At 58.6% G+C, this 53,842-nt stretch carries 60 protein-coding genes (2 of these 60 cut by a window edge); 32 read left to right on the forward strand and 28 right to left on the reverse strand.

Features of this window, described 5'->3' with window-relative positions; genetic code table 11:
- On the reverse strand, positions 1-424 hold the 5' portion of the coding sequence (locus tag ACTJJ1_RS00845) for an isochorismatase family protein (protein ID WP_004942145.1). The gene continues 221 nt to the left of window position 1, outside the view; 424 of the gene's 645 nt are visible here — the first part of the coding sequence; the start codon lies at positions 422-424; its stop codon lies beyond the left edge, outside the window.
- Positions 425-564: 140 nt separating this feature from the next.
- Between ACTJJ1_RS00845 and ACTJJ1_RS00850 the strand changes: the two genes are divergently transcribed.
- Complete coding sequence (locus tag ACTJJ1_RS00850; protein ID WP_062791679.1) at positions 565-1,473, forward strand: LysR family transcriptional regulator; 909 nt, start codon at positions 565-567, stop codon at positions 1,471-1,473.
- 63 nt (positions 1,474-1,536) lie between these two features.
- Here the strand turns inward: ACTJJ1_RS00850 and ACTJJ1_RS00855 are convergent, their stop codons facing one another.
- The gene (locus ACTJJ1_RS00855) at positions 1,537-2,325 is read right to left on the reverse strand and encodes a PhzF family phenazine biosynthesis protein (protein ID WP_197912874.1); all 789 of its coding nucleotides are present in this window, start codon (positions 2,323-2,325) and stop codon (positions 1,537-1,539) included.
- Between the two features lie 231 nt (positions 2,326-2,556).
- On the opposite strand from ACTJJ1_RS00855, the gene ACTJJ1_RS00860 reads away from it, so the two are divergent.
- The 7 genes from ACTJJ1_RS00860 (at position 2,557) to ACTJJ1_RS00890 (ending at position 8,878) form a co-directional block, all read left to right on the forward strand.
- Positions 2,557-3,033 carry an OsmC family protein gene (locus ACTJJ1_RS00860; protein WP_004942150.1) on the forward strand — a complete coding sequence of 159 codons (477 nt, stop codon included), beginning with the start codon at positions 2,557-2,559 and terminating at the stop codon, positions 3,031-3,033.
- Positions 3,034-3,121: 88 nt separating this feature from the next.
- Complete coding sequence (locus ACTJJ1_RS00865; protein WP_122288695.1) at positions 3,122-4,189, forward strand: fatty acid desaturase; 1,068 nt, start codon at positions 3,122-3,124, stop codon at positions 4,187-4,189.
- A gap of 29 nt (positions 4,190-4,218) precedes the next feature.
- Positions 4,219-5,151: a glycine betaine ABC transporter substrate-binding protein OsmF gene (gene osmF, locus ACTJJ1_RS00870; RefSeq protein WP_004942154.1), complete on the forward strand. Its 933-nt coding sequence runs from the start codon at positions 4,219-4,221 to the stop codon at positions 5,149-5,151.
- A 73-nt stretch (positions 5,152-5,224) separates the two neighbouring features.
- The gene (locus ACTJJ1_RS00875) at positions 5,225-6,385 is read left to right on the forward strand and encodes an ABC transporter permease (RefSeq protein ID WP_409443325.1); all 1,161 of its coding nucleotides are present in this window, start codon (positions 5,225-5,227) and stop codon (positions 6,383-6,385) included.
- The gene (locus tag ACTJJ1_RS00880; RefSeq protein ID WP_004942157.1) at positions 6,382-7,317 is read left to right on the forward strand and encodes an ABC transporter ATP-binding protein; all 936 of its coding nucleotides are present in this window, start codon (positions 6,382-6,384) and stop codon (positions 7,315-7,317) included. Before ACTJJ1_RS00875 ends, ACTJJ1_RS00880 begins: the two co-directional genes overlap by 4 nt.
- The gene (locus ACTJJ1_RS00885) at positions 7,314-8,090 is read left to right on the forward strand and encodes an ABC transporter permease (RefSeq protein ID WP_004942159.1); all 777 of its coding nucleotides are present in this window, start codon (positions 7,314-7,316) and stop codon (positions 8,088-8,090) included. The genes ACTJJ1_RS00880 and ACTJJ1_RS00885 overlap by 4 nt, the downstream gene beginning before the upstream one ends.
- Positions 8,091-8,095: 5 nt before the next feature.
- The gene (locus ACTJJ1_RS00890; protein ID WP_110605884.1) at positions 8,096-8,878 is read left to right on the forward strand and encodes a phosphate/phosphite/phosphonate ABC transporter substrate-binding protein; all 783 of its coding nucleotides are present in this window, start codon (positions 8,096-8,098) and stop codon (positions 8,876-8,878) included.
- Between the two features lie 27 nt (positions 8,879-8,905).
- On the opposite strand, the gene ACTJJ1_RS00895 is transcribed toward ACTJJ1_RS00890, so the two are convergent.
- The gene (locus tag ACTJJ1_RS00895; RefSeq protein WP_440832017.1) at positions 8,906-9,637 is read right to left on the reverse strand and encodes an SDR family oxidoreductase; all 732 of its coding nucleotides are present in this window, start codon (positions 9,635-9,637) and stop codon (positions 8,906-8,908) included.
- 128 nt (positions 9,638-9,765) lie between these two features.
- Here ACTJJ1_RS00895 and ACTJJ1_RS00900 point away from each other — a divergent pair, with 128 nt between their 5' ends.
- The gene (locus ACTJJ1_RS00900) at positions 9,766-10,677 is read left to right on the forward strand and encodes a LysR family transcriptional regulator (protein ID WP_440832019.1); all 912 of its coding nucleotides are present in this window, start codon (positions 9,766-9,768) and stop codon (positions 10,675-10,677) included.
- Here the strand turns inward: ACTJJ1_RS00900 and ACTJJ1_RS00905 are convergent.
- The 4 genes from ACTJJ1_RS00905 to ACTJJ1_RS00920 form a co-directional block, all read right to left on the reverse strand.
- Positions 10,665-10,841, reverse strand: coding sequence for a hypothetical protein (locus tag ACTJJ1_RS00905; RefSeq protein ID WP_006324305.1), 177 nt, complete (start codon positions 10,839-10,841; stop codon positions 10,665-10,667). The two genes, ACTJJ1_RS00900 and ACTJJ1_RS00905, sit on opposite strands and share 13 nt — an antisense overlap.
- Before the next feature lie 146 nt (positions 10,842-10,987).
- Positions 10,988-11,899: a drug/metabolite exporter YedA gene (yedA, locus tag ACTJJ1_RS00910; protein WP_409443332.1), complete on the reverse strand. Its 912-nt coding sequence runs from the start codon at positions 11,897-11,899 to the stop codon at positions 10,988-10,990.
- Positions 11,900-12,047: 148 nt separating this feature from the next.
- The gene (locus tag ACTJJ1_RS00915) at positions 12,048-12,539 is read right to left on the reverse strand and encodes a DUF2878 domain-containing protein (protein WP_004942170.1); all 492 of its coding nucleotides are present in this window, start codon (positions 12,537-12,539) and stop codon (positions 12,048-12,050) included.
- A gap of 34 nt (positions 12,540-12,573) precedes the next feature.
- Positions 12,574-13,227 carry a helix-turn-helix transcriptional regulator gene (locus ACTJJ1_RS00920; protein ID WP_004942172.1) on the reverse strand — a complete coding sequence of 218 codons (654 nt, stop codon included), beginning with the start codon at positions 13,225-13,227 and terminating at the stop codon, positions 12,574-12,576.
- Between the two features lie 104 nt (positions 13,228-13,331).
- On the opposite strand from ACTJJ1_RS00920, the gene ACTJJ1_RS00925 reads away from it, so the two are divergent.
- The 7 genes from ACTJJ1_RS00925 to ACTJJ1_RS00955 all read left to right on the forward strand — a co-directional run bounded on the left by ACTJJ1_RS00925 (position 13,332) and on the right by ACTJJ1_RS00955 (position 18,360).
- On the forward strand, positions 13,332-14,783 hold the full coding sequence (locus ACTJJ1_RS00925) for an MFS transporter (RefSeq protein WP_004942173.1): 1,452 nt from the start codon (positions 13,332-13,334) through the stop codon (positions 14,781-14,783).
- A 33-nt stretch (positions 14,784-14,816) separates the two neighbouring features.
- Positions 14,817-15,662 (forward strand): AraC family ligand binding domain-containing protein, encoded by an 846-nt coding sequence (locus tag ACTJJ1_RS00930; RefSeq protein ID WP_421415836.1) that lies wholly within the window; start codon positions 14,817-14,819, stop codon positions 15,660-15,662.
- Between the two features lie 70 nt (positions 15,663-15,732).
- Positions 15,733-16,443, forward strand: coding sequence for an AzlC family ABC transporter permease (locus ACTJJ1_RS00935; protein WP_004942177.1), 711 nt, complete (start codon positions 15,733-15,735; stop codon positions 16,441-16,443).
- Entirely contained in the window at positions 16,440-16,751 is a 312-nt protein-coding gene (locus tag ACTJJ1_RS00940; protein ID WP_004942179.1) for an AzlD domain-containing protein, read from the forward strand. The genes ACTJJ1_RS00935 and ACTJJ1_RS00940 overlap by 4 nt, the downstream gene beginning before the upstream one ends.
- Positions 16,752-16,820: 69 nt before the next feature.
- A complete protein-coding gene (locus tag ACTJJ1_RS00945; RefSeq protein ID WP_004942181.1) occupies positions 16,821-17,390 on the forward strand; it encodes a helix-turn-helix domain-containing protein in 570 nt (189 codons plus the stop codon).
- Positions 17,391-17,392: 2 nt separating this feature from the next.
- Entirely contained in the window at positions 17,393-17,911 is a 519-nt protein-coding gene (locus tag ACTJJ1_RS00950) for a GNAT family N-acetyltransferase (protein ID WP_004942183.1), read from the forward strand.
- On the forward strand, positions 17,908-18,360 hold the full coding sequence (locus ACTJJ1_RS00955) for a GNAT family N-acetyltransferase (protein ID WP_440832024.1): 453 nt from the start codon (positions 17,908-17,910) through the stop codon (positions 18,358-18,360). Before ACTJJ1_RS00950 ends, ACTJJ1_RS00955 begins: the two co-directional genes overlap by 4 nt.
- 45 nt (positions 18,361-18,405) lie before the next feature.
- On the opposite strand, the gene ACTJJ1_RS00960 is transcribed toward ACTJJ1_RS00955, so the two are convergent.
- The 3 genes from ACTJJ1_RS00960 to ompC all read right to left on the reverse strand — a co-directional run bounded on the left by ACTJJ1_RS00960 (position 18,406) and on the right by ompC (position 21,478).
- Positions 18,406-19,221, reverse strand: coding sequence for a 5'-nucleotidase, lipoprotein e(P4) family (locus ACTJJ1_RS00960; protein WP_440832026.1), 816 nt, complete (start codon positions 19,219-19,221; stop codon positions 18,406-18,408).
- Between the two features lie 40 nt (positions 19,222-19,261).
- Positions 19,262-20,110, reverse strand: coding sequence for a GNAT family N-acetyltransferase (locus ACTJJ1_RS00965; RefSeq protein WP_004942190.1), 849 nt, complete (start codon positions 20,108-20,110; stop codon positions 19,262-19,264).
- 270 nt (positions 20,111-20,380) lie between these two features.
- Positions 20,381-21,478 carry a porin OmpC gene (gene ompC, locus ACTJJ1_RS00970; RefSeq protein ID WP_004942192.1) on the reverse strand — a complete coding sequence of 366 codons (1,098 nt, stop codon included), beginning with the start codon at positions 21,476-21,478 and terminating at the stop codon, positions 20,381-20,383.
- A gap of 426 nt (positions 21,479-21,904) precedes the next feature.
- Here ompC and ACTJJ1_RS00975 point away from each other — a divergent pair, with 426 nt between their 5' ends.
- The 3 genes from ACTJJ1_RS00975 (at position 21,905) to dinG (ending at position 24,885) form a co-directional block, all read left to right on the forward strand.
- On the forward strand, positions 21,905-22,222 hold the full coding sequence (locus ACTJJ1_RS00975) for a carboxymuconolactone decarboxylase family protein (protein WP_004942194.1): 318 nt from the start codon (positions 21,905-21,907) through the stop codon (positions 22,220-22,222).
- 4 nt (positions 22,223-22,226) lie between these two features.
- A complete protein-coding gene (locus ACTJJ1_RS00980; protein WP_004942196.1) occupies positions 22,227-22,619 on the forward strand; it encodes a tautomerase family protein in 393 nt (130 codons plus the stop codon).
- Between the two features lie 67 nt (positions 22,620-22,686).
- Positions 22,687-24,885 carry an ATP-dependent DNA helicase DinG gene (gene dinG, locus ACTJJ1_RS00985; protein ID WP_004942197.1) on the forward strand — a complete coding sequence of 733 codons (2,199 nt, stop codon included), beginning with the start codon at positions 22,687-22,689 and terminating at the stop codon, positions 24,883-24,885.
- Here the strand turns inward: dinG and ACTJJ1_RS00990 are convergent, their stop codons facing one another.
- Positions 24,886-25,320: an Lrp/AsnC family transcriptional regulator gene (locus ACTJJ1_RS00990; protein WP_122289901.1), complete on the reverse strand. Its 435-nt coding sequence runs from the start codon at positions 25,318-25,320 to the stop codon at positions 24,886-24,888.
- Positions 25,321-25,457: 137 nt separating this feature from the next.
- On the opposite strand from ACTJJ1_RS00990, the gene ACTJJ1_RS00995 reads away from it, so the two are divergent.
- Positions 25,458-26,372 carry a DMT family transporter gene (locus ACTJJ1_RS00995; RefSeq protein ID WP_440832030.1) on the forward strand — a complete coding sequence of 305 codons (915 nt, stop codon included), beginning with the start codon at positions 25,458-25,460 and terminating at the stop codon, positions 26,370-26,372.
- Here ACTJJ1_RS00995 and ACTJJ1_RS01000 read toward each other — a convergent pair.
- Positions 26,331-27,683 (reverse strand): DHA2 family efflux MFS transporter permease subunit, encoded by a 1,353-nt coding sequence (locus tag ACTJJ1_RS01000; protein ID WP_440832032.1) that lies wholly within the window; start codon positions 27,681-27,683, stop codon positions 26,331-26,333. The genes ACTJJ1_RS00995 and ACTJJ1_RS01000 overlap by 42 nt on opposite strands.
- Before the next feature lie 112 nt (positions 27,684-27,795).
- Here ACTJJ1_RS01000 and ACTJJ1_RS01005 point away from each other — a divergent pair, with 112 nt between their 5' ends.
- Positions 27,796-28,710, forward strand: coding sequence for a LysR family transcriptional regulator (locus ACTJJ1_RS01005; RefSeq protein ID WP_440832034.1), 915 nt, complete (start codon positions 27,796-27,798; stop codon positions 28,708-28,710).
- A 73-nt stretch (positions 28,711-28,783) separates the two neighbouring features.
- On the forward strand, positions 28,784-29,413 hold the full coding sequence (locus ACTJJ1_RS01010; protein WP_004942207.1) for a LysE family translocator: 630 nt from the start codon (positions 28,784-28,786) through the stop codon (positions 29,411-29,413).
- A gap of 2 nt (positions 29,414-29,415) precedes the next feature.
- Here the strand turns inward: ACTJJ1_RS01010 and ACTJJ1_RS01015 are convergent, their stop codons facing one another.
- Positions 29,416-30,252 (reverse strand): helix-turn-helix transcriptional regulator, encoded by an 837-nt coding sequence (locus tag ACTJJ1_RS01015; protein WP_004942209.1) that lies wholly within the window; start codon positions 30,250-30,252, stop codon positions 29,416-29,418.
- Positions 30,253-30,350: 98 nt separating this feature from the next.
- On the opposite strand from ACTJJ1_RS01015, the gene ACTJJ1_RS01020 reads away from it, so the two are divergent.
- From ACTJJ1_RS01020 to ACTJJ1_RS01035, 4 genes are read left to right on the forward strand one after another with little or no spacing between them, the layout of a single operon-like run.
- Entirely contained in the window at positions 30,351-31,772 is a 1,422-nt protein-coding gene (locus tag ACTJJ1_RS01020) for an MFS transporter (RefSeq protein WP_440832036.1), read from the forward strand.
- A gap of 60 nt (positions 31,773-31,832) precedes the next feature.
- Positions 31,833-32,465, forward strand: coding sequence for an FMN-binding negative transcriptional regulator (locus ACTJJ1_RS01025; protein WP_409443347.1), 633 nt, complete (start codon positions 31,833-31,835; stop codon positions 32,463-32,465).
- A gap of 38 nt (positions 32,466-32,503) precedes the next feature.
- Positions 32,504-33,463 (forward strand): DNA-binding protein YbiB, encoded by a 960-nt coding sequence (gene ybiB / locus ACTJJ1_RS01030; RefSeq protein WP_440832038.1) that lies wholly within the window; start codon positions 32,504-32,506, stop codon positions 33,461-33,463.
- Positions 33,464-33,512: 49 nt separating this feature from the next.
- Positions 33,513-35,369 (forward strand): M3 family metallopeptidase, encoded by a 1,857-nt coding sequence (locus tag ACTJJ1_RS01035; protein WP_006324329.1) that lies wholly within the window; start codon positions 33,513-33,515, stop codon positions 35,367-35,369.
- Between the two features lie 66 nt (positions 35,370-35,435).
- On the opposite strand, the gene bhsA is transcribed toward ACTJJ1_RS01035, so the two are convergent.
- Complete coding sequence (gene bhsA, locus ACTJJ1_RS01040) at positions 35,436-35,696, reverse strand: multiple stress resistance protein BhsA (RefSeq protein WP_004942221.1); 261 nt, start codon at positions 35,694-35,696, stop codon at positions 35,436-35,438.
- A gap of 167 nt (positions 35,697-35,863) precedes the next feature.
- Complete coding sequence (locus ACTJJ1_RS01045; protein WP_004942223.1) at positions 35,864-36,502, reverse strand: flavin reductase family protein; 639 nt, start codon at positions 36,500-36,502, stop codon at positions 35,864-35,866.
- A 120-nt stretch (positions 36,503-36,622) separates the two neighbouring features.
- On the opposite strand from ACTJJ1_RS01045, the gene rlmF reads away from it, so the two are divergent.
- Positions 36,623-37,588 (forward strand): 23S rRNA (adenine(1618)-N(6))-methyltransferase RlmF, encoded by a 966-nt coding sequence (gene rlmF / locus ACTJJ1_RS01050; RefSeq protein ID WP_110605882.1) that lies wholly within the window; start codon positions 36,623-36,625, stop codon positions 37,586-37,588.
- Between the two features lie 228 nt (positions 37,589-37,816).
- Positions 37,817-40,825, forward strand: coding sequence for a DUF4214 domain-containing protein (locus tag ACTJJ1_RS01055; RefSeq protein WP_440832041.1), 3,009 nt, complete (start codon positions 37,817-37,819; stop codon positions 40,823-40,825).
- A gap of 112 nt (positions 40,826-40,937) precedes the next feature.
- Here the strand turns inward: ACTJJ1_RS01055 and glnQ are convergent, their stop codons facing one another.
- The 5 genes from glnQ to dps all read right to left on the reverse strand — a co-directional run bounded on the left by glnQ (position 40,938) and on the right by dps (position 44,495).
- Positions 40,938-41,660 carry a glutamine ABC transporter ATP-binding protein GlnQ gene (glnQ, locus tag ACTJJ1_RS01060; RefSeq protein WP_004942230.1) on the reverse strand — a complete coding sequence of 241 codons (723 nt, stop codon included), beginning with the start codon at positions 41,658-41,660 and terminating at the stop codon, positions 40,938-40,940.
- The gene (glnP, locus tag ACTJJ1_RS01065) at positions 41,657-42,316 is read right to left on the reverse strand and encodes a glutamine ABC transporter permease GlnP (RefSeq protein WP_004942232.1); all 660 of its coding nucleotides are present in this window, start codon (positions 42,314-42,316) and stop codon (positions 41,657-41,659) included. Before glnP ends, glnQ begins: the two co-directional genes overlap by 4 nt.
- 105 nt (positions 42,317-42,421) lie before the next feature.
- Positions 42,422-43,165 (reverse strand): glutamine ABC transporter substrate-binding protein GlnH, encoded by a 744-nt coding sequence (gene glnH, locus ACTJJ1_RS01070; RefSeq protein WP_004942234.1) that lies wholly within the window; start codon positions 43,163-43,165, stop codon positions 42,422-42,424.
- Between the two features lie 371 nt (positions 43,166-43,536).
- Entirely contained in the window at positions 43,537-43,803 is a 267-nt protein-coding gene (locus tag ACTJJ1_RS01075) for a DksA/TraR family C4-type zinc finger protein (RefSeq protein ID WP_004942237.1), read from the reverse strand.
- A 188-nt stretch (positions 43,804-43,991) separates the two neighbouring features.
- Complete coding sequence (gene dps / locus ACTJJ1_RS01080; RefSeq protein ID WP_006324338.1) at positions 43,992-44,495, reverse strand: DNA starvation/stationary phase protection protein Dps; 504 nt, start codon at positions 44,493-44,495, stop codon at positions 43,992-43,994.
- A gap of 397 nt (positions 44,496-44,892) precedes the next feature.
- Between dps and ACTJJ1_RS01085 the strand changes: the two genes are divergently transcribed.
- Positions 44,893-45,432, forward strand: a complete 540-nt coding sequence (locus ACTJJ1_RS01085; RefSeq protein WP_440832045.1) for a shikimate kinase — start codon at positions 44,893-44,895, stop codon at positions 45,430-45,432.
- On the opposite strand, the gene nanQ is transcribed toward ACTJJ1_RS01085, so the two are convergent.
- Complete coding sequence (nanQ, locus tag ACTJJ1_RS01090; RefSeq protein WP_020438723.1) at positions 45,407-45,904, reverse strand: N-acetylneuraminate anomerase; 498 nt, start codon at positions 45,902-45,904, stop codon at positions 45,407-45,409. The two genes, ACTJJ1_RS01085 and nanQ, sit on opposite strands and share 26 nt — an antisense overlap.
- Before the next feature lie 144 nt (positions 45,905-46,048).
- The gene (gene rhtA, locus ACTJJ1_RS01095) at positions 46,049-46,936 is read right to left on the reverse strand and encodes a threonine/homoserine exporter RhtA (RefSeq protein WP_004942245.1); all 888 of its coding nucleotides are present in this window, start codon (positions 46,934-46,936) and stop codon (positions 46,049-46,051) included.
- A 399-nt stretch (positions 46,937-47,335) separates the two neighbouring features.
- Between rhtA and ompX the strand changes: the two genes are divergently transcribed.
- On the forward strand, positions 47,336-47,854 hold the full coding sequence (gene ompX / locus ACTJJ1_RS01100) for an outer membrane protein OmpX (RefSeq protein WP_004942247.1): 519 nt from the start codon (positions 47,336-47,338) through the stop codon (positions 47,852-47,854).
- Between the two features lie 97 nt (positions 47,855-47,951).
- On the opposite strand, the gene ACTJJ1_RS01105 is transcribed toward ompX, so the two are convergent.
- Entirely contained in the window at positions 47,952-48,935 is a 984-nt protein-coding gene (locus tag ACTJJ1_RS01105; protein ID WP_020438724.1) for a nitrilase family protein, read from the reverse strand.
- 93 nt (positions 48,936-49,028) lie between these two features.
- On the opposite strand from ACTJJ1_RS01105, the gene ACTJJ1_RS01110 reads away from it, so the two are divergent.
- Complete coding sequence (locus tag ACTJJ1_RS01110) at positions 49,029-49,904, forward strand: LysR family transcriptional regulator (protein ID WP_440832048.1); 876 nt, start codon at positions 49,029-49,031, stop codon at positions 49,902-49,904.
- Between the two features lie 9 nt (positions 49,905-49,913).
- On the opposite strand, the gene ACTJJ1_RS01115 is transcribed toward ACTJJ1_RS01110, so the two are convergent.
- From ACTJJ1_RS01115 to ACTJJ1_RS01135, 5 genes are all read right to left on the reverse strand, one after another.
- On the reverse strand, positions 49,914-50,444 hold the full coding sequence (locus ACTJJ1_RS01115; RefSeq protein WP_440832050.1) for a GNAT family N-acetyltransferase: 531 nt from the start codon (positions 50,442-50,444) through the stop codon (positions 49,914-49,916).
- A gap of 66 nt (positions 50,445-50,510) precedes the next feature.
- Complete coding sequence (locus ACTJJ1_RS01120; RefSeq protein WP_004942253.1) at positions 50,511-51,287, reverse strand: HPr family phosphocarrier protein; 777 nt, start codon at positions 51,285-51,287, stop codon at positions 50,511-50,513.
- Between the two features lie 173 nt (positions 51,288-51,460).
- Positions 51,461-52,228 (reverse strand): molybdopterin-dependent oxidoreductase, encoded by a 768-nt coding sequence (locus ACTJJ1_RS01125; protein WP_004942254.1) that lies wholly within the window; start codon positions 52,226-52,228, stop codon positions 51,461-51,463.
- Positions 52,221-52,826: a cytochrome b/b6 domain-containing protein gene (locus tag ACTJJ1_RS01130; RefSeq protein ID WP_004942255.1), complete on the reverse strand. Its 606-nt coding sequence runs from the start codon at positions 52,824-52,826 to the stop codon at positions 52,221-52,223. The genes ACTJJ1_RS01125 and ACTJJ1_RS01130 overlap by 8 nt, the downstream gene beginning before the upstream one ends.
- A gap of 14 nt (positions 52,827-52,840) precedes the next feature.
- Positions 52,841-53,467, reverse strand: a complete 627-nt coding sequence (locus ACTJJ1_RS01135) for a hypothetical protein (RefSeq protein WP_020438728.1) — start codon at positions 53,465-53,467, stop codon at positions 52,841-52,843.
- Positions 53,468-53,607: 140 nt separating this feature from the next.
- Between ACTJJ1_RS01135 and ACTJJ1_RS01140 the strand changes: the two genes are divergently transcribed.
- Positions 53,608-53,842, forward strand: the start of a protein-coding gene (locus ACTJJ1_RS01140) for a heavy metal response regulator transcription factor (protein ID WP_004942258.1). It continues 437 nt past the right edge of the window; only the first 235 of its 672 coding nucleotides appear in the window; it begins with the start codon at positions 53,608-53,610; the stop codon falls past the right edge of the window.

The following is a 53,842-nucleotide window of genomic DNA, read 5'->3' on the forward strand; positions in this document are numbered from 1 at the left end:
AACTGCCGCCGGAAGTGTCGGTAACCACATAAACTTCATAACCGGCTTCCAGTGCCATCAATGCCGGACAGGTCAGAGAGACCTCGTTCCACAGCGCGGAAATCACCAGCTTCTTGCGGCCGATGGCCTCGACGGCCCTGACAAAAGCGGCATCTTCCCAGACATTCATCGTGGTGCGCTTAACGGGGGCGATCTCAGGGCGAACCGCCAGCAGTTCCGGCCAAATAGCGCCGCTGAAACGCTCGGTTTCGACCGCGCTGAACAGCGTCGGAACGTTAAAGATCTTGCCGGCTTTGGCCAAACCGACAACGTTGTTTTTCAGTAGCCGACGATCAATATTAGCCTCGCCAAAGGTCATCTGCGGCTGGTGGTCGATAAAAATCAGCGCGGAGTTATCTTTATCAAGTAATTGAAATTCAGACATGATTTACTTTCCCAATCCTACTGCGAATTAACCGCTGTAATGCAAAGCCGATAAAATGCAGGGTAGACAGGGGGCAATTTCAAAGATAGCGCAGAATTTTTGCCATCTTGTTGAGTTTTTTTATACACGGGGGGAATGCGGTGAGACTAAACCTGGAAGCGTTACTGATTTTGGATGCGCTGGATCGACATGGCTCTTTCGCCGCTGCGGCTTCGGCGCTGTTCAAAACGCCCTCGGCGCTGAGCTATATGGTGCAAAAACTGGAGAGCGACCTCGAGGTTACCCTGCTCGACCGTTCCGGCCACCGGGCGAAATTCACCGATACCGGCAAACTGATGCTGGAAAAGGGCCGGGTGCTGCTGCGGGCGGCGCAAGATCTGGAACAACAGGCGCGCTATGTGGAAAACGGCTGGGAAAGCGAGATCACGCTGGGCATTGACGCCTCCTTTCCGTTCGAACGGCTGTTGCCGCTGATTGAAGAGTTTTATCAGCGCCATCATCATACCCGCCTGGCCTTTAGTCATGAGGTGCTGGCCGGTTCCTGGGAGTCGCTGGTTTATGGCTGCGCGGACATTATTATCGGCGCCATTTGTGAACCGCCGTCGCGCGTTGGCTATGCTTTCAGTCAATTGGGCCGGCTGGATTACGTGTTTGCCGTGGCCCCGCAGCACCCGCTGGCGACGCTGGCAGAACCCTTGCAGAAGGCCGATATCCGGCAGCACCGGGCCGTGGTGGTACGGGATACCTCGCGGGTGAACGCACCGCAGAACCTCAATATCCTCGAGGAGCAAGATCAACTGACGGTCTTTGGCTTCGATGCCAAACTGCGGGCGCAGCTTGGCGGCCTTGGCTGCGGTTATCTGCCGCGCTACCTGGCAGAGCCTTACCTTAAAAGCGGCGAATTGGTGGCAAAGACCGTCGAAGCGGAGCGTTGCAGCGATATCGCCTATTTTGGCTGGCGTGAAAGCGCCACCGGCCTGGCGGCGAAATGGTGGCGCGAACGGTTGCAGCAGTATGCCGATGCCGGGGATGCGTACCCCGCAGAGTGAAACCGAATACGCCTTATTGCCCGCAGGTACTCGGTTTTGCCGGGGGTGAGGTTTACGTCGGCGTTAATCAGGCAGGTTGATTTCCGCCTTCATAAAGGTGACGGCCTGGCCCTCGATCGTGACTCTGCTTTCCTTTAATTCGCACACCAAATGGCCTCCCCGCACGGAGGCCTGATAGGCAGAAAGTTGGGTCTTGCCGAGGCGGGCGGCCCAGAAGGGAACCAGGGTGGCATGTATCGACCCCGTGACCGGATCTTCAGGAATACCGGCACCGGGGACAAAATAGCGCGACACGAAATCATAGTCTTTGCCTTCTGCCGTGATCACCACGCCGACCGACCCGAGCTCCGCCAGCTTATTGAGGTCGGGTCGGTAACCTCTGACCGCCTCTTCGTCTGCCAATACCACGAAAATATTCTCGAAACTGCGGAAGTGGCTGACGGCCAACTCACGGAACAGCGGGGCGATAGCGGCCGGTAGTTGGGAGAGAGGTTCCGGGGGAATACAGGGTAAATCCAGCAGATAGCCGTTTTCCATTACGTTCACTTTCAACTGGCCGACGCGGGCTGAAAACGACAAGGTCCCTGCGATACCGTATTCCGTTACCAGTATATGCGCAGCGGCCAGCGTAGCATGGCCGCAGAAATCGACTTCCAGGGTCGGCGTAAACCATCGGAGATCCCAACCCTCCTTGCCGGGTTTAACAAAAGCCGTTTCCGCAAGATTGTTTTCTGCGGCGATGGCCTGCATGAGGCTATCCGGCAACCAATCATCAAGAACCAGCACCGCAGCAGGATTGCCGCCGAACACCCGTTCAGAAAAGGCGTCAACCTGGTACATTTTGTGGAGCATCGATCATCCTCTCATTATGTATTTTTGGTCATTATATTGTAATTTTACGCTCATCATCAGAGATGATACGGGATGGGACGTGCATAAAAAATGCGGCGATCGTGAGAAAACGTCACTGTCGTGCTGCCGGATAAAAACGTCGCTTGCCCCTTGGCTTTTTTCCGCCAATAGTTGTCGCGGGTCTTTCTTCGATTAGCGTTTTTTGATGCATGGCAAAAGGAAAATCGGGTAATGAAAGGTGAACATCAGTACGACGTGGAAGTGAACTGGGAAGGCAATCTGGGCGCCGGTACGCCGGATTACAAATCTTACGGTCGCGATCATCGCATCAGCGCCGCAGGCAAGGCGGATATTGCCGGTTCCGCCGACCCGGCCTTTCGCGGCGACGCCGCCCGCTGGAACCCGGAGGATCTGCTGGTGGCGTCAGTCAGCGCCTGCCACAAACTTTGGTATCTGCACCTGTGCGCCACGTCGGGGATTTCGGTGCTGGCCTATCAGGACAACGCCGTCGGCATCATGCGCGAAGACGCCCAGCGCGGCGGGTTCTTTACTTCGGTTACGCTACGCCCGCGGGTAACGGTGCGGGACGGCGACGATCTGCAACTGGCGCAACAACTGCATGAAAAGGCGCACCACCTGTGCTTTATCGCCAACTCGGTCAATTTCCCTATCGAATGTCAGCCGCAGGCCGTTTACGCAAATAGCTGATTTTTAACTTTGCTTTACCGCTTTCGTTATTTTGAGCGCCAATGCGGCTCGCAGATACTGAGGAAAATTTCCTACAGCGAGCCGCAGCATGTCCTCAACCCAACGCCACAGCCACTATCTGCATTCTGCCCAGCGCAGCTGGATCCGGCAGCTTAACCGGCGCTGGTACTGGCGGCTGGAGCTGCCGACCTGGGGCATCATGGCTGCGGTCTACGGCGGCTGGTTTGGCGTGGCGCAGTACTGGCAGACGCTGGGGCCGTGGCTTGGCACACCGCTGCTGATCCTGCTGACCACCTGGTATATGTCGCTGCAACATGAACTTATCCACGGCCATCCAACGCGCTGGCCGCGAGTCAATCAGCTGTTTGGCCTGTTGCCGCTGGCGGTATGGTATCCCTATGGTCTGTATCGCGATTCGCATATTCAGCACCACCGCAACGAACACCTGACCGATCCGCATGAAGATCCCGAAAGCTATTATTTCAGCCAGGCCCAATGGCAGCGTTTCCCACGGCTGTTTCCGCTGTTGGCGAAGGTACGCAATACGCTGGCCGGGCGCATTGCGCTTGGCCCGGCGCTGGATATCGCCGCTACGTTGGTCAACGCATTGAAAGCTATCGCCGCCGGCGAACTGCGCACGCTGGCGATGTGGCTGGTGCACCTGCTGCTGTTGGTGGCGGTGCTGGGTTGGCTGCAACGGCAGGGCATAGGCGTGGCATTTTATCTGTTGGCCGTCAGTTACCCGGCGCTGGCGCTGACCAAGGTGAGATCGTTTTTTGAGCATCGCGCCGTTGAAGCTCCGCAGGCACGTTCTATTATTAATGAGGCGGCGTGGCCGTGGCGGCTGCTGTTTCTCAATCTGAACTATCATTTAGTTCACCATGATCTGCCCGGCTTGCCGTGGTACGGTTTACGGGAAGTGTATCTGGCGGAGCGCGGCGCGTACCGGCAGCGCAGCCAGGGATTTGTGGTGCAGGGTTATGGCCAATGGGTGAGTGACTACGCGTTTACCCCGGTTGCCGTTGAGGTTCATCCTTTCAGCGGCGGTGAAACGCCGGCGGCGCACCAGCGCGAATATGATGCCTGGCCGGCAGAGACATTGATTGCGCGATGGAAGCGCGTTTCTCAGGATTTTCCAATCGATCTGGCCAAATAGCCGGAAAACACATTACAAGAGGAAAAAGTATGGCTATCACTCCATCACGTGGACGTTTCTTTGCTCTGGCGTTGACCTTGCTCGCCGCGAGCGTCGGCGTGGCGCAGGCTGCCGATACGGTGCGCGTCGGGTCTAAAATCGACACCGAAGGTTCGTTGCTCGGCAACATCATCGTGCAGGTGCTGGAATCCAACGGCATCAAAACCACCAACAAATTGCAGCTCGGCACCACCAAGGTGCTGCGCGGGGCGATCACCTCCGGCGAGATTGACGTCTACCCGGAATACACCGGCAACGGCGCATTTTTCTTCTCCGATGAAAAAGATCCGGCGTGGAAAAACGCTCAGGCCGGTTTCGAGAAGGTGAAGAAGCTCGATTATGACAAGAACAAAATCGTTTGGCTGGCGGCATCGCCGGCCAACAACACCTGGACCATCGCCATCCGTCAGGATGTGGCGGACGCCAACCACCTGAAGACCCTGGCCGACCTGAGCAAGTGGATCAACGGCGGCGGCAAGTTCAAGCTGGCGGCTTCGGCGGAATTTATCGAGCGCCCGGATGCTTTGCCGGCGTTCCAAAATGCCTACGGCTTTAAACTGAATCAGGATCAACTGTTGTCGCTGGCCGGCGGCGATACCGCCGTGACCATCAAGGCGGCGGCGGAGCAAACCTCCGGCGTGAATGCGGCGATGGCCTACGGCACCGACGGCCCGGTGGCGGCGTTGGGGCTGCAAACGCTGGAAGATCCTAAAGGGGTGCAGCCGATTTACGCGCCGGCGCCGATTATTCGCGAGGCGGCGCTGAAACAGCATGCCAATATCGCCGAACTGCTGCAGCCGGTATTTGCCTCGCTGGATGGCCCGACGCTGCAGAAACTCAACGCGCAGATCGCGGTAGAAGGCCAGGATGCCAAACAGGTTGCGGCCGCTTATCTGAAAGAGAAAGGATTTGTTAAGGGATAATGCCGATATTCCCCCTCTCCCCTTGGGAGAGGGGCGGGATACGGCCCACCAGACATGGAGCCGGAGAGTTTCTTTGATTATTGCCGTAAAAAACCGCGTTTTACTGACACTGCTTATCCTGTTGCTGCTGGCCGCATTTGGCCTGCCGTTTCTCAGCTATGCCCCCAATCGCCTGCTGTCGGGCAAGCCCATTTCCCTTATCACCCTGCTGCATGGCCCGGCGTTGTGGCTGTTGGCGCCGATGCTGGTGCTGGTGGCGCTTAGCCTGTTGGCGCCGAGCAGGCGCAATGCCTTGCTCACCGCGCTGGCCGCTTCGGCATTGCTGACGCTGGCCTTCTGGCTGAGCGGCCATGCCGCGCAACAACTGGCGCAGGAAGGCTCCAAACTGGCGCGCACTTCCTGGGGCAGCGGTTGCTGGTTGATATTGGCGCTGAGCCTGTTGATGGCCGCGGACGCCATGACCCGTCTTGCTGCCTCGCACCTGTGGCGTATCCTCGGCAATCTGCTGGTGGTGCTGCCTGCGTTAGCGCTGCTGTTTGGGCATCAGTTGGATCAGCTTTCGTTGCTGAAGGAGTACTACAACCGGCAGGACGTATTCGACGCCGCGCTGTTGCAACACCTGACCATTCTGCTGGCGACGCTGGTGCCGGCGCTGCTGATTGGCGTGCCGCTCGGCGTGTTGTGTTTCCGTTCCCGCCGCTGGCAAACGCCGATCTTCTCGACCCTGAATATTATCCAGACCGTGCCCTCGATTGCGCTGTTTGGTCTGCTGATAGCGCCATTGGCCGGGTTGGCGACGGCGGTACCCTGGCTGGCGGAGCACGGCGTGAGCGGTATCGGCATGGCGCCGGCGATCGTTGCGCTGGTGCTGTATGCCCTGTTGCCGCTGGTGCGCAGCGTGGTAGCCGGGTTGCAAAGCGTGCCGGCCAGCGTGATCGACTCTGCGCGTGGCATGGGCCTGACGCGCGGGCAGATTTTCTTGCGCGTGCAGTTGCCGCTGGCGTTACCGCTGTTTTTGACCGGCGTGCGCATTCTGGCGGTGCAAACCGTCGGCATGGCGGTGGTGGCGGCGTTGATCGGTGCCGGGGGTTTTGGCGCCATTGTTTTCCAGGGCTTGCTCAGTAGTGCGCTGGATTTGGTGCTGCTGGGGGTGATCCCGGTGATCGTGATGGCGGTAATCGTCGATTCGCTGTTTAAATTTATGGTTTCATTATTGGAAGTGTCACGCCGATGATTCACTTTAACCAGGTCAGCAAGATTTTTCAGGGCAAGCCGGCGGTGGACGACCTTACGCTGCAGATTGCCGAGGGCGAGTTTGCCGTACTGATCGGCACCTCGGGATCCGGTAAATCCACGACGTTAAAAATGATCAACCGGCTGATCGAGCACGATGAGGGCAAGATTTATTTTGCCGGCGAGGAGATCCAGAAATTCAAACCGCAGGATCTGCGCCGCCGGATGGGCTATGCCATTCAGTCGATTGGCCTGTTCCCGCACTGGACGGTAGAGGAGAACATCGCCACCGTGCCGCAACTGCTGAAATGGCCGCGAGCGCGCATCCGCGACCGGGTGACCGAACTGCTGGAACTGCTGCACCTGGAGCCGGATCTGTTCCGCCGCCGCTACCCGCACCAGCTTTCCGGCGGGCAGCAGCAGCGGGTTGGGGTGGCGCGCGCGCTGGCCGCCGATCCTGAGGTGTTGCTGATGGATGAGCCATTCGGCGCTCTGGATCCCGTCACTCGTGCGGCGCTGCAAACGGAGATTGCGCGGATTCATCATCTTTCCGGACGCACCATAGTGCTGGTGACGCACGACATCGACGAAGCGCTGGCGCTGGCGGATCGCATCGTATTGCTCGATCAAGGGCGCATTGTGCAGCAGGGCACGCCACTGGAGATGCTGACCGCGCCGGCCAACGATTTTGTCCGCGATTTCTTTGGTCGCAGCGATCGCGGCATCAAGCTGCTGTCGCTGGGAACGGTGGCGGAGCGCGTGCGCCCCGGCAGTGCCGACGGCGAGCCGATCGCTGCCGCCATGAGCCTGCGCGAAGCCCTGTCGGTGTTTGTGGCGCGCGGCAGTGAACGTTTACCGGTGGTGGGCGAACAGGGCGAAGCGCTCGGCGTGCTGCATTTCAACGATCTGATTAACCAAAAGGCGCTGTCATGAGTGCGCAGCGTTCCACGCGCTGGCTGCGCGATCCGCTGCCCTGGACCTTTGCTTTGCTGCTGGCGCTGGTGTTTGGCATGAATCATTTGCACGGGCTGTTCGCCGCCTGGTTCCCCGACTTGGATCGGCCGGTCTATCAGCAAGACAGCTTTATTTCGCTGGTGTGGGCGCACCTGCTGCTGGTGGCGGTTTCCAGCCTGATCGCCGTGGCGATTGGCGTGGCGGCCGGGATCGGCGTGACCCGCCGGGCCGGCAAGGAGTTTCGCTCGCTGGTGGAAACCCTGGTGGCGGTCGGTCAGACCTTCCCGCCGGTGGCGGTGCTGGCGGTTGCCGTACCGGTGATGGGCTTTAGCGAGCAGCCGGCGATTATTGCCTTGGTGTTGTACGGTCTGCTGCCCATCTTGCAGGGGACGCTGGCGGGGATTGAATCGGTGCCCAGCGCCACGCGCGAGATTGCGCAGGGGGTGGGGATGAACGCCAGGCAGATCCTGTGGCGCGTCGAGCTGCCGCTGGCGGCGCCGGTGATTGTCGCCGGTATCCGCACGTCGGTCATCATTAACATCGGCACGGCGGCGATCGCCTCCACCGTCGGCACCAAAACGCTGGGTTCGCCGATCATCATTGGCCTGAGCGGTTTCAATACCGCCTATGTCATTCAGGGAGCGGCGGTGGTGGCCTTGCTGGCGATCATCACCGACATGCTGTTTGAGCGCTGGGTGCGCTATCTCACCGCCTGGCGTCAGCAGACGCCGGCGGATCCTTCTGCGGGGTAAGGGACATGAAGCAGGTATCTTTGCCGATGTACGGCGTTACGCATCAACCGGCCGAGGCCTTTTGGCAGGTGCTGCGCGAAAAACTTCAAGATTTGGGGCTGGCGGATCTGCCGCCGCAACTGAGTTGGCCGCAGGATTTGGCGCGGCACTGGCAGCAGGACGATGTCTTGCTCAGCCAGACCTGCGGTTATCCGCTGGTCAGCAGCCTGCCGCAGGTACAACTGGTCGGCACTTATCACTATCGCGTCGAGGGTTGCGAGGGGCCGGAGTACAGCAGCTGGTTGGTGGTCCGCGATGATGAGCCGGGCGAAAGCCTGGCGGATTTTCGCGGCCGGGTAGCGGCCTATAACAGCACCGATTCGCAGTCTGGCCATAACAGCCTGCGCGCCCTGATCGCGCCTCTGGCGCAAGACGGAAAATTCTTCCGCGCCGCCATTGCCTCCGGTGCGCATTATCAATCGCTCAGGCTAATCCAAAACCGCGAAGCGGACATTGCGGCCATTGATTGCGTCAGCCTGGAATTGCTCAAGCGGGCGCAACCGCAGGCGCTGGCGGGGGTGAAAATTATTGGTCGGACGGCCGTCGTTCCAGGATTGCCGCTGATTACCTCAGCGCATACGCCGCCGGAACAGCTGGAAATATTGCGCGCCGGAGCGAAGGCGATGGTGGGGGAAGCGGTGAGCGACAGCCTGCTGATCGGCGATTTCACGCTGGTCCCCCGTTCGGCGTACCAAAAAATCACCGCACTGGAACAACAGGCCACCGCGCTGGGGGTGACGGCGTTGTAAGCTTCCCCCAGGCGGCGCTTGCCAAACTTACAACAGGCCGCCGCCGTCGATGTCAATCACGCTGCCGGTGATAAAGCCGTTTTCCATTGCCAGCAGATACCCTGCCGCCACGTCCGCCGCCTGGCCGACGCGCCCGACCGGCAGCCCGGCGCCGATTTTGGCGAACATCGCCTGACGCTGTTCGGCGCCAAGGGCATCGTAGGCTTCGGTGACGGTAACGCCGGGGCTGACCACGTTGACCCGACGCGGTGCCAGCTCTTTCGCCAACTGTTTGCCAATCGCCTCCAGCGCCGCATTGATGCCGGTTTTAATCAACTGCCCGCTGAGGTATTTGCGCGACAGCTGGCCGGAGGTCAGGGTGATGGAGCCTTTCGGTGACAAGGTAGGCAACGCGGCCTGAATGGCACGCAATGCGCCCCACAGTTTGACGTCGAAATTGGCCTGCGCCTCGTCAAAATCCGTATCCGCCAGCAGTTTGGCCTGAACTGCCGGCCCGGCGGTGAACACCAGATGATCGAACTCGCCGACCTCGGCGAACAGCGCGCGCAGCGAATTTTCGTCGGTGACGTCCGCCTGCATTACCCGCAGGTTGCCGCCGTCGGCGGGCTGATAGTGTTGCATGCACCCGGCGCGGCGTGAGGCCAGCACTACGCTGGCGCCGTTTGCCACGGCGGCGTAAGCCACCGCCGCGCCGATACCGCTGTTACCGCCGATAATCACCAGCTTTTGCCGGTTCAGGGAAGAAGAAGAGAGGGTCATGATAGTGCCTCGATTGCCATGAATGTCGATGTTATCTATCATCAGGCATTGAAAATCCGCGAACAATCAGCCTAAATGGCAAACACTTATAAATTATTTTTAATAATAGGCGTGGCGCCAGGATCCCCATGACATCCTTTATCGATCTCGACGTGTTCGTTCGTACGGTGGACGGCGGCAGTTTTTCAGAGGCGGCGCGCGCGCTGGATATCACCCCGGCGGCGGCCAGCATTGCGGTTAAAAGGCTGGAGCAGCGGCTGGGGGTTCGGCTGTTGGTGCGCTCCACCCGCAGCCTGCGCTTGACGGAGGAGGGGCGGCGTTATCTTGATAGCGCCCGGCTGGCGTTAGGCGCGTTGACGGAAGGGGAGCAGGCGATACGCGAGAAACACCAGGGGCTTTCCGGCGTGCTGCAAATTTCTGCGCCGTCGGATTTTGGCCGTAACCTGTTGTTGGGTTGGCTGGACGAATTCAAGCTGCAGCACCCGCATATTCAACTGCAATTGCTGATTAACGACCGCCAGGCCGATCTGTTTCGCGAGCCGGTAGACATTGCGCTGCGCTTTGGCCAACTGGCGGATTCTTCGCTGGTGGCGCTGCCCATTCTGCCGCAGCACCGGCGCTTAATCTGCGCCAGCCCGGCTTACCTGCAACGGTATGGCGCGCCGCAGACGCCGGCGGAACTGGCGCAATACGGCATTTTGATTTATCAGCCCAGCGGGCGCAGGCAGGCCGAATGGCGCTTGTGGCGTGGGGATGAGTGCATTGAAGTGCCGTTGAACGGCCATTATTTTACCGACGACGGCGAGGTGGCGCGGCGTTGGGCGCTGGCCGGGCACGGTATTGTCCGTAAATCGGCTATCGATGTGGTGGCGGATATTCACGCGGGGCGTTTGGTGCAGCTATTGCCGGAATGGCAAAGCGACGCGGTGCCCATCAGCTTGGTGTGTCCGCACCGTTCGCAGGTGTCGGAGCGCGTCAGGCTGTTGCAACGCTTTTTACAGCAACGTTGCCAGGGCTGGATGGACCATCACTTGGCCTGAATGCTGTCTGCCGGAGCCGTGCTGACGGCGGCATCGCTGGTGGTGGTGCTCTCTTCGAGCGGCGTGGTGGAACGGGTGTACATATTCAGCCCGGCCAGGAATACGCCACCCAACGAACCAAAGGCGGCCAGGGCGATAACGATGATAAAGGCTTTTTTCAGCATAGGAATAATTTCGCAGGTTGTTTGGAACAGCGGGAATTATAGACCCTTTGTCGGGTGAAACAAGACGCATTTTTATACCCGTGGGCTTCCCAGCCGCCGCATTGTTGACGGCGGCATAGGGGCGAATATCTTCGCCCCGGGTCAGGCTATTTTCTGTTTATACGGCCCGCCGGGCGGGTGAACAGGTATTTTCCCAGCGTCACCAGCACCACCGCCGCAACGATAATCACCAGCGCGGCCCATTCACGCGGTGCCAGCGTCTCGCCGGCGAAACCGATACCGAGCAACACGGCCACCACCGGGTTAACGTAGGCATAGCTGGTCGCCACCGCCGGGCGCACGTTTTTCAGCAAAAACATGTAGGCGCTGATCGCCAGCATGGAACCGAAGACGATCAGGTAACCCAGCGCGAAGAAGCCTTTGGCGCTGGGCAACTGCGTGAGGCGTTCGCCGCTCAATTGGCTGACCGCCAGCAACACTACGCCGGCGACCAGCATTTCCGCCGCACCGGCCATCGGCCCGGCGGGGAGCGAGATGCGTGACCCCAGCACCGATCCAAACGCCCAACTGGCGGAGGCCAGTAAGATGAGCAACGCGCCGGTCGGGTTGCCGACCAGGTTATTGCCTGTATTCAGCAGCACGATCCCCACCAGGCCCAGCGCAATGCCCGCCCATTCCAGTTTGGTATTGCGCATGCCCCACAGCAGGCTGAAACACAGGGTAAACAGCGGTACCGTCGCCACCATCACCGCGGCAATGCCGGAAGGCACGTTCTGATGCTCCGCCACGGTTACCAGGCCGTTGCCCACCGCCAACAGCAAAATGCCGATGGTGCCGGCGGCCAGCCACTGCTTTGGCGTTGGCAGGGCATGGCCGCGCAGCGCCAGAAAACTGAACAGCACGATCCCGGCGACCAGAAAGCGGATACCGGCCATCATCAACGGCGGCCAGCTCTCTACGCCCAGACGAATCACGAAGTAGGTCGACCCCCAAACAATATATAACGTGAACAGCGCCCCGATTAACGGCAGGACGTTACGGCTATTTTGGCTAAGCATGGGTTTTTATTCTGCAGGGAAGGTTATTATTAGAGGACTCAGTAAACCCGATCGGGTGGAGGATAAGCAACGCTTTTCAGTAGTTTTTTGATGGAGAAAGGGCCAGTGAAAAAGCGATATTCCGCCGAATGGCAGGCAACCCGCGCGGTTACGGGGCTGGCTTGTTCAGACGCGGCCAACTTACGACGGGCAGAAAGACGGCCCAGCCGACAGAGAGCAGCAACAGCATGATTTCCGGCGCGGTGCCCGGCTGTATTGCACCCAACTTCCAGCCGATGATGCCCGCCAGCGGCCCGGCGATGGAACCCAGGACCGCCAGCGGCAAAGGGGCGGCTTTGATCAGATCCAGCAGCCAAAACCACCAGCAGCCAAAGGCCAGCCACAGGGCAACCATCCATAACGGCAACAGGTTGTGGCCGCTGAAATGCAGCACGCCGGCGTAGTTCCACAGGCTGTCCATCAGGATACCGGTCAGGGCGGTCAACAGCGCCCATCGCCGCCGGTGCGCCGGTGTAAAGATGAGCGCCAGCACCGCGCCGGCCAGCAGTACGGCATTGACCCGATCACGGCCCAGGATCGCCAACAGCCAAGCGGCGTTGATCCCCAGCGTCGCCAGCCAGAATCCGGCGTGCGGTTTCATTGCAGGTTTGCCCATTGCATAGGTGAGTGCCTGCTTACTGCCGAGAGATGCGATAAGCGCAACGGCGCGCGCCGGCCAGGATATGCTCGGATCGCTCAACCTGCGCCTGCAACACCTCGGTGAAAATGCTCAGTTCAGCACGGCAGAATCCCTGGCAGACGGTGGCGGCAGCGCAAATCGGGCAGTGATTTTCCACCAACAGAAAGGAGCCGTCTTCCTGGGTGCGCCATTCGGCCATGTAGCCTTCACGGGTGCGGATGGCCGTCAGGCGCGCGACGCGCTCTTGCAAATCGGTCGCGCCGATCATCGCCTGTTTGTAGTTAATGCGCGTTTCCTGTTCACGGGTGTCGATCAGCAAGTCAATCGCCTGTTCGCCCAGTTTGTCGCGCACGGTGCGCAGCAGTTGCACCGTCAATTCGGAATGGGTATCCGGAAAACGCGCATTGCCGGCGACGGTCAGGTGCCACAGTTGCACCGGGCGGCCGACGCCGCGCGTTTCCGCCACCGCTTCAACCAAGCCCTCTTTCGCCAGCTTGACGAACTGCTGGCGTGCGGCTTCACCGGTGGTGCCAAGGACTTTTCCTGCATCAGACGCTTGCTGTGGGCCGCGGGTTTTCAATAGCGTCAGCAAACGGTCACTGACCGACTGTGCGGTGTTACCGCTATTTTCCAAGTTTATTCTTGACATATTTCTCCGCCTCGCCCTACCATTATTCCAAGTTAATACTTGTTAAATTTAACGCAATATCATCCGCAACTCAATGCCATTACTCTGAAAACAGGACGACAACCGTGATAACTAACGATGATAGTCGCTGGAGCGATCTTTTCTCCGGCAAAAATGGCGCCAGCGCGATTGCGCTCTCACTCGGCGTAGCGTTGCACGCCATCAATATTCTGGTCGCCACCACCATTTTGCCCTCGGTGGTGCAGGATATCGGCGGCCTGAATCTCTATGCCTGGAACACCACGCTGTTTGTGGTGGCGTCCATTCTCGGCTCTGCGTTATCCGCGCGGTTGCTCAGCGGCTATGGCGCACGCAGCGCCTATCTGGTGGCGTCGCTATTTTTTATCGCCGGAGCCATGTTGTGCGCGCTGGCACCGTCGATGCCGGTGATGCTGATCGGCCGAACGGTGCAGGGGTTTGGCGGCGGTCTGATCTTTGCGCTGTCCTACGCCATGATCAATCTGGTCTTTGAGCAAAAGCTGTGGCCGCGCGCGATGGCATTGGTGTCGGCGATGTGGGGCATTGCGACGCTGGTGGGGCCGGCGGTGGGCGGGATTTTTGCTGAACTGAACGCCTGGCGCTGGGCATTCGGCATCCTGTTGCCGATCATGGTGCTGTACGCCGGTTTCACTTTCCTGATCCTGCCCAAGGGTAAACCGCAGCAACAGGCGGCGCCGTTGCCGGTGGCTCAGTTGCTGCTGTTGGCGACGGCGGTGCTGGTGGTATCTGCCGGTAGCCTGGCGGACAGCGCGTGGATCAATCTGGGCGGCATTGCTTTGGCGCTGCTGTTGATGGCCTGGCTGATACAGCGCGAAGCGCACTCTCGCGCACGGCTGTTGCCGCATGGCGCTCTGCGTCGCGGCTCCCAACTGGCCTCGCTGTATATCACCGTCTCCCTGTTGGTGGTAGGCATGACCAGCGAAATCTTCGTGCCTTACTTCCTGCAAACCCTGCATGGTCAATCGCCGCTGATCTCCGGCTACATTGCGGCCACCATGGCGGCGGGGTGGACGCTGTCGGAGATCCTCAGTTCCGGCTGGCGCAGCGCGGGCATCCGCCGGGCGATCATCAGCGGGCCGCTGTTCGTGCTGGTGGGGCTGCTGGCGCTGGGTATTTTGATGCCGACCTCTTCCGGCGGCCACTGGCTGGCGCTGACGCCGATCGTTATCGCGCTGACGCTGGTGGGATTCGGCATAGGTTTCGGCTGGCCGCATCTGTTGACGCGTATCCTGCAGGTCGCCCCTGAAGCGGATAAGGATATCGCCGGCGCATCCATCACCACGGTGCAACTGTTTGCCACCGCCTTTGGCGCGGCGCTGGCCGGGATGATCGCGAATCTGGCCGGGCTCAATGAGCCGGGCGGGGCGGTGGGGGCGGCCAATGCCGCACGCTGGCTGTTCCTGTTGTTTGCCCTGGCGCCATTGCTGGCGATGTTCAGCGCCTGGCGCTGTGCGGCCATCGCGCCGCCGGCCGACGAGACGGGCAATTTTGTACAAAACCATCCGTCCACTGAATGATAGAATAAACTTCATTCAGCGGAGGCGGATATTATGGTGGAAAGCGCAGGGCGTAACGCTCGTCGGGAGCAGGCCAGCTTCATGCACGTCGACGAACTCGGCGGGTTGGGGGTGCTGCAGGCTACCTATCGCCGACAGACTTTCTCGCGCCACAGCCACGAAGGCTTCTGCGTAGGGGTGATCGACGACGGCGCCCAGCGTTTTTACCGGACCGGCGGCGAGCACGTGGCGCCGCTGGGCAGCATCATTCTGGTCAACGCCGACGATATCCATACCGGCAGCGCCGCCAGCGAAGACGGCTGGTCCTATCAGGCGATGTATCCCACCCCGGAACTGCTGGCGTTTCTCTCGCGAGATTTGAAAACCGGCGCCGGGGCAACGCCTTATTTCCCCCGTCCGGTGATTCACGATGTCGGTCTTGCCGGCCAACTGCGGCTGGCGTTCAGCCTGCTGCGCAGCGATGAAAACCGTCTGCTGAAAGAAACCATGGTGTTTTCTGCGCTCACCTGGCTGATGCTGCGGCACGGCAAAAGCCGCATCGAAGCCGCGCCGCAGAGTAAGGCGCAGCGTCAGGTCACGCAGGTAAAGGCTTTTCTGGATGATTTCCCCGAGGCAGACGTTTCGTTGCTGGAGCTGGCGGAACGGGTGGCGCTCAGCCCTTACTATCTGCTGCGTCAGTTTCAATTGGCCACCGGTTTGCCGCCGCATGCTTACCAGATCCAGGCCCGGCTGCGCAAGGCGCGCCACATGCTGAAGGCCGGCCATGGCGTGCTGGACAGTGCGCTGAGCAGCGGTTTTCACGATCAAAGCCATTTCCACCGCCATTTCCGCAAATCGATGGGCATCACGCCCGGCGACTATGTTAAATCGCTGAAATAGCCGCGCAATCCTGTGCAATACCCCGGAAGCATCCTGCCCTAGGCTGTGCCTTCAAACGAAGGAGAACAGCATGACGCACTTATCAATCCTCACCGAGCCGCCGATGTCCCGGCTGCGCCCGGCGCTGCAAGGGGCGGCGGCGATCCTGCCGCTGTGTTTGGCGGTATTGCCCTGGGGCATCCTGGCGGGGTCGATGGCCATCCAGAGCGGCCTGACGGCGGCGCAGGGGCTGGGCATGTCGGCCATTGTCTTTGCCGGCGCCTCGCAACTGGTGGCGATGGGCATGATCAAAGGCGGAGCGGGGTTGCTGGCCATTTTGGTCTCGACCTTTTTTGTCACCGCCCAACATTTTCTGTATGGCCTGCGGCTGCGGGAAAGCGTAGCGCCGCTCCCCTTGCGCTGGCGTTTGCTGTTGGGGTTCCTGTTGACCGATGAGCTGTTTGCCCTCACCGGCAACCAGGCGCCGGCGCGCTTTAACCGTTGGTACGCGCTGGGTGCCGGGCTGACCTTTTACCTGAGCTGGATTTTTTTCACGCTGTTGGGCGTGCTGGCCGCCGGCAGCGCCGAGGATCTGGACCGTTATGGCCTGGATTTCTCCATTGCCGCCACGTTTATCGCCATCGTAGTACCGATGATCCGCAACCTGCCGGTGCTGGCGTGCGTATCGACTGCGTTGCCGCTGTCGGTGGCGCTGCATTATTTTCAGGTGCCGGGCGCGTTGATTATCACCACCGTCGCGGCGATGGGCGCCGGCATGCTGTGCAGCAAGGGGGGCGCATGATTTGGTTGACGATAGTGCTGATGGGCCTGGTGGTGTTTTTCAACCGTTACTGTTTTCTGGCGCCGGGCCTGCCGGTGCGGCTGTCGCCACGCTTCAGGCACCTGCTGAGTTTTTCCGTGCCGGCGGTGCTGACGGCGATCTGCGGGCCGATCCTGGCTTTCAGCGGCGATACCTTGCGCGCGGTACCGGATAATCCTTATCTGTGGGGCGCGCTGTTTGCGGTGATACTGGCGTTTTTCTTGCGCAATATGTTGGCGGTGGTGCTGCTGAGCATGCTGATTTTTATCGCCCTGTGCGGCCTGTTTTAAAATCCGGTTGACGAATCCCTTATTTGAGATTATTTCTCTTATATGGGATTTATCATCAGGAGCACGAGAATGGATAACGGAATGGAAAGCGCCGATCTCCGTTTGGCGCAGCGGCTGTCTGACTTGCGTCAGCGACAGAGTTGGTCGCTGGAGGAGTTGGCGCAGCAAACCGGCATCAGCCGGGCGACGTTGTCGCGGGTGGAGCGCGCGGAAACCAGCCCGACCGCTTCGCTGTTGAACAAGCTGTGCTCGGCGTATGGGCTGACCATGTCACGCCTGCTGAGCGAAGTCGAGGATGAACCGCCGGAGCTGTTGCGCCGTGAGCAGCAACCGGTGTGGGTCGACCGCGCCAGCGGCTTTCACCGCCGTTCGGTATCGCCGCCCGCTGCGCTGTTCAAGGCGGAGTTTATCGAAGGCCGGCTCGAAGCCGGGGCGGAAATCGCCTATGACGCGCCTTCGGTACATGCGCTCGAGCACCATCTTTGGCTGTTGGAAGGCCGGCTTGAGCTGACGCTTGAGGACCGCACCTTCCAGCTTGAGCCGGGCGACTGTCTGCGTTACCGGCTGTTCGGCGCTTCCCGGTTTGCTGTGCCCGGCACCGTGCCGGCCCATTACACCCTTGTTATCTGCAGGCCCTAATCATGATTGAGATACAGCAACTGAACGCCGATGAGGTACAAAACGCTCTTCCCGAGCTGGCCGAGATGCTGCAAGCCAGTGTATCGCAAGGCGCGAGTATTGGTTTTGTGATGCCTTTCACCCTGGAACAGGCGCAGGCGTTCTGGCGCCGTCTGCTGCCGGCGATTGATCGTGAAGACAGGATCCTGTTGGTCGCCCGGCAAGCGGGGCGAGTGGTCGGCACGGTGCAACTGCTGCTGGACATGCCTGACAACGGCCGCCACCGCGCCGAGGTAGTGAAATTGATGGTGCATCCGCAGGCTCGCCGTCAGGGCATCGCCCGTGAGCTGATGCTGCAAATTCAGCAAAGGGCGATTCAGCATCAGCGGCATTTATTGGTGCTGGATACCCTGACCGGCGACACGGCCGAGGGCATGTATCGTCAACTGGGGTTTCAGCTGGCGGGAAGCATTCCGCAGTACGCTCGCGCCAGCAACGGCAGCGCGCTGGATGCCACCAGTTATATGTACAAATTATTGTGACGCTTAGCATTGTACCCGCCGAGGCCGACAGCCCGGAGGCGCTGGCGCTGATGGCCGAGTTGTCGGCGAGGCTGGCGGAAATTACCGGTGACAGCGGTTCGGCGTCGTTCGACGTGAGCGAAATGCGGGCGGCAAACGCCTGTTTTTTACTGGCACGCAATGCGGCCGGTGTGGCTGTGGGCTGCGGCGCCTTCCGTTGGTTGGCGCCGGGGATTGCCGAGGTGAAGCGCATGTACATACGTGAGGCCGGTGCCGGCACCGGCGGCCGTTTGCTTCGAGAGCTTGAACGGCAGGCGCGGCAACGGGGTTATCGGCAACTGTGGCTGGAGACTCGTCGGGTTAACCAGCGTGCCGTGAGGTTTTATCTGGCACAGGGTTATCAGCTGCGTGAAAATTATGGCCGTTATCGCGGTAATCCGCTGGCCGTGTGTTTAGAAAAAACATTGTGACTATGCCGCAGGCGCAACGTCCCTGCGGCAATGCCACAACCGCGATTACTGCCCGTTCCAGGCCTTGATGGCCCGTTGGCGGATTTGCAGCTTCTGCTCCGGCGTCAGCTTGTTGTAATCGCGGGCCATGCCGCTTTCCCAGTCGCCGTACAGCGGGTTAGGCAGCACGATAAACTCGGTGCCGAACTTGCTTTGATTATCGCTGACGAAGGCCCGGCGTTGCGCATTATCCTGGTGATAGGTTGCCGCGCCGAAGTCGTTCAGGTTGTCGCCGGCGTACACCACGATGTCATAGCCTGCCTGTTTGATGGCGTCAAAGCGCGCCTGCTTGTTGGACGTGTCGCTGCTGAGCAGCACGGTTTTTTCCGACATGCCGGTAAAGCCCAGTTTTTGCATATTGGCGACCGTAGCGGCGTATTCGGACACTTTGCGGTTGGAGACGTAGAACATCGTGCCCTGGTGGCTGTTGACGTAACGGGCAAACTGCACCGCGCCCGGCACGGCCCCTGCCTGTTCGGCCTGTGACCATTTCGCCCAGGTAGCGGCGGCGAACGGCTTGCCTTGCTGCGCCTGCCAGCCGGAATACGGGCTATTGTCCAGCAGGGTTTCGTCCAGATCGACCACCACGGCCTTCTTCTTGCCCGGCGCGGCCCTGGCCTGATCGAAGGCGCGTTTTCCGCTGTTGAATGCCTGGTGCGCCAACGCCTGATATTCACCGGACTGTTGGAACCAGTTCAGCGCCAGCACCGACTGGTCCGCCAGCCGCTGCTGGGCCTGCAGATCGGTTTTCAGCGGCTGCGCGCAGCCGGTCAGCGTCAATAGCGCAATGCCGATCGCCGCGCCAAGGGTCATTTTCTGCATGTTTTCTCCTGCCCTACATCGAGGGATAACTTTCGGGTTGTTATTGTGCGGTATTCAACGTCATCGCCATCTCGAACTGGCGTAACGCGTCTTGCCGCCAGCCGAGCCGGTCAAAGAAGGGCGCAGCCACGTCGGGAACGTAAACGTTGGCCGCCAGCGGCAGCGGCGAAAAGTGTGCCTGCAACGCAGCCAGCAGCGCCCGGGCATGCCCTTTGCCGCGGTGCTGCGGCGGCACGTAGATCATGCGCAGGAAACACTTCTCGGCCCCGGCCTGCACCACCGCATAGGCCTGGCGGTCAAGGGTAAAGGCGTGCGGTTGGCCGGGCAGCTTGTAAAGCGATTCCGGCGCGATCAGCCAGGGTTGGTCGGTGGCGCCTTCGGCCGTCAGGCGGTGCGAGACGGTTAATGGATCAATCTCTTGCAGCACCGCCACGTCGGCGGTTGTCGGCTCATCGGCCTGGTGGCCGGTCAGGGTGCGGACGATGCGCAGGCCAGCCTGATGGTAGAGCGCCAGCGCGGCGTCATTGCCTTCGATCACCTCCAGCGACAACCGACGATCGCCACGCTTGTGCGCGTCGGCGACGATACGCCGCATCAGCGCTTTCCCCAGCCCTTTGCCGCGCATTTCCGGGCGGATGGACAGCGCCGCTACCCGGCTGTGCAGGCCACGGCGGCTTATCAGCGCCAGTGCCACCGGCTGTTGTTGGTGGGTGACGATAAGGCTGTCGTTCAGGCTGAGGTCTTCGGCGCCAAAGCGGCTGGCGAAGGTGGCGCCATCAATGACAAAACGCACAATGTAGTTTTCAAAACAGTGGCAGAGGATCTGCGCCAATTGGTCGCTGCTGTAGCGCAAGGCACTTTGATACTCGAACCGTCCATCGTTGTGCATGGCTTATTCCTGTGGGAAAGAGAGGCGATACCCGTCATCTTTCAGGCTGCAACCTTGTGGTCTGCAACGTGAAAGTCGTAGGGTATTACATCTAGACCCGATTGTTTTACAAGGCAAGTTTCTGCGTGCGGTTACGGGATGCAGAGCGGGAATCGGGCAGGGGCCTGGGGGCAGAAAGCGCAAATGAAAAAAACCGGGCGCAGCCGCCCGGCGAAATAAATCTTTTCAAGTAGCCGAAGCTAAAGATTGCAGTGGTGGTTATTCGTCACATCAGAACTGGTAAGTCAGGGCGACGGCGACAACGTCGTCGGTTTTCAGGCCCAGCTTATTGTTGTCGTCGAGTTGGTTGATTTTATAATCGATATAGGTCGACATGTTCTTGTTGAAATAATAGTAAGCGCCAACGTCAAAATATTTCACCAGATCGGCATCGCCGACGCCTTCGATATTTTTCCCTTTAGACTGAACATAACCCAGCGATGGGCGCAGGCCGAAGTCGAACAGATATTGCGCAACCAATTCCACGCCTTCCGCCTTATTGGCAAAGCCGCTAACGGAGGTGGAGTTGTTATTTATGGTTGCGGTGCCGGAAATAGGCACGATGTTATGGCTCTGCGAATAGGTCGCGGCCAGGTAAACACTGTTGTTGTCGTATTTCAGACCGCCGGCCCAGATATCGGCTTTATCGCCTTTACCGAAGGTGCCTGCTTTTTGGCCTGCAGTACGGTTGGAAGAGGCATAGGCACCGCCCAGGCTCAGACCGTCGATGATTTCGTAGCTGGAAGACAGGCCCCAACCGTCGCCGTTCGCCTTGCTGCCGGCGCGGCCATCGTTTTCGTTTTTGCCCTGGTACTGTACCGCGAATTTCAGGCCGTCGACCAGGCCGAAGAAATCGTTGTTACGGTAGGTTGCCACGCCGTTGGCGCGACCGTTCATGAAGTTGTCGGTTTTGACGTAAGCGTCATCGCCGAACTCAGGCAGCATATCGGTCCAGGCGCCCACGTCATAAATAACGCCGTAGTTGCGGCCGTAGTCGAATGAGCCGAGATCTTTGTATTTCAGACCGGCGAAGCCCAGACGGGTCTTGGTGTCTTTCGCACTGTCGGATTCGGCATGGTTAGCCGAAATCTGATATTCCCACTGGCCGTAGCCGGTCAGCATATCGTTAATTTGAGTCGCGCCTTTAAAACCGATACGCACGTAGGTTTTGTCGCCATCATTGCCGGTATCGTCAGAGAAATAGTGCAGTGCTTTTACGCGGCCGTAAAAATCGAGCTTGTTGCCGTCTTTATTGTAGATTTCTGCTGCCTGTGCTGTCTGCGCAATTAAAAGTGCCGGAATAATAACGGCCAGAAGATTACGTTTCATGATTTACCCTGCTTTATTCGATTGAAAGACGCTTATCATCAGTTGTACTGCAGTTTCACTGTGCCGCCTCTTTGTTTGCGGCGAGGATTTTTTACCTCAGTTATGTGATCTATTTATGACAAAATATTCATTTCCATATCGAACGATTAAAAAAGTTGCGAAAAGTGTGAATTTCTTCCCCGGACAAGTGTCGTGACGGATCTACAGACAGCGATACCCTTCCTGATTTCTGTCGGAGACATGCGTGAGACTTATGCGTTGCAGGACACACACGCAGCCTATCCTCAAGAATTGCCGTTAGGCTGGCGTTGATCCTAGGGTGAATACCGTCCTGTTTTTGTGAACCTTTGATATCAAAAATCCCGATTTTCACCCGCCATGACGGCGAGTAGCTTAAGGCTATCCGTTAAACAGCAGGAGAAAATGATGCAACCTTCCCAACAGGCCGGCCAACAGGCGTTCGGCGATATAGCCCCCAAGCTGGCGCAGCTCAGCGACAGCGTATTATTCGACGACGTGTGGCAGCGGCCGGAGCTGGGCCCGCGCGAACGCAGCCTGATTACCGTCGCCGCGCTGGTGGCGCTCAATCGCGTAGAGCAACTGCCGTTTCACTTGCAACTGGCGCAACGCAACGGCGTGAGCCGTGAGCAGCTTGCCGAATTGATCACCCATCTGGCGTTCTATGCCGGCTGGCCGGCGGCGGCCAGCGCCGTGGCGCGCCTGCGTGAATTGGAACAGGAGTAACCTTATGCCTTTCAGCCGTATTGCCTTGCATCAGGGAAAATCAGCGGAATATCTGCAAACCCTGTCCGACAGCCTGCATCAGGCGCTGGTCGACACCTTCAACGTGCCGCCGGCCGACAAATTTCAGGCCATCGATCAATACCGCCCCGGCGAGTTGATATACGACCGCGATTACCTTGGCGGGCCGCGTTCGGCGGATTATGTGCTGTTTTACATCACCATCGGCCGCCCGCGCGATACCGCCACCAAACAGCGTTTTTATCAACGGCTGGCGGCGCTGCTGGAGGAGAACCTGCAACTGCGTCCGGAAGATGTGATGATCGTCATCACCACCACTCAACTGGATGAGTGGTCGTTCAGTGCTGGCCGTGCCTCAATGATTGAAACCCAGCCATAACTCGGGCTGACTCGGCCGGCGGTCTGTGGGACAATAGCGCCATCATTTCGTTTAGATATAGAGTTGAATGGCGCTCTCCCCCGCAGTAAAAGATCAAATTGGCCAGTGGTACAAAGCCCTGCAGCAACAAATACCGGATTTTATTTCCCGTGCGCCGCAACGGCAGATGATCGCCGAAGTCGCCAAGACGCTGGCCGGCGATTACCCGCGCCACCTGGCGATTGAGGCGCCGACCGGCGTCGGCAAAACGCTGTCGTATTTGATCCCGGGGATCGCCGTGGGCCGTGCGGAGAGCAAACCGCTGGTGGTCAGCACCGCCAACGTGGCGTTGCAGGATCAGATCTACAGCAAAGACTTGCCGCTGCTGAAAAAGATCATCCCCGATCTGAAATTCACCGGTGCCTTTGGCCGTGGGCGCTACGTTTGCCCGCGCAATCTGGCGGCGCTGAGCACCGACGTCAGCGAGCAGGGTGACCTTACGCTGTTCCTCGATGACGAACTGGCGCCGTCCAGCGGCGAAGAGCAGGCGCTGTGCCAAAAGTTGACCAAGGCGCTCAACCGCCATGAGTGGGATGGGCTGCGCGACCATTATCAGCTGTCGATCGACGATCCGCTGTGGGGCAAACTGAGCACCGACAAAGCCAACTGCCTGGGGCGCAACTGCCATTACATCCGCGAATGCCCGTTTTATATCGCCCGCAAAGAGATTGAAACCGCCGACGTGGTGGTGGCCAACCATGCGTTGGTGATGGCGGCGCTGGAAACCGAATCGGTGCTGCCGAACCCGAAAGAGCTGCTGCTGGTGCTGGACGAAGGCCATCATTTGCCGGAGGTGGCGCGCGACGCGCTGGAGATTGACGGTGAAATCACCGCGCTGTCGACCAATCTGCAGTTGGACATGATCGTGCGCCACGTCGAACAGTGCATGACGCAATACCGGCCGAAAAACCCGCCGGGGCTGGCAAATGACGAGCGGCTGAAAAATCACTGCGAAGAGTTGCGTGAGCTGATCCAGATCTTCGAGCATCAGGTCAGTGCCTATCTGCCCACCGACAGCGTCATCGCCGAACACCGGTTTGAAATGGGCGAGCTGCCGGTTGAAATGGTGGAGACCAGTGCAAGGCTATTTAAGCTGACCGACGCCTTGCGTGGGGTGGCGGAGTTCATCTTGAACGATCTCACTGAACAGACCGGCAAGCACGACATCGTGCGCCTGCACCGTTCGATCATTCAGATGAGCCGCACGCTGGGCTATCTGGAGGCGATGAGCAAACTGTGGCGGTTGGCGGCGCTGGACAAATCCTCCAACGCGCCGATCTCCAAATGGGTCACGCGCGACCTGCGCGATAACGTGACGCACCTGTATCTGCACTGCGTCGGCATTCGCGTCAGCGATCAGCTGGAAAAGTTGCTGTGGCGCAAAGTGCCGCACGTGGTGATCACCTCGGCGACGCTGCGGTCGCTAAACAGCTTTGCGCGCCTGCAGGAAATGAGCGGGCTGAGCGAAAAGGCCGGTGACCGCTTCGAAACCCTGTCCTCGCCGTTCAATCACGTTGAACAGGGCAAAATTGTCATTCCGAACATGCGCTTTGAACCGGCGATGGCCAACGAAGCGGAGCACCTGGAAGAAATGGCGCGCTTCTTCCGCGCCGAGCAGGCCGGCGGCAAACACAAGGGCATGCTGATCCTGTTCAGCAGCCACCGGGCGATGCAAACCTTCCTCAGCTACGTTACCGATCTGCGCCTGATGCTGCTGGTGCAGGGGGATCAGCCGCGCTACCGGCTGGTTGAGGAACACCGTAAACGGGTTGAAAAGGGCACGGCCAGCGTGTTGATTGGCCTGCAGTCGTTTGCCGAAGGGCTGGACCTGAAAGGTGAACTGCTGACCCAGGTGCATATTCACAAAATCGCGTTCCCGCCGATCGACAGCCCGGTGATCCTCACCGAGGGCGAGTGGCTAAAATCGCTCAAACGTTATCCGTTTGAAGTGCAGAGCCTGCCCAGCGCTTCGTTCAACCTGATCCAACAGGTTGGCCGGTTGATTCGCAGCAATGAGTGCCACGGCGAAATCGTGATTTACGATCGCCGTCTGCTGACCAAAAGCTACGGGTCGCGGCTGCTGGCGGCGTTGCCGGTGTTTCCGATTGAACAGCGCGAGGTGCCGGAAGCGGACAAGGCCCACAAGGCTGCGCTCAAGTCTGCCGCCGAAGCGGAGAAAAAAGACAAAAAGCGCAAGAACCCGTTTACCCGCCGACGCACGCGTTAATCACAGCAGCGGCGGCAGGCGACGCTTCACCGGTGTGGTTTTGACGATCGAGGTGTTGCTTTGCGCTCGCTCGGCCAGCCGGTCGAGGATCTGGTCGAGCTGCTCCATCGAATGCGCCACCAGGCGCACGATAAAACAGTCCTCGCCGGTCACCTTGTCGCACTCGATCACTTCGGGGATCTCCTGAATCATCTGCTCGACCTTCTTCAGCATGCCCGGCAGCGGCTTGATGCGCACCAGCGACTGAAAAGCGTAACCCAGCGCCTGCAGATTGACGTTCAGGGTGTAGCCCTGGATCACGCCGCTTTCCTCCAGCCGCCGCAGCCGCTCTGAGGTGCTGGGCGACGACAGCCCAGCCTTGGCGCTCAGGGTTTTCAGCGACGCTCGCGCGTCCTCCGCCAGAATGGTCAGGATCTGGCGATCTATATCATCCATAAGCTCTCCATTAGGTATTTTGTTTATTACGCCTGCGATAAAAAGGCAGTTAAGCATATTGGCCTTTTTTATGCGATGGAAACCTGTGTGGAAAAACCTCAAGCTAAGGGCATAGGCTTAACCTTGAGGAAATAACCATGAATGCAGAGATAAAGCGCGGTTCGCTGGAGATGATCGCCGCAATGCTGATTTCCGGCACTATTGGCTGGTTCGTACTGATGTCCGGCCAGCCGGTGATTAATGTGGTGTTCTGGCGCTGTGCGGTGGGCGCGCCGGTGTTGCTGGCCATCTGCGGAGCGCTGGGCCAACTGCGGCGCGATTGCCTGACGCGCGTGACTTTGTTGCTGGCGGTAGCCGGTGGCGTGGCGCTGGTGATCAACTGGCTGCTGCTGTTTGCCGCCTATTCTTATGCGTCTATTTCCATTGCCACCGCGGTGTACAACACTCAGCCGTTTATGTTGGTCGCGTTGGGAGCGCTGTTTCTCGGCGAGAAACTCACCGCCCGCAAGCTGCTGTGGCTGACCTTGGCGTTTGTCGGCATGATGCTGGTGGTGCTGGCACAGCCCAAACAGGCGGGCGAGCAGAGCAACTACCTGATGGGCATTTTGTTGTCGCTCGGAGCGGCATTTTTCTATGCGCTGATGGCGTTAGCGGCCAAACGGCTGAAAGGCACGCCGCCGCATCTGATTGCACTGATTCAGGTGACGGTCGGCGTGGTGATGCTGTTGCCGTTGGTGGATTTCCAAGTGCCGGCGACGGCCGGGCAATGGGGCATGTTGGCCACGCTTGGCGTGCTGCATACCGGGTTGATGTATGTGCTGCTGTACGGCGCGATCCAAAAACTGCCGACCAACCTGATCGGATCGCTGTCGTTCATTTATCCGATCGCCGCCATGCTGGTGGACCGGCTGGCGTTCGGTCATCGGCTGGTCGCGCTGCAGTTTGCCGGCGCCGCCATTATCCTGTTGGCGGCTGCGGGCATGAACCTGCTGGGAGAACGCAAGGTGAAATTAACGGCTACGCCAGGCGGCAAGCAGGCATCCGAACAGTGACAACGTCAGTAGTAACAACATCACCGCCCGGTAGCCGTAGGCCGGGTAAATCAATGCAGCCAGTGCCAGACCCACCGCGCCGCCCAGGTTGTGCAGCGTCCAGGTGATGCCCAGCGCGCCGCCGCTTTGCGCTTCGTTGACGCTGCCGAGCGTAGCCATCACCAGCGGGCCGAGAATGCAACCCCAACCCAGCCCCATCAGAGCGAAGGCGCTGAGGAGCAGCGGCAACGGGCTGGCGGCGGTAAACAGACTTTGCAGCGCGGCAGAGGCGGCCAGCGCCGCAAAGCCGAAGATCAACGCCGGTCGTGGGCCGGATTTATCCACCCATCGACCCACCCAGGGCGAGATGAACGCCATCACTGCCGTGGTGGGCAACAGCAATAAACCCAGCATTACGCCCCCGTAGTGGCGGGTGCTTTCCAGATAGATCGGCATCAGGAAAAAAGCGGCGCAGTAGAATAAGGCCAGCAGCGCGCTCAGCAGGCAGACGCGCAGTAAGGCTGGGCTTCGCAGCAATTCCAGCGGCACCAAGGGTGAATGCGCCCGGTGCTCGACCGGCAACAACAGGCCCAGCGCGGCCACCGCCAACGCGGTTGTCAGCAGGGTCTTGGCATCCAGCCAACCCCATTGGCCGCCCTGGCTGATGGCCAGCAACAGCCCGGCGACGCCGACGATCAACAGCAACAGACCGGGAATATCCAGCCGTGCGCCTTGCTGTGCACGAGACTCCCGCACCGTTCCCAGACAGAACGCGAAACTCAGCGCGATCAACGGCACGTTCAACAGAAATACCCAGCGCCAGCCCAGCGAGCCGACCAACAGGCCACCGGCAACCGGGCCGATCGCCAGGCCCAGTCCGTTCACCGCCAGTAAAATACCGATGGCGCGACCGCGCTGCTGCGGCGGCCAGGCATCGGCGACAATCGAGGTGGTGGCGGTGTACAACACGGCGCAGGCCGCACCCTGTACGAAGCGCCAGACATTGAGCAGCTCAATGCTGCCCGCCAGCCCGGCGCCCAGCGATGCGCCGGCGAACGCCAGCATCCCGCTGTACAGCACCCGACGGCGCCCGTACAAATCTGCCAGCCGCCCTGCGCTGACCATAAAGGCGCACAGCGCCATCACGAACAGTGCCATTACCCACTGCACGCGGCTCAGGCTGGCCGCCAGCTCGCGCTGAATGGCCGGGATTGTGGTATTGACGATAGTGAAATCGATACAGCCCAAAAAGCTGGCGATGCTGATGCCGATCAGCAATCGCCACAGGCGGGGTGTGCCGGCTTCGGTCAGGACTTTGCTGCGTTCGCTCATGGGTTTTCCTCGGCTGAAAATCATGCGTTCAGTTTACTCAGCGCAGAGAGTAGCCAGTGGCGGCGTTTCATCGTTTAATAAGCGAATTAATATCGCCAATAGGGCAGGCATCATGATCTCCAGCGAACGATTACATGCGATCCGCGCCTTTGTGCAGGCCGTTCAGGCCGGCGGTTTTAGCCGCGCGGCGGAACAGCTCGGGCTTTCCCGTTCAACCGTGGGTAAAGCGGTGGCGCGGTTGGAGCAGCGGTTGCAGGTGCGATTGTTTCAGCGCACCACGCGCAGTTTGTCGCTGACTGACGAAGGGCAGCTGTTTTATGACGATTGCCTTAAAGCGCTGGCGGCGCTGGAAGCGGCGGAAAGCCAACTTGCAGCCCGCGCCCGCACGCCGGAAGGATGGTTGCGGGTATCGCTGCCGGTGCTGTTCGGCCAAAAATGGGTGTTGCCGCCGCTGTTGGCGCTGACGGACCGCTACCCGCAGTTGCATCTCGAAGCGCTGTTTTCCAATCGGGCGTCAGATCTGGCGGAAGAGGGCATCGATCTGGCCGTGCGCATCGGTTCGCCCGGCGATGCGGCGGCCATCACCGCGCGCCAATTGGGGGAACAGAAGCAGATACTTTGCGCCGCACCTATCTATCTGGCGCGGCAGGGCGAGCCTGGCGCGGTGGCTGAGCTGTTGCAGCATCAGGCGATCGCCATGCTGCGTGACGGGCATAGCCAGCCCTGGGAATTGCTGGACCCGCAGGGGAAAACTCAGCGGCTGCAACCGCCGGCCCGCCTGCGGTTGGGGAATATGGAGGCGGTGCTGAGTGCCGCCTGCGCCGGGCACGGCATTGCCATGTTGCCGCGCTGGCTGGCGCACGACGCGCTGACGGCGGGAACGCTGCGGGAAATCCTGCCAGGCAGCTGTGGGCCGGGCCTGGCGATTAACGTCGTCTGGTTGAAGGGCACCGCGATGCCGCTGCGGGTGCGGGTGGCGATCGACGCTCTGTTGGCGGACTTCCTGCCCAAGGCTCCATGGCAATGATTTGGCGCTGGTAAAAGCCGATAGCGTGGCTATGATAAAGCTTCGCTCCCGCCACGTTCCGCTCAGGTGATTTATGGTTGATGCTTCCACGCTTTTATTGTTTTCCGGCGCCTGTCTGGCGTTAACGCTAACTCCAGGCCCGGATATGCTGCTAATCGCTTCGCGCAGCGTCAGCCAGGGGCGTCGCGCCGGTTTCGCGTCACTGGCGGGGATCCAGCTCGGCACTTACTGCCACGCATTGGCGGCGGCGTTGGGCCTGTCGCAGCTGTTTGTCGCGGTGCCGCTGGCCTATGATGCGGTGAGACTGTTGGGTGCGGCTTATTTGCTGTATCTGGCGTGGAAAACGCTGCGATCGGGCAGCAGTTTACAGGCATCTTCCGGATTAGCGGCTGTACCGACAGCGCGAATTTTCCGTCAGGGGCTGTTCACCAACCTGCTCAATCCGAAAATGGCGCTGTTCGTTCTGGCGCTGTTCCCGCAGTTTCTCGATCCGCATGCCGGTTCAGTGGTGGTGCAGATGCTGCTGCTGGCGACGGTACTGAATCTGGTGGGCCTGCTGATAAACGGCGGGGTGATCCTGGCGGTCAGTGGCATGAAAAGCCGCTTTGTCGGCCGCCGCTTCAGCGCACGCTGGCCGAACTACCTGCTGAGCGGCGTGTTCGCCGGGTTGGCCTGCAAGCTGATTTTTGACAGCCGCAAATAGCTTCACGCCTGCAACAACGCCTCAAACGCCGCGCTGGCCGGGCATTGCGCCAGCGCGCTGTACATCACCAGCCGCAAATGATTTTCCTCATCGACGATAAACGACGCGTGCTCAAAGGTCACCTGACCGGCGCCCGGCACGTTGAAGGTGCGTTGCCCCTGGCAACGGCCGTGAATGTCATGCTGCTGCCACAGCTGGCGGAACTGCGGCGATACCTGCTCCAGCGCCTGTATCCGTTGCTGCATGGTGGCGTCATCGGGCGCGCGGGCATAGTCGCGGCGAAAGCTGGCGAGGATTTGCGGCGCCTGCGCCTGCCACTCCACCAGCCGTTGGTTGAGCTGCGGATCGGCGAACAGCATCCACAGCATGTTGCGCTGCTCCGCCGGGCGATCGCCGATGGCGAATAGCCTTTCCGCCGCCGGATTCCAGGCGATGATGTCCCAACTCAGGTTCATCACGTAAGCCGGGCGCAACTGCAGGTCGTCCAGCAGGCGGCGCACCAGCGGTGAAACCTGGCACCACTGATGGCCGACCGGTACCGGCGGGCGCTGATGCGCCAGCAAAAACAGATGGTATCGCGCGGTCGCATCCAGCTTTAACACCCGCGCCAGATTTTCCAGAAAATCCACCGAAGCGTTGATTTCCCGCCCTTGTTCCAGCCAGGTGTACCAGGTGAGGCCCACGCCCGCCAACGCCGCAACCTCTTCGCGCCGCAGCCCCGGCGTACGGCGTCGGTTACCGCTCGGCAAGCCGACAGCCTGCGGCGACAGTTTCTCGCGCTTCTGACGCAGAAAGTCCGCCAGATCCTGACGGGTTCTATTGAGGGTACGTGGCGGCATACGGCTGTCCTGTTGTTTTCAGTAATAGTATAAATGGCTATATAGTAACAGTTTAAGACATGTTCCATACTGCCGCCATCGTAATCTCGGGAGGTGTTATGGAACAGTCATTATCTTGCGGCGATCGGGGTTTGCCTGGGTTGCCGGTGTTGTTGTTGGGCGGATTCGTGACGGTGTTTGACCTGTTTGTCGTGAACGTGGCGGCGCCGGTTATCCAGCAGCAGTTCGCCGCCGATTTTGCCGGCGTGGGGCTGATTATCGCCGGCTATGAGCTGGCTTTCGGCGTGTTGTTGATAGCCGGCGGGCGTTTGGGCGATCGTTTTGGCCGTCGCCGGATGTTCAGCCTGGGCATGCTGGGCTTTACCCTGACTTCGGCGCTGTGCGGCTTGGCTACGTCGCTCGGCATGCTGATCGCGGCGCGTTTTCTGCAAGGGGCGGCGGCGGCGCTGCTGTTCCCGCAGATTTATGCGCTGCTGCGCGTGCTGTACGGCCCGCAACAGCGGCGGCGCGCCTTTGCCTGGCTGGGTATGACGCTGGGGCTGGCGGCGATTTTCGGTCAGATCCTCGGTGGGTTCATTATCGAGGCTGATATTTTCGGCAGTGGCTGGCGCATGATTTTCCTGATCAACCTGCCGATTGGCGCGCTGGCTTTGCTGGCGGCGCGGCGCATTCCCGAATCGCGCCTCGAGCAGGCGCAGCGGCTGGATGGCGTCGGCCTGCTGCTGGCAGCAGCGGGCTTGTTGTTGCTGCTAGTGCCATTGTTGGAAGGGCCGTCACGCGGCTGGCCCTGGTGGGTGTGGTCGGCACTGGCGTTGGCGGTGTCGGTACTCTGGTTTTTTGTGCGTTGGGAGCGCCGGTTGGCGCTGCATACCGGAGATGCGGTACTCGATCCTGCGCTGTTCCGGCAGGGAAGCTTTGGCCCTGGGGTCGCGGTGGTGCTGGCGATTTACTCTACCGCCTCCTCGTTCTTCCTGTGTTTTGCGCTGTTGTTGCAGGCGGGGATTGGCCTGACGCCGTTTCAGGCCGGCAGCCTGTTCGCGCCCGCCAGCGTGGCCTTTATGCTGGCCTCGTTTCTGGCGCCAACGCTGGCGCAGCGCTGGGGCAACGGCGTTTTGGCCGGTGGCGTGGCAGTTTACGCCGCCGGGATGGCGTTGCTGGTGGCGCAGGTGCTGTGGGGAACGGCGCTGGCGGCTCCACTCTGGCTGCTACCGGGGTTGGTGATACTGGGGTTTGGACAGGCGCTGAGCATGACGCCGTTGCTTAATCTGGTGCTCGGGCTGGTAAAGGAACAACAGGCGGGCATGGCCGCCGGGGTGATTTCCACCGTGCAGCAGGTGGGCGGCGCACTGGGCATCGCCGCCAGCGGCGCATTTTTTGTCCCGCTGTTGGCTGCGGGCGGCGGAGCGGATCGTTATGGGCAGGCATTTGCCGGCGCCATGATCTACAACCTGTCGGCGATGGGGGTGGCCTTTGTGTTGCTGAGGTGGATCATCCAACAACAGCGTAAACTGGCTCTTTAGCAAACCGCCGGCGGGTGTTATTGCTGGTGGCTTCTACTTGACGTCAAAGGAGCCAAACGCATGTATCAACCTGCCACATTCCGTGAAGATGACCTGGAAGCCCAAATTGCGCTGGTGCGCGCCAACCCGCTGGGCATGTTGATCAGCCAGGGTGAGCAAGGGCTGGTGGCGGATCCGCTGCCGTTTTTGATTGATGCCGACGAGCAGGGAAACATCTGCTTGCGGGCGCACCTGTCACGCGCCAATCGCCACTGGCAAGGGTTACAGGCGGTGCAGGAATGTCTGGTGGTGTTTCAGGGCGTTGATGGCTATATCTCGCCGGGCTGGTACGAAACCAAACGCCGGACCGGCAAGGCGGTGCCGACCTGGGATTACAGTCTGGTGCAGCTATATGGCGTACCCAGGGTAACCGAAGATGCAGACTGGTTGCGCCGGCAACTGGAAGGGTTAACGGCGTTGCAGGAAGGCCGGCAGCCTGAACCCTGGCGGGTTGACGATGCCCCGGCGAATTATATCGCCGCGCAGATCAAGGGGATTGTCGGTATCGAAATCGCCGTGACCCGGCGCGAGGGCAAATGGAAGATGAGCCAGAACCGTAGCCCTGATGACGTCGACGGCGTGATCGCCGGCTTGCGCGCCGGTAACGCCGACCAGCAGCGGTTGGCGGATGAGGTTGAGCGGCGGCGTGGATAGGGTATGCTAATCCCAGACTGAATCAGGGGACGCAGGCGATGGATTACACCAAAATTATCAAAGAAATAGGCCGTGGCAAGAACCACGCGCGCGATCTGGACCGGGAAACCGCCTTTCAGCTTTATCAAAAGATGCTGGCCGATGAGGTGGGTGAGCTGGAGCTGGGTGGCATTTTGATCGCCATGCGCATCAAAGGGGAAGCCGAAGAGGAAATGCTGGGCTTTTACCAGGCGATGCAACAGCAGGTGATGCGCCTGCAGGCGCCGCAGGGGCGACCGATGCCGGTGGTGTTGCCCAGTTATAACGGCGCGCGCAAACAGGCTAATCTGACGCCACTGCTGGCGTTGTTGCTGACGCGCGTCGGCCTGCCGGTGGTGGTGCACGGCGTGCTGGATGACAGCACCCGCGTCACCAGCGCGGAAACCTTCCGTGCGCTGGGCCTGCCCTGGTCACAAGATGCCGCTCATGCTCAGCAACGTCTGGACAACGGCGAAACGGTATTTATCCCGGTCGGTGCCTTATCCGCCCCGCTGGACAGGCAGCTTGGCCTGCGCTGGCGCATGGGGGTGCGTAACAGCGCCCATACGCTGGCCAAACTGGCGACGCCCTTCGGCGAGCAGGATGTGCTGCGCATCGCCAGCGTGTCGCATCCGGAATATGTCGGCCGCGTGGCATCCTTCTTTCGCCAGATTGGCGCCCGCGGGCTGCTGATGCACGGTACCGAAGGGGAAGCCTACGCCAACCCGCAGCGCTGCCCGCAGATCCATTACATTGTCGACGGCGAACAGCAGGTGCTGCTGGAGCGGCCGGCACAGGACGAGACGCCAGTGCTGCCGGCGGCGAAGGATGCCGAAACCACCGCGCGCTGGACCGAACGCTGCCTGGCGGGGGAGGTGGCTATTCCGCTGGCGATCCAGCGCCAGATTGCCTGCTGTCTGCTGGCTGCCGGTGAAGTTGATAGCCTGGAACAAGGGTTGGCGCGTTTACGCAGCGCGTAAATCCCTTGGCTATACTGGAACATCACGCATATTGGCCGAAAGGATGGTTATGCAACAGGCTCTCGATTACTTCAATCAATTGAATCAGGACTACCTCGACGTTCACCGCGCCAAAGAAGATCTGTTCTGGCAGAACTATATGGGCACCGGCGGTGATGAGGTTTCGGCGCGCTTCTCGGCGGCGGAAAGCGCCTACAAGCGCTTTATCGGCGAACCGCGTCGGCTGGCTGAAATTCGCCGGCTGCTGGCCGGGCTGGAGATCTTGCCGCAGGATGCGCAGCGTGATGCGCTGCAACATGGGTTGAACGGTTGGCTGCGTTTCTTCGACTGCAACGCGATTGAAGATGCGCAGGCGCAAACGCTGCTGGATCAGATCATCAGCGCCGAGGCGGACCTTTATACCCGGCGCAAGGCCAACCCGGTCAGCCACCTGAATGCCGCAGGGCAACGGGTGAATGCTTCGCTCGGCGAGCTGTTGACCAATCAGGCCACCAATGAAAACGAAGACTGCCGCCGCAGCTCGCAAGACGCGCTGCGCGAGCTGGAACAGTGGCTGCTGCACAACGGCCTGCCGGAGCTGATTAGCCTGCGAAACCGTTTTGCGCGCCAGATGGGTTTTCGCAACTATTTCGACTACAAGGTGAACAAAACCGAGCGCATGACGCCGGAACAGCTGTTCGCCATCCTCGATCGTTTCGAGCAGCAGACCCGGGAGGCCAACTCACGCAGCTTGCAACAGCTGGCGGCGGAGAAGGGCGCGCAGGCGCTGGAACCCTGGAACCTGCGTTATGCCAGCGCCGGTGACGTGACCCGTCAACTGGATCCCTATTTCCCGTTTGCTCAGTCGCTGGAACGTTGGATCAACAGTTTCAAACGGCTGCACATCGGTTTTCGCGGCGCGCAGATGGATCTCGATCTGCTGGTGCGCCCAGGCAAGTATGAAAACGGCTTTATGCACGGGCCGGTGCCGCCGTTTATCCAGCAGGGCAAATGGCTGCCGGCGCGGATTAACTTTACCAGCCTGGCGCAGCCGGATCAGGTAGGCAGCGGTGCTCATGGCTTGAATACCCTGTTCCACGAGGGCGGGCACGCCGCGCACTTTGCCAATATTTGTCAGAACGCACCCTGCTTCTCGCAGGAGTTTCCGCCAACGTCAATGGCCTATGCCGAAACCCAGTCGATGTTCTGCGACAGCCTGCTGGACGATGCCGATTGGCTGAAACGCTATGCGAAGAACGCCGCCGGCGAACCGGTGCCGGATGCGTTGATTGAGGCCAGTATCGCAGCACGCCAACCGATGCGGGCCTTCAACGAACGCCATATCTTGCTGGTGCCTTACTTTGAATGGGCGCTGTACCAGTGGGAGGATGAACAACGTACGCCGGAGGCGATTACTGCGCTGGCGCGCGAGGTAGAAAGCAAAATATTGGGTATCAGCGGCAGCCCGCGCCCGACGCTGGCGATCCCGCATCTGTTGTCGCTGGAGTCGGCCTGTTCCTATCAGGGCTATCTGCTGGCGTTGATGGCGGTCGAGCAGACGCGCCAATTCTTCCTGCAGCGCGACGGTTATCTCACCGACAACCCGGCGATTGGCCCGGATCTGGCACGCCACTACTGGTTACCGGGCAACGGCGTCAGCCACGACGATACGCTGCGCAGCCTGACCGGCGAAGGTTTTAACCCGGACTACCTGGCACAGGCCTGTAACCAGACGGTAGCGCAGGCCTGGCAGGAGGCGCGGCAGACCATTGCCGATGCCGCCGCCCGGCCGCAGCCGGCGGCGGATTTCGACCTGGCGGCGCATATCCGGGTGGTGGATGGCGATAAGGTGCTGGCGGATAATGCCGGGGGCGACGAGCAGATGTGTCGTGATTTCGCTGCGGCGATTAACGCTCGCCTGGGCTGACAACCCATTGAAAAAAGCCCGCCGATAGCGCGTATCGGCGGGCTTTTTTTTATCTGCAACAAATGATTAGTTGTAGATGACCGCAGTGGCATGCATCAGGTTATTACCGCTGGTAGAGGTAATAGTAAAGGCTTTGGCGCCGGCCGCATCGGCTTTGGCTGCCAACTGAGCTTTCAGGCTGCTCAGGTCGGTAGCGCCGCTGGCGGTGATCACGCCGGCTTTTTCGAATTGGGCGGCGTCTTGTGCGCTGACGTGTTCAGCGGCAAAAGAAGTGAAAGATACGGTAGCCAGAGCGATAGCAGCAGCAAAAGTTTTGATGTTTTTCATGAGGGTCATTCCTGTCAAGTTTGTAAGGGAGAAAGGGGGTTGCCTTTCGATGGAGTGATTATTACGCAGTGACAGGCAGGATGAAATCGGAGAGTATTGATAATCTTTTTCAGATTTTTTGATCGTTAATTCCCCCTCGTTCTCCCGAAGGAGAACGAGGGGTTTGTTCAGCGCTTCAGGGCATCCGGGCGCAGCAGATCGAAACGGTGTTGTTCCGAAATGCCATAGTAGGCGCTCGGCCCGCCGGCGCGCAGGATAGGTTCGGCTGCGGCGGTTTGATAAACGCCATGCTCGTCCAGCAACGCGGGGTCGATATGCACCGCGACCACTTCGCCCAGCACCAGCCAGGTTTCCACCTTCTCGCCGGCGGCGCTTTGCAACTGAATGCACTGCGTCAGGCGGCATTCAAAGTTGACCGGGCTTTCCGCTACGCGCTCGGCCTTCACGCGCCGACCGGGCAGCGGCGTTACGCCGGCAAAGGCAAATTCATCTTCGCCGCGCGCCAGGCTGGCGGAACTGTTGTTCATGGCCTCGGCGAGCGGGCGTGTCGCCAGGTTCCAGACAAACTCTCCGGTTTCCACGATGTTCGCCACGCTGTCTTTCCAGCCGGTGCTGGCAAAGCCGATGATGGGCGGGCGGTAGTTGAAACAGTTAAAGAAGCTGTAAGGCGCCAAATTGCGTTGGCCATTGGCACCGACCGAGGAGATCCAACCGATGGGGCGCGGACCGACGATGGCGTTCAGGGGATCGTGCGGCAGACCGTGGCCTGCGGCGGGCTCATAGTAATAACGGGACTCACTGCTCATAAACGACCTGGTGTGGATTAACCGAGCTTTTATTTTGACGGGTTTCTCGTCGGCTGCAAGTTTGGCGTCGCTTTATGGTATCTTACGCGCCAGAAATGCCTTTAAAGAGAGCCCGTCACGGTGGAAAAAAAGAAAACCTTCCCGCAGCAGAAAAGCGGCCTGCACCCGCGTAACCGTCATCGCTCACGCTATGATTTTCCGGCGCTGATCGTCAGTTGCCCGGCTCTGGAGCCGTTCGTCAAGCCGAACGCCTGGGGCGATATCTCGGTCGACTTTGCCGATCCGGCGGCGGTTAAAATGCTCAACCGTGCCTTGCTGCAACATTTTTATGGTATCGAACACTGGGATATTCCTGCCGACTACCTTTGCCCGCCGATCCCTGGGCGAGCCGATTACCTGCACCATCTGGCGGACCTGCTGGCCACCAGCAACGGTGGCGAGATCCCGCGCGGTAAAGGCGTGGCGATCCTCGACGTGGGCATTGGCGCCAACTGCATTTATCCGATCGTCGGCCTGCGCGAGTACGGTTGGCGGTTTACCGGTTCGGAGATCGACCCGGTATCGCTCAATTCGGCCAAGATGATCGTAGAGATGAACCCGACGCTGAGAAACAGCGTGCGTCTGCGTTTGCAAAAACAGCCGGAGTTTATCCTTAACGGCATTATCGGCGTGGCGGAGAAGTTTGACGCCACGCTGTGCAATCCGCCGTTCCACGGTTCAGAACAGGAAGCGCGCGCCAGCACCCGCCTTAAACTGCACAAGCTGGGCAAAGGCGAAGTGGCCGACAAGCCGATACAGAACTTCGGCGGCAAGAATAACGAACTGTGGTGTGAAGGCGGTGAAGAAGCCTTCGTACGCAAGATGGTGGAGGAGAGCGTCGGCAAGGCGCAGAACTGCCTGTGGTTTACCTCGCTTATCTCCAAAAATACGACTCTGCCAAGCATTTACCACGCACTGAAGCTGGCGGGTGCGGTGGAAGTACGCACCATCGAGATGGCGCAGGGGCAAAAGATCAGCCGTTTCGTGGCCTGGACCTTCCATGACGCCGAGCAGCAGGCTGCCTGGGCGGCAGAACGCTGGCGTTAATCACCAATCGCCGAGTCTGCACGAATATTTACCAGTATGGGAGGCAACGCCCATACTGGCCGGAAGCCTGGTTTCCTTTCTTGACATACTCCATTAAGGTTCCTTAACTGTAGGGACACCAATAATAACCATTCCAGCAGTGTGCATCGTCTCTTTCCTTGAAACAGGGGAGAGGTTTGCGGCACCGATGTGCCGTATCCATTACTCGACACATTAGCAGGAGTTATTATGATTCCTTTATCTACGCAGCAAGAGATCGGCGCTCTGATCATTGGCATTTTTGGGCGTCTACCGACGATTTCAGAAATCGACTATTACGACAGTCAATTTGATATAGGCAGTCAGCCGCCGGCCTATATGGCCAGCATTTTAATGAGTCAGCCTGATGCCGACTGGATGAACGGCCAGAACGAATACGATATCCTCACCTCGATCTACTTCTCTGTTTATAACGCCTCCCCCGATCCGGATTACATCAACGGGCTGCTTGCGATGGGCCATTTCAACAGTGCGGTCGCCAGTGTGGTGATCGATCTGGCTAATTATCTGGGCAACGATCCGGTCATTTTGGCGCAGCGCGATGCCCTGGAGCAGCGGATTGCCGAGGGGCTATATCCCTCTGTTGCCGCAGATGCCGCCGGCGGCGCGGGGGATGCCCTGGCCATGTTCTATCTGCTAAAGGCGCCATGGCTGGCCGATGAACTCAATCAGTATGGGCGCCAGCTCAACGAGGGCGCAGATCTGGCCGGATTGGCGCAGGAAAAAATAGAGACTCTGCCGATCAATAACCTGTCTGACAGCGATTTTATTCTGCGGCTGTTCGAGCAGGGGTTTGAACGCTCGCCAACGGCGGCAGAATTGGCAGATTATCAGCATCGCCTGGCGGAAGGGGCGACGCGTGGCGATCTGCTGGTTGTCATGATTGAACAACTGCGCGGCGTAGTTGCGCCGGAGGACCGAACTGCGCAGCAGCATTTTAATGATGCCGGTTATGAGTATCAGCCGGGAGAGCTGCCCGCGACGGTGTATTTGGAACAGATAGCCGCGCTGTTTCGCGCCATTCCTGAGCGGAGTATTGACGCCACCTCGCTGGATACCTGGAGCAAGATTCTGGCCTCTGGCACTCTCAATTACCCTGAGTTAGTCACCGCCCTGTTGGCAACCCCTGAGTTTCAGGAGCAGGTTGGTTCTCTGCAGGGCGATGCCTTTATTCAGCATGTGTACCAGGCCGTTCACGGTAGGGCGGCGGATGAGCAACAACTGGCGCACTATCGGGCATTAGGCGACGACAAGGGACTGATAACACAGGCGGTGATTGAGGATTTGGTGACTGCCGCTGCGAACGGTGGCATAACGCAGAGCGAACAATGGGCGTTTGCACGCGATATAGGGCAGAGTCTGGCCTATAAAACCACGGCTTCGCTCAGTACCAGCGAAGAGGGCGGAAACGCTTACGGGACGGTAAACACCCACAGCGGGCATTCGCTGAGCAACGCGGAAACCGCCGTGCTGTTCCGGGTTTTCCTCAATGCAGATGCGGATGTCACTGTAGATCTGAGCTATGCCTCCCAACTTTCCTATTTGATTATCAACGGGGACAGCGCAGCGGCCATTCAACTGCACAACAATCCGAACGTCAGATATGGCGTGGAGGTGACGGTCAATAACGCTAACGTTACCCTCGACGGCACTTACGGTGGCGATCAGGTACAGTTAACGGCATTGGCCGACGTCGCCGCTGCAACCGGGCATTTTAATCTGAGCGAGGGCAACGACAGCCTGCTGTGGGCCGGAAACTCTACCGGCGGCGCCAACCATGTCGGGGCGCTGCTGGGGGCGGACGGCGGGGCAGGCCTGGATATCCTGTCCGCTAATCTGATCGTCAAACTCACTTCCACGCTGGATCTTTGGGGGGTGCGTGTCAGCACGGTTACCAGCAATGCCGCCAATTTTAGCCATTTTGAACAGCTCGATCTGGCCGGTTATATCGGCCAGGCTGAAGCTACGCTGAATAAGGTCAGCTGGAGTGGAATCAAGACAGAGAAAGTGACGACCAATGCCCATATTTTTGACTACGGTGTGCTAAGCGGCCATGCGACAGTCGAGGGAACCCGAGGGGGATATGTCATTCAGGATCGGGCTGCGGAGGATCTGGGGAGCGGCGGACTGTTGCTTTCCGCTCGGGCGGATAATGTAAAAGTGATCAACGCCAATGCGGATGCTGCCCGGCTTGAAATCAGCAGCGTGGGCGATCAGGCTGATAGCCGGCTTGAGATCGACTTTGTGGCAAATGCCACCCATAGGTTCGATCTGCTGTTTTCCGGCCGTGGAGATGCGGGGTCGTTGGCGTTGGGATCCCACGGCAGTGAAAACCCGCTGGAGCTGCTCGCCATCACCGCGGCGGCTTGGGGCCGTAACGCCCTGACGTTGACCGGCAGCAATGAACAGCTGCATGACATCGTGCTGTCCGGCAAGGCGAGTTTTGAGCTGACGCTCGGTGAGGGATACGCCAATGTAGGTCTGATTGACGCTTCGTCGTTTGCCGGCAATGCATTCACCCTGAATGCTGCCCATGGCGGTAGCGGTAACGGTACCTTGGTTCAAATGCTGGATTTGTTGCCGCTGAGCGGAGGGGCTCAGGCGAAATTGGAACCGCTATTGGGAGAGCTTGGTCTGCTGGGCGAGCAACTGCTGGTGAAGGGGGGAGGCGGTAATGACCACTTCAGCATCATGGGTGATACCACCATCGTTGCCGGAGCGGGGCAAAATAACCTAACCTTGCAATCAAGTACGGCGGCTTCTGGCGTGACGCTCAGGGATTTTTCGCTGGAACGAGACAGCTTTACTGATGTTATGTCCGGGTTACGTTTATCCAATGATGCCGGCGGGAACGCATTGGCGGATTACGGCACCAGCACGGGTGAAAATATTGAAACTCGGATAGGCGCTCTGACGGCCGATCAGACAGGAAGCGCAAGCCAATTGCTGGCGGCGTTGTTGGATTTGGGCAGTATTGATGCTCTCAGCGCTAAGGTAGGGGTGGGCAGCGTACTGGCCGACAAAAACAGCAGTTACATTATTATCGATAACAATGACGATCATCGACTGGATGCCGCTGACAGCGTGATTCTGTTATTGGGGCAGGATCACCAAACGCTGCTGAGCGAACTGCGCTATGTTCCGCAACAGGTGGAGCTAACCGGTGCAGTGGCGACGGAGGAGCTGTTGGTTGCCTGAGTTTTGTGTTGTTGCATTTATAACGACGGCACCGGTTATGCGGCATCAGAAAGTGGCATCGCCTGTTTAGAAACGGCGGACGCAGAACGCGCCCGCCGTTGAGCAGGGTAAATCAGGAGACGTGCTGCAGGAACTCTTGCAGACGCGGGCTTGGCGGCGAGTTGATCAGATCGTGCGGGTTGCCGTCTTCGGCTATACGGCCCTTGTCGATGAAGATCAGACGCGACGCCACTTTTTCGGCAAAGCCGACTTCGTGGGTCACGATCACCATGGTCATGCCTTCTTCAGCCAGATCTTGCATAACCTTCAGCACTTCGTGACGAAGTTCCGGGTCAAGCGCCGATGTAGGTTCGTCGAACAGCATCATTTTCGGTTTTACCGCCAGCGCACGGGCGATGGCCACGCGCTGCTGCTGGCCACCGGACAGTTCGGAAGGGTAGTGATGCGCGCGTTCCGCCAGGCCCACTTTGGCCAACAGCTCACGCGCCAGTTTTTCCGCTTCCGACTTTTTCAGACCGCGTACACGGATCGGGCCAAAGGCGACGTTTTCCAGCGCCGTCAGGTGCGGGAACAGGTAAAACTGTTGGAACACCATGCCGGCTTCCTGACGGATCAGGCGATCGTCGACCTTGGGATCGTTGGCTTTCAGACCATCGACGAACAGATCGCCGCTGGTGATCTCTTCCAGTTTGTTGATGCAGCGCAGCAGCGTGGACTTGCCGGAGCCGGAAGGCCCGATAATCACCACCACTTCACCCTGGTTGATTTGCAGGTCGATATTGTGCAGCACTTGGGTTTGGCCAAAATGCTTGGAGACGTTTTTAAATTCAATCACAGGATTTTCATCCTTCTTTCCAGACGACGCAGAACGAAGCTCAGCACCAGGGTGATGATCAGATAGATAACCGCTACGGCGCTCCAGATTTCCAGCGCACGGAAGTTACCGGCAATAATTTCCTGGCCCTGACGGGTCAGTTCCGCCACGCCGATCACGATGAACAGCGAAGTGTCTTTAATGCTGATGATCCACTGGTTACCCAGCGGTGGCAGCATGCGGCGCAGCGCCAGCGGCATAATGACGTAGCGGATGGTTTCACGGCGTGACAGCCCCAACGCCAGCCCCGCCTCGCGGAATCCGTTGTGGATCGACAACACCGCACCACGGGTAATTTCCGCAATGTAGGCGCCGGAGTTGATCATGATGGTGACCACCGCCGCGCTGAACGGGTCTATGCGTAAATCGCTGAACGCCATTGGCAGGGCGAAGTAGATAAACATCACCTGTACCACGATCGGCGTACCGCGGATAACTTCAATGAATACCAGAGCGGCATGGTTGGCAAGCCAACCGCCGTAGGTACGGGCAAAGCCGGCAACAAGGCCGATGATCAGGCCGCCAATCAGACCGAGGACCGAAATCCACAGGGTCATTTTGGCGCCCTCTAACAGAATGGGGATGGCGGGCCAGATGGCGCTCCAGTCGAACTGCATGGTATTTTCTCCCGATGATCCCAACGCTGGGAATCAGATACAACAAAGCGCAGGGGCTAAGGCACAGCCCCCGTGCTCAAGTTAAACAGTGGCTGACGTCACCCGTTATTTAGGCTCAGTACCGAACCATTTTTTGTAGATTTCGTTGTAGGTGCCGTTGTCGCGCAGCGTTTTCAGCGCGCCGTTCACCTTCACGCGCAGCTCGTCACTGCCTTTCGGGAAGGCGATGCCGTATTGCTGGGCTTCCAGTGATTCACCGACGGTTTTGAACTTGCCTGCGCCTGCAGTTTTAATGAAGTACAGGATATTTGGCGTGTCGTGCAGTACCGCGTCAGCGCGCTTGGTGCCCAGTTCCATATAGGCGTTATCGATGTTCGGGAACTGACGCAGATCTTTGGTTTTGATGTTTTGCTTGGCGTAATCCACCGAGCCGGTGCCGCTCTTCACCGCCACCACTTTACCGTCCAGATCCTTCACGCTTTTTACGCTATCGTCGTTGGCATTCACCATTACCAACAGACCGCTTTTGTAGTAACCGTCGGAAAACTCGATGGCTTTTTTACGTTCTTCGGTGATGGTGATACCCGCCAGCGCCAAATCGATGTTTTTAGTTTGCAACGCCGGGATGATGCCGCTGAAATCCATAGGTTTCAGGGTGTAATCCAGTTTCAGCTCTTTAGCGATCGCGGCCCACAGGTCGATATCGAAGCCAACGTATTTGTCGCCTTGCTTGAATTCAAAGGGAACGAATGCGGTATCGGTTGCGACGATCAGTTTGTCTGCTGCGTGGGAGCTTACGGCAAAAGCCAGCGAAAGTGCGGCCAGGGAGACTTTGAAAATTGACTTCATGTGAGGAATTTCCTGTACAGGTTGCGGATTACCCATTTTTTATATTGCAGTTGGTGCCATGAAAAAATCGTGCCATGTTTGCAACTACTATAAAAACAAAGAGTTGTGATGCAATGTTGTGCTTTGAAGGCATATTATTATTGTCGTGCACCAAATTGAGGCCCCAAAATGGTGCTTTTGGTCCCGCAGTGGTGCACTGGCCTATCATTAACCAAATAATGGGGGTGAAACAACCGATAGTTAACAGTTTCGCTTCAATATTGATAACTAACTCTAACTTTTATGATGCATCGTTGTTGCATATGGTGCAGGAATGTTCGATAAGTACGGGAAATGGTCGCGGAACCTGGCGCCCTTAACCATTCACGCTCTTAACGCAACTGGCTGTCTTTGCTTCCGCGTCGATTATATAAGCCGCTGCCAGTTTGTTTTTTGTCCAGTTCGGTTTGGCAGACCAGGCAATAACGCACGCCTTTTAACGCTTGCCGGCGCGCCAGCGGAATTTCTTCGCCGCACTCCTGGCAATAATGCTCGCTCTCACCTTGACCCAGCGCATGCCGTGCACGCTGTACAGCGTCATCAACGGTGGAGTCGATCTGATCCTGTACGGCGCCATCCGCCGCCCAGCCGTTTGCCATGGTGACCTCACTTTGGTGTCTTCGCCGTATTCCTCTGTACGTAACGCGGCCAATCGCTGCCTGATTAAGTCTACTATGGGCGTTTTTTTGAGCAATTCAAGCGGCGTAAAAAGAAAAACAGGCCGGGATAAAGTCCGCAGCCTGTTTAATTCCCGCGATGCGGGGTGGGGGATAGCCTTTACCCGGGTTTATTCAATATTGGATTCGATAAACCACAGGAATTTGTCCAGATCGCGTGATGCTGCAGTGAACATATCGGCAGTATCTTCATCTTCCACTTCGGAGATGGCCTTGCGAATGTCGTTCGCCACTGCGCCATAACGATCCGCCAGCGCTTTCAGATGTTCCTGCACGCTGTGGATGTTGGTTGGATAGCTTTTCAGCGGGGTTTTATCGTTCACCACCTGCACGGTACCCAGTGCCACGCCGCCCAGCTGCACTACGCGCTCGGCAAAAGTATCCTGATGATCGGTGATCGCGGTGCGGAACCCGTCCAGCATTTCATGAACGGCAATAAAATTGGCGCCACGCATGTTCCAGTGCGCCTGTTTGGTGATCAACGACAGGTCAATAAACTGCACCACCTGATGGTTCAGGGCTTTGATCGCGGCCAGCTTCGTTTTTTCGTCCATGTCATTACGGGTGTAAAGCAGATCAGAAGATTTCGTTTTCACCAGTTTAGCGGTACTCATATCAGATATCCTCTTTGTGGGTCGTTGTCCTATTTTTGTCACGGGAGTAATTATAGCAGCCATATTCATTCCTGCAGCGTGAAAATGGCTATTGGATAAATAGGCAATAACGAATGGGAATTTTCCCTTGAAAATCGCAGTGCGATAACTTGGCTTTATTGTTTATTAACGTTATGAATTTTAACGATTTTAAATTTTCCATCCATGAGTTTGTAACGATTGAAGATAATAATAAAAACGGGGGGGTACTTCTCGTAATAAATTCATTTTCCAGAGTGATATATTTTTAGGGAAGCCCTGATTGTGTCGTTATGTTAATTGACTGTTAATTCAGGTTGATAGCCCGATAATGGAACGTATAGAATATCTACCCCTTATTTTTATCGCCTGTGAACCTATGAAAATTAACGTAGTGGGAACCAGCGGCAGTGGCAAAAGCACGGTGGCGCGCCAGTTGGCGGAAAAATTTTCAGTGCCTTATATCGAGCTGGACAAGCTATTTTGGCGGCAGGATTGGCAAGGCACGCCGGATGATGAGTTTTTGGCCCGTCTCGCACAGGTGCTGGGCGATGCGGACGGCGGCTGGGTGCTGGACGGCAATTATACACGAACCAAATCGATCAAGTGGCGTGAGGTCGATTGGGTCGTGTGGGTGGACTACGGGTTCTGCCGCACGCTGTTTCAGGCTGTGCGCCGTGCAGCCACGCGAGCCTGGGCCCGCACTGAATTGTGGCCCGGCACCGGCAACCGCGAGAGCTTTCGCCGTTCTTTTTTCAGCCGCGATTCGATAATTCTGTGGACCCTCAAAACCTACCGTAAAAACCGGGCCAACTACCTTGATGATATGAAGAACGCCCGGTATGCACATATCCGCTTTATTCGGCTGCGTTCACCCGGGCAGACCCTGACGTTTATTCGTTCTTTACCTCAGGAGTGATCGGCGGCAACAGCAGGCTGTAATGCACCTTCACCACGGCTTTCTTGATAACCGTTGGGGCATTCAACTGACACCCGGGTTGATGCGGTTCATAGGGCAAGAAGATGGCGTACATGCCGGGAAACATTTGCAGCGTCTGGCGATGGCGGATGATATCCGACAGTTGCAGATCCTGCGCTTCGTCGTAGGGCCGTTCGCTTTGCCAATCGCCCGGCAACCCGTAATCAATGCGTTCTTCGCCACTGATTAACAGATGAATGGCGGCATATTCCCGATGCAGTTCGGCGCGATTGGCCTGCGCCGGCCCGGTTGTCAGCGTCATTACTTCCATAAAGAGCTTCTCGCCGTCGATTTCATGCCGCCCCAGCGCCAGCTCGGGCAGATCGTATTGACGCAGAGCAGTGAGGGCCTTAATCAGTACTGACGACATTCCACGGCCGTAGCGTGGGTTAAACAGAGTGTTATAAATCACTTTGGTTCTCCATGTGATCAACCCTGCCGGGTTGGGTTCCATAAAAGCGTTGGTTGTTTCGGGAAAAAGTATGCCCGTTTGTCGGTACGAAAACAGTTAACCCGCCAGCATTCCGCTTTAGCGCCATGCGGGCGTATCAGATTATCAAGACAGTTTTTCGATTTGCGGTTTGGATTTGATGGTCAGAGTCGAGCCCATCGATGCCGCGATAATCGCTGCCAGAGCCAGCCATTGCACCAGGGTCAGGTGCTCATTAAGGAACAGCATGCCCGAAAGCGCAGCCATTGCCGGCTCCAGGCTCATCAGAGTGCCAAAGGTGCGCGCCGGGATTTTCGGCAGCGCGATGATCTCCAGCGAATAAGGGAGCGCGGTCGACAGGATCGCTACCGCCAGCGCGGTGGGCAGAATATCGACATTAAGCAATACGCTGCCGGCTTGCCAGGCGCCAATCGGGCAGAACACCAAAGCGGCTATCAGGGAACCGACTGCCACCGTTCCCGGTCCATGATCGCCGCCGGCCTTCTGGCCAAAAATAATATAGACCGCCCAGCAGGCGCCCGCGCCCAGCGCGCAGGCTGCACCGAAAGGATCGATACTGCCCATGTCATGACCCAGTGGCAACAGGAACCACAACCCGACCAGTGCCAGCACCACCCATAAAAAGTCTATCGCACGGCGTGAGGAAAACATGGCGACCGCCAGCGGGCCGGTGAACTCCAGCGCCACGGCGATGCCGAGCGGCAGGGTGCGCAGCGAAAGGTAGAACAGGTAATTCATGGCGCCCAACGCCAGGCCGTAGACCAGCAGCGGCAAGCGGCTGCCGGCGGCGAAGCGCATGCGCCACGGGCGGAAGATAATAAACAGAATCAGCGTGCCGATGCTCAGACGCAGCGTGGTGATCCCTTCCGCGCCGACCAGCGGAAACAGGCTTTTGGCCAGCGAGGCGCCGCCCTGGATCGATACCATGGCGATGATTAACAAACAGATGGGCAGCAGCGCGGAAGGCGCTTTAGCGGGTGTAGACGCAGACATCCTTATGAGCCTTTTGTTCGCCTTCCACAGCCTTGGGAAGACAGTCGAAATTTGGATGAGGGCAGTGTAAATGAAATGGGGTAAATGTGTCTGCGAAAAGCGTACGAAACGGTAAAAGCCACCGGCTTCAGACGCAAAACAAGCGCATATGGTCAAAAAATGCGCATTTATTTCGGAATTGTCTGGATATTAAATAGGTGATTCTTGTCACACAAACGAGTAGAATGCGGCTCGAAAATAGAGCGAAAAGAAGTAGATACACTGTTCTTGAAATCTTATGTTACACGATATAAAGCGTTAGACACTCATTTTAAGGCAGAGTTTCACGCTAGTTTTTGCTATATTTTCAATGCATGAACAAATGGATTTACTTAAAAATATAACGCGTTTGAGGTGGTTATGAAAAAAATTGCATGTCTTTCCGCAGTAGCAGCCTGTGTATTAGCAGTAACCGCAGGTACCGCATTCGCTGGTCAGAGCACCGTATCCGCTGGCTATGCGCAGGGTGACTTCCAAGGCGTTGCCAACAAAGCCGACGGTTTCAACCTGAAGTACCGTTACGAGTTCGACAACAACCCACTGGGCGTGATCGGTTCCTTTACCCATCTGGAAAAGGACGGCTCTCAGGGCGGTTACTACAACAAAGCGCAGTACAACTCTATCACTGCCGGTCCAGCTTACCGCTTCAATGACTGGGCAAGCATCTACGGTGTGATCGGTGTTGGCTACGGCAAAAACATTGATAATGCACAGAACGGCAACGACCGTAACGGCAGCAGCGACTACGGCTTCACTTACGGCGCTGGTCTGCAATTCAACCCAATCCAGGAAGTTGCTCTGGACGTAGGTTACGAGCAGAGCCGCATCCGCAGTGTTGACGTTGGCACCTGGATGGTTGGCGTAGGCTACCGTTTCTAAGATTTCTCCATGCCTACGGGCGTGAGCGTACGGCGCAGTTGGCCGTACCGGATAAAAATCCGCCTTCGGGCGGATTTTTTTTGCCTGAAATTCAGCGTTATTTACCCAGTTTTTGCGCCGGTTGCGATGAGAAGCGGGCGCTGCGGGCATCGCGCTCGTAACCCTGCGGTTCCGTGAGGATGCCATATAACGCCGGCCGACGACCGTGGATCCAGCGACGCCCGGTGCTGAGCGGGATCAGCGACAGATCGAGGTCGGCGATTACCATTTGATCTTCCGCAGCCCAGGTTTCCGCCAGGATACGACCATAGGGATCGAGGATCATCGCGTTGCCGGTACGCACTTCGTCGTCATCGCGCCCCACGCCGTTGCTGAACAGAATAAACAGGCCATTGTCATGGGCACGTGCCGGTAGCCAGCGCATCAGCCAGCCGCGACCATGTTCGCCGCGGAATGCCGCCTCTATCGCCTGCGGATTTTCCGCACGCTGCTGCCACAGCGCCAGCGGGATTGGTTTCATGCCGTGCGGGCTGCGCGAGTGGGTGCCACCGGTCTGGTGCGGTGCCAACAGCACGTCCGCTCCCAGCAGTGTGGTTGCACGCACGTTTTCCACCAGATTATTGTCCCAGCAAATCAGAACGCCCATCCGCACTCCCCAGGGAGTATCGAACACGGTAAAGCTGTCGCCGCTGGCTATCGCCTCATGTTCAAAGGCGTGCAGTTTACGGTGAACGTGAAGGTTGCCGTCGGGCAGGCATACGGCGTAGGCGTTGTAATAGTTGCCATCCTCGCCCAGCTCAATCAGCCCGACACCGATTGCCATGTTATAGCGTTCCGCCAGTGGACGAATGCGCGCCAGAGAAGGGCTGTCGGCGATCGGTTCCGCCAGGGCGCCAATCTCGCCGGCGCTGAGGTGCCGCACGTGCCAGTAGCCGGTAATGCACATCTCCGGAAAGGTTAATACCTGGATCTGTTCGGCGGCGGCGCGGGCGATAAAGCCCTCCATTACCGACAGGTTGTAGTTTTTATCATTGGCGCGATGCTGAAATTGCACCGTCGCGGCGCGCAGAGACGTTGTCATAAGGTTACCTTTGGCTGTTATCTGGCGTTGATTACAGCAGGCGTATTGATTACTGTATAATCAATTAAATTCCTATATCGATAACCTGGTGGAATGGATATAAAACAACTGCGCGCTTTCGTGGTGCTGGCCGAGCAGGGCAATTATCGTCTGGCCGCGGAGCGGTTGTGCATTACTCAGCCGGCGTTGAGCAAACAGATACAGGCGCTGGAAACACTGCTGGAGACCCGGCTGTTTAACCGTGGCCGTCAGGGCGCTCAGCTTACCGCCAGCGGGCAGCGGTTGTATCCCGAAGCCCAGACGTTGGTCGACCGGCATTTGCAGTTTCAGCAGCACGCTCTGCGGGTGGTGCAAGGGGCTGCAGGGCGGCTGGCGCTCGGGTTTGGCCTGTCCAGTTTCCATTTGGCGCCGCAGTTGGTCGCCGCCTTCCGCCAACGTTTTCCGGCGGTGGCCGTGGGGTTGGAGGATCTGCCTTCGGAGCGGCAATATCAGTTGTTATTGCAGGGAGAATTGCAGGTGGGATTTGTGCGGTTGCCGGTCAGTGCGCCGCTGCGGGCCACGGCGTTGCTGAGCGATCGGCTGGTGTTGGCGGCGCCATCGGCGCTGGCGCTACGGGCGGAAACCCTGATGGCGCGATTTAACACCTTGCCGCTGTTGCAACTGACGCCCAAACGCGGCCGCGGTCTGAGCGATCAATCGCTGCGCTTTATTGCCGCGCATCAATTGACGCCGAATGTCGTGCAGCAGGCCGGCGACATCCAGACGCTGCTGGCGCTGGTCGCCGCAGGCATTGGCGTGGCTCTGTTGCCGCACAGCGTCACCCATATTGTGCCTACGGGCATCGATATCTTGCCGTTAAGCGGTGACGCGACCGAATGGCAGGTCGGAATTGCCTGGAATCCGCAGCAGCCCGACGCGTTGCGGGATAATTTTATTCAGGTTGCGCTGGCGATGGTGCAGGCGCCTTAAAGCCTGCGTTCATAAGGGGCAGTGCATCACCACAATCGGATTCTGGTGGTATTCGCTGCGGTGGCTTTCGCTAAAGCCGACTTTTTTCGCCAATGCCAGCGAAGGCTGGTTCTCCGGCGAGATAATACACACCGCCTTATCGCCGGGTAAGTGTTCCTTCCCCCAGGCCAGCGCTGCCTGCAAGGCTTCGGTGGCATACCCTTTGCCCTGCGCCGCCGTTATCAATGTCCAGCCCATCTCGGGGGCGTCGAGTGCCGGGATAATAGTGCGCTGGAAATCGGAAAAACCGATGCCGCCGAGGTAAGCGCCGCTGATTTTATCGCGTACCGCCCAGTAGCCGTACCCTAATAGCGTCCAGTGGCCAACGTACCGCATCAGCCGGCCCCAGGAATCTTCACGATCCCTCGGCGTTCCGCCGATATAGCGGACAATTTCGGGATCGGCCCACATGGCGGCCAGCGATTCAAAGTCGTCAAGCCTATGCGCATCCAGGCGTAAACGTTCGGTCAGCAACGGCGGTGCGGTGGTGATAAGCGGCATTATTTTTTCCTGTACAGAGCGAAAAACGGTATAGCGAGTATGCCAGAGAAGTGACGTCGCCAGCCATTAGAGGTAAGGCTTTATCCAGCCAAGCCCGGCAGCGGTTTCGCCGCGAGGTTTGTATTCACAGCCGATCCAACCCTGATAGCCGATGTTGTCCAACTGTGCGAACAGCCACGGATAATTAAGTTCGCCGTCGTCCGGCTCATGACGATCTGGCACTGATGCGATCTGAATATGGGCGTAGCGCCCGGCCAGCGAGGTCATCAGGCCGCTGATATTGCCATCAACCAACTGAGCATGGAAAAAATCAAACTGCATGAAAACGTTCGGGCGATCGATAGCCTCGACCAATTGCGCGGCCTGGTGTTGGCTGGAGAACAGATAGTGGGGTTTCACCTGTGGGCTGAGGGCTTCGATCAAAACCTTGATGCCGTGTGCGGCGAAGGTCTCTGCGGCATAGCGGATATTGCCGATAAAGGTCTCGCGATAGCGCTGCCAGTCGGCTCCCGGCGGGACCAAACCGGCCATCACGTGCACGCAGGGGCAATTCAGGGCGATGGCGTAGGCCAACGCGCATTCGATATCGGCGCGCGCATCCTGTTCGCGGCCGGGGACGGCGGCCAACCCCCATTCACCGGCTACAACATTGCCCGGAGGGGTATTGAACAGCACCTGTTGCAGATCATGACGCCGCAGCTGTTCCGCCAGCAGTTCGGCTGGATATTCATAGGGGAACAGAAACTCCACCGCTTTGAACCCTGCGGTGGCGGCGGCCTCGAACCGCTCCAGAAACGGCAGCTCGTTAAACATCGTCGATAAATTGGCAGCAAATTTAGGCATGTTCCAGCTCCGTAATCCGGCAATTTCTTCATGGTACAGGGCAGCATCGGGGGGCAGAAATGATTTTACAGGTGGATATCAGAAAATGAGGTTTAAACAGAAAAACCCCCTGACGGGGGTTAACGCTCTTTTCCAGCCGGCAGCGTGGGTTCTGCGCAGTACTGCGCAGAAAACTAGATTCCGCTAAACCAGTTATAGCCTTGATCTTCCCAGTAGCCGCCGGGATTGGTATCGCTGACAAAAATGGCGGCGATATGCTTGGCGTTCTTGAAGCCCAGCTTGGTTGGCACCCGCAACCGCAGCGGATAGCCGTAGTCCGCCGGCAACGCCTTACCGCCGAAATCCAGCGCCAGGAGGGTCTGCGGGTGCAGTGCGGTGGCCATATCTATGCTGGAGTAATAACGATCCGCGCATTTAAAACCGACGTAGCGGGCATTCAGATCCGCCCCGACATGCTGCAGGAAGCTGCGCAGCGGTACGCCGCCCCATTGCCCGATGGCGCTCCAGCCTTCGATGCAGATCAGCCGGGTTATCTGGCTCTGCTGCGGCAGGCGTTGCAGCTGTTCCAGCGTCCAGGGGGCAGTTTTCTCCACCTTGCCGGAAATTTCCAGCCGGTAGCTGGCGAGATCCACCTCCGGTACGTTGTACTCGGGATAAAACGCGTTGAACGGGAAGGGGTGGGTAATCTGATCCGGCCGATAGGTTTGCGCCAGCCGCTGGCCGCTGAACAGCCAGGCCTGTACCCGATCGTTCCAGCGCGACATGGCCCACAGCACTTTATCCACCTGATCGCCGTCTTGCATGTTACAGCCGGTCAGCATGGCGATGCCGCCCAGCGTCAGGCCGGAACGCAGCATCAGGCGACGTTGCAGATTGACCAGCTGTTTTTTCTGGTCCGGTTCCAACGCCGGTGTCGAAGGGCGCCGTCGTTTATCATTCATGTTTGCCACCCGTAATCATTGCCCATAGCGTGCGCGGCACGATAATCACCATTAGCAGGTGAATCACCACAAATAACCCAATGGCGGACATGGCGAAAAAATGCACGTAGCGCGCGGTGTCAAACCCGCCAAACAGGCCTACCAAGCCTTGCAATTGCACGGGTTTCCAGATGGCCAGTCCGGAGAGCACCAGCAGCAGCCCCAGCGCCAGCACGCCCAGGTACATCAGCTTCTGAATGGCGTTATAGCGGCCATGGCGATGCTGCAGCCGCAGCGTTAGCGCTTGCCCGATTTCGCGCCGCAGCGCCTTGGCGCTGAGCGGCAGCAGATCGCGCCGGAAATGGCCGCTGAACAGGCTCCACAACAGGTAGCACAGCGCGTTAAACGCCAGCAGCCACATTACCGCCAGATGCCAGCCAATCGCGCCGCCCAGCCAGCCGCCGAGCGTCATCTGTGGCGGAAAGCGAAAGCCGAACAGCGGTGAGGCGTTGTAGATTTCCCAGCCGCTCATGAACATGCAAACCATGGCGAACAGGTTAACCCAATGGGTGATCCGGACCGGCCAGCGATGCACCGGCCGCGGCGCGTTGGTTTTCATCGTTTTTTCCTGGGTCACATTGGCGGAACGGTGCCGTCTTTGCCGGCGGAGATGCGGGTGGCGACGCGTTCGCCTTTCTCGTCAGTGGCGGAGAACAGCACAATGTGCGCGCCCGGTTTCAACAGGCTGCGATCGCCGGGATCCAGGGTGACGATCGGCACGTCTTCCGGCACGGTGACGGTTTTCTGCTGGTTACCGTAGGTCACGGTCAGAGTGCGGCCGTTGGATTTCACCAGCTTGCCGACGGTACCGTTGGTCATGGTGTCTACCTTACCGTCGGCAGATTCCCAGGCCGAGTGGCCCTCGCCGGTGCCGCGCAGGCTGGCGGCGAACACGTGCACTTCCAGCGCTTTCAAGGTGCCATCCGCTTGCGGTACGGCGGCGGTGCCGATAAAGCTGTCCGGCTTGATATCGTCCAGCGTGCCCTTGGATACGCTCAGTACCTTGGTTTGATCGTTGATTTTTACGCTGACCTTTTCCCCTTTACGGTCGGTGAGCTGCAGGCTGCTGTCGCTGACTTGATCGATGGTGCCACGCAGTGGAGCAATGACTTTTCCCGGTGCCGGGGCGGCGGCGGCAATGCCGCTGCACAGCATCAGGGTGGACAGCAGTAAACCGGCAAAACGATGACGGGTAATCATAATCTTCTCCTTTGTATGGGTTGCCGGTTAAGCATGGTCGAACAACAGGGACAGCACCATGTCCGTTTGATGACATTAATGTCATCAAGAATGTCAGCCGAAACTGCTAGTATTTCCGCAGATGCAACGAGGTGGCGACAATGCGGATATTGGTGATTGAAGACGACATCAGCACGGGTGATTACCTGAAAAAAGGGCTGGGAGAGGCGGGGTACAGCGTCGATCTGGCGCGTAACGGCACTGACGGGCTGTTCCGGGCGCTGGAGCACGGTTACGACGCCATCGTGCTCGACGTGATGCTGCCGGGGCTGGACGGCTGGCAGATAGTGGAAGTGCTGCGCAAGAAAAGCGATGTGCCGATCCTGTTTCTGACTG

This window comes from Serratia sp. 22264 (assembly GCF_052045345.1).
GTDB classification, from domain to species: domain Bacteria; phylum Pseudomonadota; class Gammaproteobacteria; order Enterobacterales; family Enterobacteriaceae; genus Serratia; species Serratia plymuthica.

What these genes read in the sequence shown, in the direction of transcription:
- ACTJJ1_RS00980 (WP_004942196.1), top strand. Translation starts at nt 22,227, where the DNA reads ATGCCTTTCAGCCGTATTGCCTTGCATCAGGGAAAATCAGCGGAATAT.
- yedA (WP_409443332.1), bottom strand. Translation starts at nt 11,899, where the DNA reads ATGCTTAGCCAAAATAGCCGTAACGTCCTGCCGTTAATCGGGGCGCTG.
- ACTJJ1_RS00940 (WP_004942179.1), top strand. Translation starts at nt 16,440, where the DNA reads ATGATTTGGTTGACGATAGTGCTGATGGGCCTGGTGGTGTTTTTCAAC.
- ACTJJ1_RS01010 (WP_004942207.1), top strand. Translation starts at nt 28,784, where the DNA reads ATGGTTGATGCTTCCACGCTTTTATTGTTTTCCGGCGCCTGTCTGGCG.
- ybiB (WP_440832038.1), top strand. Translation starts at nt 32,504, where the DNA reads ATGGATTACACCAAAATTATCAAAGAAATAGGCCGTGGCAAGAACCAC.
- ACTJJ1_RS00900 (WP_440832019.1), top strand. Translation starts at nt 9,766, where the DNA reads ATGACATCCTTTATCGATCTCGACGTGTTCGTTCGTACGGTGGACGGC.
- ACTJJ1_RS01025 (WP_409443347.1), top strand. Translation starts at nt 31,833, where the DNA reads ATGTATCAACCTGCCACATTCCGTGAAGATGACCTGGAAGCCCAAATT.
- ACTJJ1_RS01005 (WP_440832034.1), top strand. Translation starts at nt 27,796, where the DNA reads ATGATCTCCAGCGAACGATTACATGCGATCCGCGCCTTTGTGCAGGCC.
- ACTJJ1_RS01045 (WP_004942223.1), bottom strand. Translation starts at nt 36,502, where the DNA reads ATGAGCAGTGAGTCCCGTTATTACTATGAGCCCGCCGCAGGCCACGGT.
- ACTJJ1_RS01135 (WP_020438728.1), bottom strand. Translation starts at nt 53,467, where the DNA reads ATGATTACCCGTCATCGTTTTGCCGGTTTACTGCTGTCCACCCTGATG.
- ACTJJ1_RS01085 (WP_440832045.1), top strand. Translation starts at nt 44,893, where the DNA reads ATGAAAATTAACGTAGTGGGAACCAGCGGCAGTGGCAAAAGCACGGTG.
- ACTJJ1_RS00880 (WP_004942157.1), top strand. Translation starts at nt 6,382, where the DNA reads ATGATTCACTTTAACCAGGTCAGCAAGATTTTTCAGGGCAAGCCGGCG.
- ACTJJ1_RS00990 (WP_122289901.1), bottom strand. Translation starts at nt 25,320, where the DNA reads ATGGATGATATAGATCGCCAGATCCTGACCATTCTGGCGGAGGACGCG.
- ACTJJ1_RS00905 (WP_006324305.1), bottom strand. Translation starts at nt 10,841, where the DNA reads ATGCTGAAAAAAGCCTTTATCATCGTTATCGCCCTGGCCGCCTTTGGT.
- ACTJJ1_RS00860 (WP_004942150.1), top strand. Translation starts at nt 2,557, where the DNA reads ATGAAAGGTGAACATCAGTACGACGTGGAAGTGAACTGGGAAGGCAAT.
- osmF (WP_004942154.1), top strand. Translation starts at nt 4,219, where the DNA reads ATGGCTATCACTCCATCACGTGGACGTTTCTTTGCTCTGGCGTTGACC.
- ACTJJ1_RS00915 (WP_004942170.1), bottom strand. Translation starts at nt 12,539, where the DNA reads ATGAAACCGCACGCCGGATTCTGGCTGGCGACGCTGGGGATCAACGCC.
- ACTJJ1_RS01015 (WP_004942209.1), bottom strand. Translation starts at nt 30,252, where the DNA reads ATGCCGCCACGTACCCTCAATAGAACCCGTCAGGATCTGGCGGACTTT.
- ACTJJ1_RS01055 (WP_440832041.1), top strand. Translation starts at nt 37,817, where the DNA reads ATGATTCCTTTATCTACGCAGCAAGAGATCGGCGCTCTGATCATTGGC.
- ACTJJ1_RS00935 (WP_004942177.1), top strand. Translation starts at nt 15,733, where the DNA reads ATGACGCACTTATCAATCCTCACCGAGCCGCCGATGTCCCGGCTGCGC.
- ompX (WP_004942247.1), top strand. Translation starts at nt 47,336, where the DNA reads ATGAAAAAAATTGCATGTCTTTCCGCAGTAGCAGCCTGTGTATTAGCA.
- ACTJJ1_RS00975 (WP_004942194.1), top strand. Translation starts at nt 21,905, where the DNA reads ATGCAACCTTCCCAACAGGCCGGCCAACAGGCGTTCGGCGATATAGCC.
- ACTJJ1_RS00920 (WP_004942172.1), bottom strand. Translation starts at nt 13,227, where the DNA reads ATGTCAAGAATAAACTTGGAAAATAGCGGTAACACCGCACAGTCGGTC.
- ACTJJ1_RS00950 (WP_004942183.1), top strand. Translation starts at nt 17,393, where the DNA reads ATGATTGAGATACAGCAACTGAACGCCGATGAGGTACAAAACGCTCTT.
- ACTJJ1_RS01120 (WP_004942253.1), bottom strand. Translation starts at nt 51,287, where the DNA reads ATGCCTAAATTTGCTGCCAATTTATCGACGATGTTTAACGAGCTGCCG.
- ACTJJ1_RS01075 (WP_004942237.1), bottom strand. Translation starts at nt 43,803, where the DNA reads ATGGCAAACGGCTGGGCGGCGGATGGCGCCGTACAGGATCAGATCGAC.
- ompC (WP_004942192.1), bottom strand. Translation starts at nt 21,478, where the DNA reads ATGAAACGTAATCTTCTGGCCGTTATTATTCCGGCACTTTTAATTGCG.
- ACTJJ1_RS00890 (WP_110605884.1), top strand. Translation starts at nt 8,096, where the DNA reads ATGAAGCAGGTATCTTTGCCGATGTACGGCGTTACGCATCAACCGGCC.
- ACTJJ1_RS01110 (WP_440832048.1), top strand. Translation starts at nt 49,029, where the DNA reads ATGGATATAAAACAACTGCGCGCTTTCGTGGTGCTGGCCGAGCAGGGC.
- ACTJJ1_RS01020 (WP_440832036.1), top strand. Translation starts at nt 30,351, where the DNA reads ATGGAACAGTCATTATCTTGCGGCGATCGGGGTTTGCCTGGGTTGCCG.
- bhsA (WP_004942221.1), bottom strand. Translation starts at nt 35,696, where the DNA reads ATGAAAAACATCAAAACTTTTGCTGCTGCTATCGCTCTGGCTACCGTA.
- ACTJJ1_RS00885 (WP_004942159.1), top strand. Translation starts at nt 7,314, where the DNA reads ATGAGTGCGCAGCGTTCCACGCGCTGGCTGCGCGATCCGCTGCCCTGG.
- ACTJJ1_RS00855 (WP_197912874.1), bottom strand. Translation starts at nt 2,325, where the DNA reads ATGCTCCACAAAATGTACCAGGTTGACGCCTTTTCTGAACGGGTGTTC.
- ACTJJ1_RS00995 (WP_440832030.1), top strand. Translation starts at nt 25,458, where the DNA reads ATGAATGCAGAGATAAAGCGCGGTTCGCTGGAGATGATCGCCGCAATG.
- ACTJJ1_RS00930 (WP_421415836.1), top strand. Translation starts at nt 14,817, where the DNA reads ATGGTGGAAAGCGCAGGGCGTAACGCTCGTCGGGAGCAGGCCAGCTTC.
- glnP (WP_004942232.1), bottom strand. Translation starts at nt 42,316, where the DNA reads ATGCAGTTCGACTGGAGCGCCATCTGGCCCGCCATCCCCATTCTGTTA.
- ACTJJ1_RS00965 (WP_004942190.1), bottom strand. Translation starts at nt 20,110, where the DNA reads ATGCACAACGATGGACGGTTCGAGTATCAAAGTGCCTTGCGCTACAGC.
- ACTJJ1_RS01035 (WP_006324329.1), top strand. Translation starts at nt 33,513, where the DNA reads ATGCAACAGGCTCTCGATTACTTCAATCAATTGAATCAGGACTACCTC.
- glnH (WP_004942234.1), bottom strand. Translation starts at nt 43,165, where the DNA reads ATGAAGTCAATTTTCAAAGTCTCCCTGGCCGCACTTTCGCTGGCTTTT.
- dps (WP_006324338.1), bottom strand. Translation starts at nt 44,495, where the DNA reads ATGAGTACCGCTAAACTGGTGAAAACGAAATCTTCTGATCTGCTTTAC.
- ACTJJ1_RS01115 (WP_440832050.1), bottom strand. Translation starts at nt 50,444, where the DNA reads ATGCCGCTTATCACCACCGCACCGCCGTTGCTGACCGAACGTTTACGC.
- ACTJJ1_RS00865 (WP_122288695.1), top strand. Translation starts at nt 3,122, where the DNA reads ATGTCCTCAACCCAACGCCACAGCCACTATCTGCATTCTGCCCAGCGC.
- ACTJJ1_RS01130 (WP_004942255.1), bottom strand. Translation starts at nt 52,826, where the DNA reads ATGAAAACCAACGCGCCGCGGCCGGTGCATCGCTGGCCGGTCCGGATC.
- ACTJJ1_RS00945 (WP_004942181.1), top strand. Translation starts at nt 16,821, where the DNA reads ATGGATAACGGAATGGAAAGCGCCGATCTCCGTTTGGCGCAGCGGCTG.
- ACTJJ1_RS00960 (WP_440832026.1), bottom strand. Translation starts at nt 19,221, where the DNA reads ATGCAGAAAATGACCCTTGGCGCGGCGATCGGCATTGCGCTATTGACG.
- dinG (WP_004942197.1), top strand. Translation starts at nt 22,687, where the DNA reads ATGGCGCTCTCCCCCGCAGTAAAAGATCAAATTGGCCAGTGGTACAAA.
- ACTJJ1_RS01105 (WP_020438724.1), bottom strand. Translation starts at nt 48,935, where the DNA reads ATGACAACGTCTCTGCGCGCCGCGACGGTGCAATTTCAGCATCGCGCC.
- rhtA (WP_004942245.1), bottom strand. Translation starts at nt 46,936, where the DNA reads ATGTCTGCGTCTACACCCGCTAAAGCGCCTTCCGCGCTGCTGCCCATC.
- ACTJJ1_RS01000 (WP_440832032.1), bottom strand. Translation starts at nt 27,683, where the DNA reads ATGAGCGAACGCAGCAAAGTCCTGACCGAAGCCGGCACACCCCGCCTG.
- ACTJJ1_RS01125 (WP_004942254.1), bottom strand. Translation starts at nt 52,228, where the DNA reads ATGAATGATAAACGACGGCGCCCTTCGACACCGGCGTTGGAACCGGAC.
- ACTJJ1_RS00895 (WP_440832017.1), bottom strand. Translation starts at nt 9,637, where the DNA reads ATGACCCTCTCTTCTTCTTCCCTGAACCGGCAAAAGCTGGTGATTATC.